The 56,210-nt window shown below is 71.8% G+C and carries 55 protein-coding genes and 2 tRNA genes (2 of these 57 running past the window's edge); 41 read left to right on the top strand and 16 right to left on the bottom strand.

The window, feature by feature from the left end; translation table 11 throughout:
* Positions 1–281, top strand: the 3' end of a protein-coding gene (locus ACN269_RS13545) for a cobyrinate a,c-diamide synthase (RefSeq protein ID WP_421472784.1). The gene continues 1,117 nt to the left of window position 1, outside the view; only the last 281 of its 1,398 coding nucleotides appear in the window; its start codon lies off the left edge, out of view; its stop codon occupies positions 279–281.
* Complete coding sequence (locus ACN269_RS13540) at positions 278–847, top strand: GNAT family N-acetyltransferase (RefSeq protein WP_421472783.1); 570 nt, start codon at positions 278–280, stop codon at positions 845–847. Before ACN269_RS13545 ends, ACN269_RS13540 begins: the two co-directional genes overlap by 4 nt.
* Before the next feature lie 28 nt (positions 848–875).
* Here ACN269_RS13540 and ACN269_RS13535 read toward each other — a convergent pair whose 3' ends face one another.
* A complete protein-coding gene (locus ACN269_RS13535; RefSeq protein WP_421472782.1) occupies positions 876–3,008 on the bottom strand; it encodes a transglycosylase domain-containing protein in 2,133 nt (710 codons plus the stop codon).
* Between the two features lie 122 nt (positions 3,009–3,130).
* Between ACN269_RS13535 and cobC the strand changes: the two genes are divergently transcribed.
* From cobC to cobA, 3 genes are read left to right on the top strand one after another with little or no spacing between them, the layout of a single operon-like run.
* The gene (cobC, locus tag ACN269_RS13530) at positions 3,131–4,213 is read left to right on the top strand and encodes an Rv2231c family pyridoxal phosphate-dependent protein CobC (protein WP_421472781.1); all 1,083 of its coding nucleotides are present in this window, start codon (positions 3,131–3,133) and stop codon (positions 4,211–4,213) included.
* Positions 4,213–5,286, top strand: a complete 1,074-nt coding sequence (cobT, locus tag ACN269_RS13525; RefSeq protein ID WP_421472780.1) for a nicotinate-nucleotide--dimethylbenzimidazole phosphoribosyltransferase — start codon at positions 4,213–4,215, stop codon at positions 5,284–5,286. Before cobC ends, cobT begins: the two co-directional genes overlap by 1 nt.
* Before the next feature lie 31 nt (positions 5,287–5,317).
* Positions 5,318–6,574: a uroporphyrinogen-III C-methyltransferase gene (gene cobA / locus ACN269_RS13520; RefSeq protein WP_421472779.1), complete on the top strand. Its 1,257-nt coding sequence runs from the start codon at positions 5,318–5,320 to the stop codon at positions 6,572–6,574.
* A gap of 269 nt (positions 6,575–6,843) precedes the next feature.
* On the opposite strand, the gene otsB is transcribed toward cobA, so the two are convergent.
* Both otsB and ACN269_RS13510 read right to left on the bottom strand, forming a co-directional pair.
* A complete protein-coding gene (gene otsB, locus ACN269_RS13515; RefSeq protein ID WP_421476319.1) occupies positions 6,844–9,405 on the bottom strand; it encodes a trehalose-phosphatase in 2,562 nt (853 codons plus the stop codon).
* 41 nt (positions 9,406–9,446) lie between these two features.
* Positions 9,447–10,847, bottom strand: a complete 1,401-nt coding sequence (locus ACN269_RS13510) for an alpha,alpha-trehalose-phosphate synthase (UDP-forming) (protein ID WP_421472778.1) — start codon at positions 10,845–10,847, stop codon at positions 9,447–9,449.
* Positions 10,848–11,176: 329 nt separating this feature from the next.
* On the opposite strand from ACN269_RS13510, the gene ettA reads away from it, so the two are divergent.
* The 4 genes from ettA (at position 11,177) to ACN269_RS13490 (ending at position 14,728) form a co-directional block, all read left to right on the top strand.
* Positions 11,177–12,853 (top strand): energy-dependent translational throttle protein EttA, encoded by a 1,677-nt coding sequence (gene ettA, locus ACN269_RS13505; protein WP_421472777.1) that lies wholly within the window; start codon positions 11,177–11,179, stop codon positions 12,851–12,853.
* Positions 12,846–13,292, top strand: coding sequence for an acyl-CoA thioesterase (locus ACN269_RS13500; protein WP_421472776.1), 447 nt, complete (start codon positions 12,846–12,848; stop codon positions 13,290–13,292). The genes ettA and ACN269_RS13500 overlap by 8 nt, the downstream gene beginning before the upstream one ends.
* Positions 13,289–14,011, top strand: coding sequence for a hypothetical protein (locus tag ACN269_RS13495; RefSeq protein WP_421472775.1), 723 nt, complete (start codon positions 13,289–13,291; stop codon positions 14,009–14,011). The genes ACN269_RS13500 and ACN269_RS13495 overlap by 4 nt, the downstream gene beginning before the upstream one ends.
* A 132-nt stretch (positions 14,012–14,143) precedes the next feature.
* A complete protein-coding gene (locus tag ACN269_RS13490) occupies positions 14,144–14,728 on the top strand; it encodes a YbjN domain-containing protein (RefSeq protein ID WP_355052276.1) in 585 nt (194 codons plus the stop codon).
* A 36-nt stretch (positions 14,729–14,764) separates the two neighbouring features.
* On the opposite strand, the gene ACN269_RS13485 is transcribed toward ACN269_RS13490, so the two are convergent.
* The 3 genes from ACN269_RS13485 to ACN269_RS13475 form a co-directional block, all read right to left on the bottom strand.
* Positions 14,765–15,196, bottom strand: a complete 432-nt coding sequence (locus tag ACN269_RS13485) for a globin (RefSeq protein WP_421472774.1) — start codon at positions 15,194–15,196, stop codon at positions 14,765–14,767.
* A gap of 66 nt (positions 15,197–15,262) precedes the next feature.
* Entirely contained in the window at positions 15,263–16,642 is a 1,380-nt protein-coding gene (locus ACN269_RS13480; protein WP_421472773.1) for an MFS transporter, read from the bottom strand.
* A 236-nt stretch (positions 16,643–16,878) separates the two neighbouring features.
* Positions 16,879–17,937 (bottom strand): mechanosensitive ion channel family protein, encoded by a 1,059-nt coding sequence (locus ACN269_RS13475; RefSeq protein ID WP_421476317.1) that lies wholly within the window; start codon positions 17,935–17,937, stop codon positions 16,879–16,881.
* A gap of 267 nt (positions 17,938–18,204) precedes the next feature.
* On the opposite strand from ACN269_RS13475, the gene ACN269_RS13470 reads away from it, so the two are divergent.
* Positions 18,205–18,741, top strand: coding sequence for an HNH endonuclease (locus tag ACN269_RS13470; RefSeq protein WP_074313833.1), 537 nt, complete (start codon positions 18,205–18,207; stop codon positions 18,739–18,741).
* A 9-nt stretch (positions 18,742–18,750) separates the two neighbouring features.
* Here ACN269_RS13470 and ACN269_RS13465 read toward each other — a convergent pair whose 3' ends face one another.
* The gene (locus tag ACN269_RS13465; RefSeq protein ID WP_421472772.1) at positions 18,751–20,337 is read right to left on the bottom strand and encodes a DUF6194 family protein; all 1,587 of its coding nucleotides are present in this window, start codon (positions 20,335–20,337) and stop codon (positions 18,751–18,753) included.
* Positions 20,338–20,391: 54 nt separating this feature from the next.
* Between ACN269_RS13465 and ACN269_RS13460 the strand changes: the two genes are divergently transcribed.
* The gene (locus ACN269_RS13460; protein WP_421472771.1) at positions 20,392–21,171 is read left to right on the top strand and encodes a TioE family transcriptional regulator; all 780 of its coding nucleotides are present in this window, start codon (positions 20,392–20,394) and stop codon (positions 21,169–21,171) included.
* On the opposite strand, the gene ACN269_RS13455 is transcribed toward ACN269_RS13460, so the two are convergent.
* Positions 21,117–21,983 carry a class F sortase gene (locus ACN269_RS13455; protein WP_421472770.1) on the bottom strand — a complete coding sequence of 289 codons (867 nt, stop codon included), beginning with the start codon at positions 21,981–21,983 and terminating at the stop codon, positions 21,117–21,119. The two genes, ACN269_RS13460 and ACN269_RS13455, sit on opposite strands and share 55 nt — an antisense overlap.
* Before the next feature lie 12 nt (positions 21,984–21,995).
* Complete coding sequence (locus ACN269_RS13450; protein WP_421472769.1) at positions 21,996–22,517, bottom strand: hypothetical protein; 522 nt, start codon at positions 22,515–22,517, stop codon at positions 21,996–21,998.
* 574 nt (positions 22,518–23,091) lie between these two features.
* On the opposite strand from ACN269_RS13450, the gene ACN269_RS13445 reads away from it, so the two are divergent.
* Both ACN269_RS13445 and ACN269_RS13440 read left to right on the top strand, forming a co-directional pair.
* A complete protein-coding gene (locus ACN269_RS13445) occupies positions 23,092–24,066 on the top strand; it encodes an IS110 family transposase (RefSeq protein WP_421472077.1) in 975 nt (324 codons plus the stop codon).
* A gap of 71 nt (positions 24,067–24,137) precedes the next feature.
* A complete protein-coding gene (locus tag ACN269_RS13440) occupies positions 24,138–25,424 on the top strand; it encodes an IS256 family transposase (protein ID WP_421470792.1) in 1,287 nt (428 codons plus the stop codon).
* A 176-nt stretch (positions 25,425–25,600) separates the two neighbouring features.
* Here ACN269_RS13440 and ACN269_RS13435 read toward each other — a convergent pair whose 3' ends face one another.
* Positions 25,601–26,038, bottom strand: coding sequence for an Lrp/AsnC family transcriptional regulator (locus tag ACN269_RS13435; RefSeq protein WP_421472768.1), 438 nt, complete (start codon positions 26,036–26,038; stop codon positions 25,601–25,603).
* Between the two features lie 146 nt (positions 26,039–26,184).
* Between ACN269_RS13435 and ACN269_RS13430 the strand changes: the two genes are divergently transcribed.
* From ACN269_RS13430 to ACN269_RS13365, 14 genes are all read left to right on the top strand, one after another.
* The gene (locus ACN269_RS13430) at positions 26,185–27,087 is read left to right on the top strand and encodes a tryptophan 2,3-dioxygenase (RefSeq protein WP_421472767.1); all 903 of its coding nucleotides are present in this window, start codon (positions 26,185–26,187) and stop codon (positions 27,085–27,087) included.
* Between the two features lie 14 nt (positions 27,088–27,101).
* Positions 27,102–28,382, top strand: a complete 1,281-nt coding sequence (kynU, locus tag ACN269_RS13425; RefSeq protein WP_421472766.1) for a kynureninase — start codon at positions 27,102–27,104, stop codon at positions 28,380–28,382.
* Positions 28,379–29,716 carry an FAD-dependent oxidoreductase gene (locus ACN269_RS13420; protein ID WP_421472765.1) on the top strand — a complete coding sequence of 446 codons (1,338 nt, stop codon included), beginning with the start codon at positions 28,379–28,381 and terminating at the stop codon, positions 29,714–29,716. Before kynU ends, ACN269_RS13420 begins: the two co-directional genes overlap by 4 nt.
* Before the next feature lie 23 nt (positions 29,717–29,739).
* Positions 29,740–31,221, top strand: a complete 1,482-nt coding sequence (locus ACN269_RS13415; RefSeq protein ID WP_421476315.1) for a 2-hydroxymuconic semialdehyde dehydrogenase — start codon at positions 29,740–29,742, stop codon at positions 31,219–31,221.
* Between the two features lie 14 nt (positions 31,222–31,235).
* A complete protein-coding gene (locus tag ACN269_RS13410) occupies positions 31,236–32,033 on the top strand; it encodes a 2-keto-4-pentenoate hydratase (RefSeq protein WP_421472764.1) in 798 nt (265 codons plus the stop codon).
* Positions 32,030–32,962, top strand: coding sequence for an acetaldehyde dehydrogenase (acetylating) (locus ACN269_RS13405; RefSeq protein WP_421472763.1), 933 nt, complete (start codon positions 32,030–32,032; stop codon positions 32,960–32,962). Before ACN269_RS13410 ends, ACN269_RS13405 begins: the two co-directional genes overlap by 4 nt.
* Positions 32,959–34,041, top strand: a complete 1,083-nt coding sequence (gene dmpG, locus ACN269_RS13400) for a 4-hydroxy-2-oxovalerate aldolase (protein WP_421472762.1) — start codon at positions 32,959–32,961, stop codon at positions 34,039–34,041. The genes ACN269_RS13405 and dmpG overlap by 4 nt, the downstream gene beginning before the upstream one ends.
* Positions 34,038–34,811, top strand: coding sequence for a 2-keto-4-pentenoate hydratase (locus ACN269_RS13395; protein ID WP_421472761.1), 774 nt, complete (start codon positions 34,038–34,040; stop codon positions 34,809–34,811). Before dmpG ends, ACN269_RS13395 begins: the two co-directional genes overlap by 4 nt.
* Positions 34,808–35,230, top strand: coding sequence for a RidA family protein (locus ACN269_RS13390; RefSeq protein WP_421472760.1), 423 nt, complete (start codon positions 34,808–34,810; stop codon positions 35,228–35,230). The genes ACN269_RS13395 and ACN269_RS13390 overlap by 4 nt, the downstream gene beginning before the upstream one ends.
* The gene (locus ACN269_RS13385) at positions 35,227–35,751 is read left to right on the top strand and encodes a 3-hydroxyanthranilate 3,4-dioxygenase (protein WP_421472759.1); all 525 of its coding nucleotides are present in this window, start codon (positions 35,227–35,229) and stop codon (positions 35,749–35,751) included. Before ACN269_RS13390 ends, ACN269_RS13385 begins: the two co-directional genes overlap by 4 nt.
* Positions 35,751–36,758 (top strand): amidohydrolase family protein, encoded by a 1,008-nt coding sequence (locus ACN269_RS13380; RefSeq protein WP_421472758.1) that lies wholly within the window; start codon positions 35,751–35,753, stop codon positions 36,756–36,758. Before ACN269_RS13385 ends, ACN269_RS13380 begins: the two co-directional genes overlap by 1 nt.
* A gap of 94 nt (positions 36,759–36,852) precedes the next feature.
* A complete protein-coding gene (locus ACN269_RS13375; RefSeq protein ID WP_421472757.1) occupies positions 36,853–38,319 on the top strand; it encodes an amidase in 1,467 nt (488 codons plus the stop codon).
* A gap of 72 nt (positions 38,320–38,391) precedes the next feature.
* Entirely contained in the window at positions 38,392–38,688 is a 297-nt protein-coding gene (locus tag ACN269_RS13370) for a hypothetical protein (protein ID WP_112584149.1), read from the top strand.
* Entirely contained in the window at positions 38,675–39,082 is a 408-nt protein-coding gene (locus ACN269_RS13365) for a DUF5130 family protein (RefSeq protein WP_421472756.1), read from the top strand. The genes ACN269_RS13370 and ACN269_RS13365 overlap by 14 nt, the downstream gene beginning before the upstream one ends.
* 69 nt (positions 39,083–39,151) lie before the next feature.
* On the opposite strand, the gene ACN269_RS13360 is transcribed toward ACN269_RS13365, so the two are convergent.
* Positions 39,152–39,715: a Uma2 family endonuclease gene (locus tag ACN269_RS13360; RefSeq protein WP_421472755.1), complete on the bottom strand. Its 564-nt coding sequence runs from the start codon at positions 39,713–39,715 to the stop codon at positions 39,152–39,154.
* An 83-nt stretch (positions 39,716–39,798) separates the two neighbouring features.
* Positions 39,799–42,348: an aminopeptidase N gene (pepN, locus tag ACN269_RS13355; protein ID WP_421472754.1), complete on the bottom strand. Its 2,550-nt coding sequence runs from the start codon at positions 42,346–42,348 to the stop codon at positions 39,799–39,801.
* A gap of 221 nt (positions 42,349–42,569) precedes the next feature.
* On the opposite strand from pepN, the gene ACN269_RS13350 reads away from it, so the two are divergent.
* From ACN269_RS13350 to ACN269_RS13335, 4 genes are all read left to right on the top strand, one after another.
* Entirely contained in the window at positions 42,570–43,193 is a 624-nt protein-coding gene (locus ACN269_RS13350; protein WP_421472753.1) for a disulfide bond formation protein DsbA, read from the top strand.
* Positions 43,194–43,384: 191 nt separating this feature from the next.
* A complete protein-coding gene (locus ACN269_RS13345; RefSeq protein WP_421472752.1) occupies positions 43,385–43,915 on the top strand; it encodes a hypothetical protein in 531 nt (176 codons plus the stop codon).
* Positions 43,916–44,004: 89 nt separating this feature from the next.
* Complete coding sequence (locus ACN269_RS13340) at positions 44,005–45,204, top strand: DUF1015 family protein (RefSeq protein WP_421472751.1); 1,200 nt, start codon at positions 44,005–44,007, stop codon at positions 45,202–45,204.
* An 87-nt stretch (positions 45,205–45,291) separates the two neighbouring features.
* Positions 45,292–45,759 (top strand): ribose-5-phosphate isomerase, encoded by a 468-nt coding sequence (locus ACN269_RS13335; RefSeq protein WP_421472750.1) that lies wholly within the window; start codon positions 45,292–45,294, stop codon positions 45,757–45,759.
* A 25-nt stretch (positions 45,760–45,784) separates the two neighbouring features.
* Here the strand turns inward: ACN269_RS13335 and ACN269_RS13330 are convergent, their stop codons facing one another.
* Positions 45,785–46,126 (bottom strand): hypothetical protein, encoded by a 342-nt coding sequence (locus tag ACN269_RS13330; protein WP_421472749.1) that lies wholly within the window; start codon positions 46,124–46,126, stop codon positions 45,785–45,787.
* A 196-nt stretch (positions 46,127–46,322) separates the two neighbouring features.
* Here ACN269_RS13330 and ACN269_RS13325 point away from each other — a divergent pair, with 196 nt between their 5' ends.
* Both ACN269_RS13325 and ACN269_RS13320 read left to right on the top strand, forming a co-directional pair.
* Positions 46,323–46,871, top strand: a complete 549-nt coding sequence (locus ACN269_RS13325; protein WP_421472748.1) for a hypothetical protein — start codon at positions 46,323–46,325, stop codon at positions 46,869–46,871.
* A gap of 279 nt (positions 46,872–47,150) precedes the next feature.
* Complete coding sequence (locus ACN269_RS13320; RefSeq protein ID WP_421472747.1) at positions 47,151–48,272, top strand: hypothetical protein; 1,122 nt, start codon at positions 47,151–47,153, stop codon at positions 48,270–48,272.
* Positions 48,273–48,323: 51 nt separating this feature from the next.
* Here ACN269_RS13320 and ACN269_RS13315 read toward each other — a convergent pair whose 3' ends face one another.
* Positions 48,324–48,701 (bottom strand): winged helix-turn-helix transcriptional regulator, encoded by a 378-nt coding sequence (locus ACN269_RS13315; protein WP_421472746.1) that lies wholly within the window; start codon positions 48,699–48,701, stop codon positions 48,324–48,326.
* A gap of 101 nt (positions 48,702–48,802) precedes the next feature.
* On the opposite strand from ACN269_RS13315, the gene ACN269_RS13310 reads away from it, so the two are divergent.
* On the top strand, positions 48,803–49,426 hold the full coding sequence (locus tag ACN269_RS13310) for an NAD(P)-dependent oxidoreductase (protein WP_421472745.1): 624 nt from the start codon (positions 48,803–48,805) through the stop codon (positions 49,424–49,426).
* A 44-nt stretch (positions 49,427–49,470) separates the two neighbouring features.
* On the opposite strand, the gene ACN269_RS13305 is transcribed toward ACN269_RS13310, so the two are convergent.
* Positions 49,471–49,544, bottom strand: a tRNA-Gly gene (locus ACN269_RS13305).
* Between the two features lie 346 nt (positions 49,545–49,890).
* Here ACN269_RS13305 and ACN269_RS13300 point away from each other — a divergent pair.
* From ACN269_RS13300 to clpX, 5 genes are all read left to right on the top strand, one after another.
* A tRNA-Pro gene (locus ACN269_RS13300) sits at positions 49,891–49,964 on the top strand.
* Between the two features lie 117 nt (positions 49,965–50,081).
* On the top strand, positions 50,082–51,428 hold the full coding sequence (tig, locus tag ACN269_RS13295) for a trigger factor (protein ID WP_421472744.1): 1,347 nt from the start codon (positions 50,082–50,084) through the stop codon (positions 51,426–51,428).
* Positions 51,429–51,598: 170 nt separating this feature from the next.
* On the top strand, positions 51,599–52,240 hold the full coding sequence (locus ACN269_RS13290; RefSeq protein ID WP_088988027.1) for an ATP-dependent Clp protease proteolytic subunit: 642 nt from the start codon (positions 51,599–51,601) through the stop codon (positions 52,238–52,240).
* A 10-nt stretch (positions 52,241–52,250) separates the two neighbouring features.
* Positions 52,251–52,913, top strand: coding sequence for an ATP-dependent Clp protease proteolytic subunit (locus ACN269_RS13285; protein ID WP_421472743.1), 663 nt, complete (start codon positions 52,251–52,253; stop codon positions 52,911–52,913).
* A 211-nt stretch (positions 52,914–53,124) separates the two neighbouring features.
* Entirely contained in the window at positions 53,125–54,420 is a 1,296-nt protein-coding gene (gene clpX / locus ACN269_RS13280) for an ATP-dependent Clp protease ATP-binding subunit ClpX (protein ID WP_421472742.1), read from the top strand.
* 27 nt (positions 54,421–54,447) lie between these two features.
* Here the strand turns inward: clpX and ACN269_RS13275 are convergent, their stop codons facing one another.
* A complete protein-coding gene (locus ACN269_RS13275; protein WP_421472741.1) occupies positions 54,448–55,068 on the bottom strand; it encodes a helix-turn-helix domain-containing protein in 621 nt (206 codons plus the stop codon).
* A gap of 41 nt (positions 55,069–55,109) precedes the next feature.
* Here ACN269_RS13275 and ACN269_RS13270 point away from each other — a divergent pair, with 41 nt between their 5' ends.
* Both ACN269_RS13270 and ACN269_RS13265 read left to right on the top strand, forming a co-directional pair.
* On the top strand, positions 55,110–55,943 hold the full coding sequence (locus tag ACN269_RS13270; RefSeq protein WP_421472740.1) for an EamA family transporter: 834 nt from the start codon (positions 55,110–55,112) through the stop codon (positions 55,941–55,943).
* Positions 55,944–55,982: 39 nt separating this feature from the next.
* A protein-coding gene (locus ACN269_RS13265) for a carbon-nitrogen hydrolase family protein (protein WP_421472739.1) crosses the window boundary here: on the top strand, positions 55,983–56,210 show its 5' portion. The gene runs 570 nt beyond the window's last position; 228 of the gene's 798 nt are visible here — the first part of the coding sequence; it begins with the start codon at positions 55,983–55,985; its stop codon lies off the right edge, out of view.

Raw genomic sequence — 56,210 nt, 5'->3', positions numbered from 1 at the left:
ACCGGGAGGCGACCGCCGGGACCGACAGCGTGGTCGCCGCGAGTGGCACGAAGGTCGTCGGGCACAAGGAGCACCGGGCGGTGCTCACCCCGCGCGCCGGTCAGCGGCCGGCGTGGAGCTGGGACGGCGGCACGCCGGAGGGCTTCGTCTGGCGCAACGTGCACGCCTCGCAGCTCACCCTGCACTGGGCCGGTCATCCGGCGACCGCCGCGCGGGTGGTGGCCGCGGCGGTGGGCGAGCCAGCAGCCGAGGCGGTGTCACCGCCGGTGGTGCCGGCGTGATCGGTCAGGTGGCGGTCCGCCGGTTTCCGGCGTTGACCGTCTCCACCCCGCGTACGGAGGTGCGTCAACTCACCGCGGCCGACGCGGCGGCGGCCGGCGAGATCTTCGCCGACAAGCTGACCCGGCGTTGGCTGCCGCTGCCCGACGACTCCGGCCCGATCGACGGGCACGCCTGGTGCACCGACCTGGCCCGGCAGCGACGCGACAGCGGCGAGGGCGACCACTACGCGGTGATCCGCCGGGAGGACGACCAGGTGGTCGGTTCCCTCTGGACCCGGCGTACCGACTGGGGCGCCCGCCTCACCGAGGTCTCCTACGCGATGGCCCCCCACGCCCGGGGCTTCGGTTTGGCCGCCGAGGCGGTGGACGCGGTGGCCATCGCGCTGATCCTGGAGCACGGTTTCCAGCGGGTGGAGCTGCGGGTCGCGCCCGGCAACCTGGCGTCCCGCCGGGTCGCCGAGAAGGCCGGCTTCACCTACGAGGGCCTGTTGCGCAACGCCGGCTTCGTCGGCGGTGGCCGGGTCGACCTCGAACTCTGGTCGTTCGTGGCGGCGGACCTGCGCTGACCCGCCGCCACCAGGCGAAGCTGCGCGGTCACCCCACGATGGCGTCCGAGGGTGGCGTGAACTGGCGGGTCGGTGTGCCCTTGAGGCCGTCCCGCAGGGTCTGTGCCACCGCCGCGATCGGGATCTGGGACTGCCCGTCGCCGACCGCGTTGAACGGGTTGTCCGGGTCGGAGATGAAGCTCGCCGCAGCCAGTTCCGGTGTGTACCCGACGAACCAGGCGGACCGGGTGCTGTCGGTGGTACCCGTCTTGCCGGCGACCGGGCGGCCGACCGTACCCCGGACGCTGTCGGCCGTCGACCAGCCGCCGCAGCCTCCGCGCGCCGGGGTGTCCCCGGTCGGGCAGCGGGCGGCGTCGGTGGCCGCGCGGGCGGCGTCGGCGCTGACCACCTGGCGGCAGCGGGGCTTGGCCACCTCGCGCTGGATGCCGCCCGGGGTGGCGTACGTGGCCGGTGTGCCGTCCCGGTTCATGATCGCCTGCACGGGTATCGCCTCGCAGTAGCGGCCGTCGGCCGCGATGGCCGCGTACGCGTTGGCCATCTCCAGTGGGGTGGCGTCGGAGACGCCCAGGGTGAACGCGCCCCACTTGTTGGCCTTGCCGGGTGACGCCTGCTCCCGGTCGACGTCGGTGCGCCAGCGCAGGCCGAGCTGTTCGGCGAGCCGGACCGCCTTCTCCGCGCCCACCTTCTCCTCCAGCCACACGAAGTACGTGTTGACGGACTTGCCGAAGCCGGACCACATGGTCTGCTGGCCGGTCATCGCGCCGCTGGCGTTCGACGGCGCCCAGCCGTCGTAGACGGACGACTTGTAGCGGTACGGGGCGTTGAACGAGGTGGAGAGCGTCATGCCGGAGTCCAGCGCGGCCAGCATCGGGAACATCTTGAACGTCGATCCGGCCTGGTAGCCGGGCAGGTCACCGCCGCCGAGCAGCGGCGCCACCGTGTTCGGGTAGTTGGCCTTCACCTTCGGCCCGGCCTCGGGATTGGAGCTGGGTGGATTGTCGGCCAGGTCCAGGGAGTAGTTCCGGTTCACCGCCATCGCCTTGACCCGTCCGGTGCCCGGCTCGGAGACCACGATGCCGTTGGCGAACGGGCTGCCGGTGCCCTCCTTCGCGCCGACGTTCTTCTCGGCCGCCTCCTGGACCTTGGGGTCGAGGCTGAGCACGATCCGGTAGCCGCCCCGGCGTAGCTTGTCCATCCGTTCGAGGCGGTTGCTGCCGAACGCGGGTTGGGCGCTCCACCAGTTCTTGACGTAGTCGCAGGCGAAGCCCCAGCTCTGGTACTTGTCGATGATCGAGGCGCAGTCGCTCGGTGGCGTGGTGAGCTTGAGCCGGATCGGCTCGGACTTCGCGGCGGCGGCCGAGTCGGGGGACATGTAGCCGAGTTGGCTCATCCGGTCCAGGACGTAGTTGCGCCGCCCGGTGGCCTCCTTCTGGTCGGAGTCGGCCGGGTCGTACTCGGAGGGGGACTTGACGAGCCCGGCGAGGGTGGCCGCCTCGACCGGGGTGAGGTCCTTCGGGGTCTTGGAGAAGAAGATCTCGCTGGCCGCGTAGATGCCGTACGCCCGGTGACCGAAGTACGCCGAGTTCAGGTAGCGCTCCATGATGTCTTCCTTGCTCAGCTCCTTCTCCAGGTCCAGCGCCATGCGCATCTCCTTGACCTTGCGCAGGCTGGTCTGCTGGGTGGCCTCCTGGACCTCCTTCGGGGTGGTGGCGCTGTCCCGCAGGGCCATCCGGACGTACTGCATGGTCAGCGTCGACGCGCCCTGGGACACCCCGCTGGAGTGGGCGTTGGCCACGAAGGCGCGGGCTACGCCCTTCGGGTCGACGCCGTGGTGCTGGTAGAAGCGGGAGTCCTCGGCGGCGACGATCGCCTGCTGGATGTTCGGCGACATGTCCGACAGCTTCGTGTACTGCCGGTACTCCTCGTAGAACATCGTCAGCACGGTCTTGCCGTCCGGGGCGTACAGGTAGGAGGTCTCGGCGGGCAGGGCTCTGGTCAGCAGCCGGGTCTTCTGCTCCGTGGCGTGGGCGGTGGCCTTCGCGCCGAGCCCGGTGAGGGCGACCAGCGGGTAGGCGGCGGCGGCGATCACGATGCCGGCGATGAGCCCGGCGCGCAGGAGAGGAACGAGACGACCAGCGGCAGCAAGGGGTCGGTTGCTCACGTGGCCAAGTTATGACATTTCCGATTCATACATGAGAAGAACTCATAAACCCGCGAGGTGGTGACATGGCTTACGTCGACATCGACTGTCCCGCCGGCCGCCTTCCCGGCAGGATCGCGGACATGCGTGATCAGCCGTGCGGGGTGTCGCCGTTCGTCGACGGCGAGCCCGACCTGGCGCACCACGGCGACGCCGAGGCCAGCGCCGGTTTGGTCGACCTCGCCGTCAACGTCCGCCGGGCGCCGCTGCCGGCCTGGTTGGCCGATCCGATCGCCGCCACCCTCACCGACCTGGCCCGCTACCCGGACCCGGCCCCGGCCCGGGCCGCCGTCGCCGCCCGGCACCGACGTCACCCGGACGAGGTACTGCTCACCGCCGGGGCCGCCGAGGGTTTCGTGCTCATTGCCCAGGCGCTGCGCGGGGTGCGCCGGCCCGTGGTGGTGCACCCGCAGTTCACCGAGCCGGAGGCGGCGCTGCGGGCCGCCGGGCACCCGGTCGAGCGGGTCCTGCTGGACCCGGCCGACGGCTTCCGCCTCGACGAGTCCGTGGTGCCCGCCGACGCGGACCTGGTCATGATCGGCAACCCGACGAACCCGACCTCGGTGTTGCACCCCGCGCGGACCATTGCCGCGCTCGCCCGTCCCGGCCGGGTGCTGGTCGTCGACGAGGCGTTCGCCGACACCACGGGCGGCGCGGACACCGGCGAACCGGAGTCGCTCGCCGAGCGGCGCGACCTGCCCGGGCTGCTCGTCCTGCGCAGCCTCACCAAGACCTGGGGTCTGGCCGGCCTGCGGATCGGCTACCTGCTCGGCGATCCGGCCCTGCTGTCCCGCCTGGCCGCCGTCCAGCCGCTCTGGGCCGTCTCCACGCCCGCGCTGGCCGCCGCCGAGGCCTGTGCCACGCCCGTCGCGGTCCAGGCCGAACGCGCGATCGCCGCCGAACTCGCCGCCGACCGCGACCACCTGGTCGCCCGCCTGTCCGACCTGCCCGGCGTACGCGTCGCCGGCCGTCCCGCCAGCGCGTTCGTCCTGCTGCGCCTGCCCGACGCGACCCGGGTACGAGCCGCCCTGCGCGAGCAGGGCTGGGCGGTCCGCCGCGGCGACACCTTCCCCGGGCTCGGCCCGGACTGGCTGCGGGTCGCGGTACGCGACCGAGACACCACCGACGCGTTCATCACGGTGCTGCGCGAGATCATGGAGGCATGATGTTGGAGACCACGACGTCGGCGATCCGGCCACCGGACGAGGCGGCGATGGCCGCCGCCCGTGAGCTGCACGGCCGGCTGACCAAGCCGGCGGGCTCGCTGGGCCTGCTGGAGGACCTGTCGGTACGCCTCGCCGGGCTGGCCGGGACCTGCCCGCCCCCGGTGCCCGAGCCCGCCGCTGTGGCGATCTTCGCGGGCGACCACGGGGTGCACGCCCAGGGTGTCACGCCCTGGCCGCAGGAGGTCACCGCGCAGATGATCGGCAACTTCCTGGCCGGTGGCGCCGTCGTCAACGCGTTCGCCCGGCAGGCCGGCGCGTCGGTCACCGTCGTCGACGTCGGGGTGGCCCACCCGCTGCCCGCGCCCACCGCACCGACCGACCCGGCCGCGCCCCGGCTGGTCTCCGCGTCCGTACGCCGGGGCACCCGGGACCTCGCGGTGACCGCCGCGCTCACCCGGGACGAGGCGCTCGCGGCGGTCGCGGCCGGCATCCGGGTCGCCGACGAGCTGATCGACGCCGGTGCCGGCATCCTGCTCACCGGGGACATGGGCATCGGCAACACCACCCCGGCCGCCGCGCTGATCGCCGCCTTCACCGGTGCCGACCCGCTCGACTCCACCGGTCGGGGCACCGGTGTGGACGATGCGACGTACGCCCACAAGGTGGCCGTGGTGCGGGCCGCGCTGGCCCGGCACACACCCGACCCGGCCGACCCGCTGGGTGTCCTCGCCGCCGTTGGCGGACTGGAGCACGCCGCCCTGGCCGGGCTGATCCTGGGCGCCGCCGCCCGTCGTACGCCGGTCCTGCTGGACGGGGTGATCGCGGTGTCCGCCGCGCTCGCCGCCGCCGCCTTCGCGCCGGACGCGGTCGCCGCCATGGTCGCCGGACACCGCTCGGCCGAACCCGGCGCGACGGTGGCGTTGCGACACCTCGGCCTCGACCCGCTCATCGACCTGGGGCTGCGCCTCGGCGAGGGCACCGGTGCACTGCTGGCGCTGCCGGTGGTCACCGGCGCGGTCCGCGTGCTGCACGAGGTGGCCACGTTCGACTCGGCCGGCGTGGCCGAGAAGTGACCGCGTCCAACGAGCGGTCGGGTGGTGCTCGATGAGCGCGAACCCGTACCCCCTTGGTCTGCGGCTCGACGGGCGGCGGGTGGTCGTGGTGGGTGGCGGCGCGGTCGCCACCCGGCGCGTGCCGGCGCTGCTGGACGCCGGCGCGGACGTGCTACTGGTGGCACCGGAGCTGACCCCGGCGTTGCAGGCCCGGGTCGACGCGGGTCGGCTGCGCTGGGCGCCGCGCCGCTTCGTGCCCGAGGACCTGGACGGGGCGTGGCTGGTCCAGGTGGCGATCGACGACCCGATCGCGGCGGCCGCGGTCAGCGCCGTCGCGGCCGAGCGGCGGATCTTCTGCGTACGCGCCGATGACCGGGCGGCCGCCACCGCCTGGACTCCGGCGGTGACCCGGCAGGGGCCGGTCACCGTGGCGGTGCTCGGCGGAGGTGACCCTCGGCGGGCGATGAGCGTCCGCGACGCCATCCGCGACCTGCTGGCCGTGCGCTCGGGGTTTGACGAGAGTGCCCCGCCGCAGAGCCCCGCCGACGCCGCAACCGGGACGACAGGTGCGGCAGGTGCGACCGGCGGACGGGTGGCTCTCGTCGGTTCCGGCCCGGGGGACCCGGAGCTGATCACCGTGAAGGGTTGGCGGCTGCTCACCGAGGCGGACGTGGTGGTCGCCGACCGGCTGGTGCCCGGCCTGCTCCTGGACGAGCTGCGCCCCGACGTCGAGCTGGTGGACGCCTCGAAGATCCCCTACGGCCCCTCGCGGGCGCAGGAGGAGATCAACCAGATCCTGGTCGACCGCGCGCTGGCCGGCGCGTTCGTGGTACGCCTCAAGGGCGGCGACCCGTACGTCTTCGGCCGGGGCGGCGAGGAGTTGCTGGCCTGCGCGGCGGCCGGCGTACCGGTGACCGTCGTACCCGGGGTGACCAGCTCGATCGCCGCACCCGCGGCGGCCGGCATACCGGTCACCCACCGCGGGGTGGCACACGAGTTCACCGTGGTCTCCGGGCACGTGGCGCCCGACTCACCGGCGTCGCTGGTGCGCTGGGACGCCCTGGCCGGCCTGCGCGGCACCCTGGTGATCCTGATGGGGCTGAAGAACCTCGCCGCCATCACGGCCACCCTGATCGCGCACGGTCGACCGCCGCAGACGCCGGCCGCCGTCGTCCAGGAGGGCACCACAGGCGCCCAACGGGTGCTGCGCTCCACGCTCGACGCGGTCGCCGCCGACGTGCACACGGCGGACGTCCGCCCACCCGCCGTCGTCGTGGTCGGCGACGTGGTGGGCGCGCTCGACGGCTGACCGGCTCGGCTCCGGCGGCTCCAGCGGCGGGGACCGGCTGGTTCCTGCGCGTCCTTTGCTCTGCTTCAACCCGCGCAACACCGAGCAGGTGTTTGTGTTGCGTGGAGTGAAGCAGAGCAAAGGACGCGCGGAGTGAAGCAGCGCGGAGTGAAGCAGCGCGGAGGGCGCGCGCGAGGGTGGTGACGGCGGCGCTCGGGTTACCGGCACCTGCCGTATCGACGACGGGCCGGAGCAGCGCTGCTCCGGCCCGTCGTCGAACTCACGATCGTTTACTGCTTGAGCATGTTGTCCAGCAGCAGGGCGCAGCGGATCAGCCCGAGGTGGCTGTACGCCTGCGGGTGGTTGCCCAGGCCGCGCTCGGCGAGCGGGTCGTACTGCTCGGGGAGCAGACCGGTCGGGCCGGCGGTCAGCACCATCTGCGCGAACAGCTCCTCCGCGTCGGTGCGGCGACCGGTGCGCAGGTACGCCTCGATCAGCCACGCCGTGCAGATGTGGAAGCCGCCCTCGCGGCCGGGCAGGCCGTCGTCCCAGTGGTACCGGTAGACGACCGGGCCGCTGCGCAGGTCGGCCTCGATCTTCAGAACGGTGGACAGGAAGCGCGGGTCGTCGCCCGGGAGCAGGCCGGAGAGGCCGATCCAGAGCGACGAGGCGTCCATGTCCTCGTCCCCGTAGGCGACGCTGTACGCCTCGACGTCACCGTGCCAGCCGTGCTCCAGCACGTTCGCGCCGATCCGGTCGCGCAGGTCCGTCCACTCGGGCCGGTCCTCGCCACCGTGCTGACGCATCACGTGCAGCGCCCGGTCGACGGTCATCCAGCACATCACCTTGGAGAAGACGTGGTGCCGGGGTGGCAGCCGCGCCTCCCAGATGCCGTGGTCGGGCTCGTGCCAGCGGCGGCGGACCGCCTCGACCATGTTCTCCAGGACCCGCCACTCGTCGTCGCGGACCGAGCCCCGGGCGTCGGCGACGGCCGCGATCAGGTCGGCGATCGGGCCGAACACGTCGAGCTGGAGCTGGTGGTTGGCGAGGTTGCCGACCCGGACCGGCCGGGAGCCGGCGTACCCGGGCAGCGTGTCGATGACCGCCTCGGCGCCCAGCTCGTACCCGTCGATGGTGTAGAGCGGGTGCAGCCGCTCCGGGTGACCGCCGGTGCGCTCGATGCAGCCGTCCACCCAGCGGAGGAACGCCTCGGCCTCCTCGACGGAGCCGAGGTCGACGAGCGCGCGGGCGGTCAGCGCGGCGTCGCGCAGCCAGCAGTAGCGGTAGTCCCAGTTGCGGACGCCGCCCAACTCCTCCGGCAGGGAGGTGGTGGCGGCGGCGAGGATCGAGCCGGTGGCCTCGTGGCAGAGCGCGCGCAGGGTGAGGGCGCTGCGCGCGACCAGGTCACGGGAGGTGGACGGCAGCCGCAGCGAGGCCACCCAGTCCTTCCACGGCTGCTCGGCAGCGGCCTGCCGCTCGTGGATCGGCACCCGGTGGTGCTCCAGGCTGTGCGTGCCGAAGCGCAGCTCCAGCACGACCTGCCCGCCCGCGGCGGAGAGGTCGACGACCGCCTTGGCGGTCTCGTACCCGCCGTCGTTGTTGACCTGCCACTCCACCCCGGGGGAGTAGAGGGCGACCGGTTCGTTCGAGCCGAGCACCAGCAGGCCGTCGCCGACGGGCTGCAACTGCACGGCGACCTGGCCGAATTCGGGGCGCGGTGCGAACTCCACCCGGACCCGGCCGTTGCCGCTGAGGACCCGGACCAGGGTCGAGTCGCCGGTGACCACGGCCGGGCCGTCCGGGGTGGTCTCGCGGGCCGGCTTGTCCAGCCAGTCGGTGACGGTCAGCCCGGACCACCGGGTCTCGACGGTCATCGTGCCGGAGCGGTAGCGCTGGCCCAGCGGGATGCCGCCCCGCTCCGGGGCGATGCTGAAGTGACCGGCCGGGCTGCCGCCGACCAGGTCGGCGAAGATCGCCGCCGAGTCCGGCTTGGGGTGGCAGAGCCAGCTCACCTTCGCCTCGGGGGTGAGCAGCGCGACGGTACGGCCGTTGGCCAGCATGGAGTGCCGCTCGATGGGCACCGCCCGCTCGCCGAACAGCCAGTGCCGGCGGGTCTCCAGCAGCAGCCCGAGCGCGCGGGCGGCCTCGATGGGTTCGGCCACCCGGAAGCCGGCCTTGGTCTCGCCCGGGCCGATCTTGATGCCGAGGTCCGGTCCGTGCAGGTTGCCGAAGGCGTTCTCGTCGGTGACGTCGTCGCCGATGAAGAGCACCGCGCTCGCCGAGAGCTGGGTCCGTAGCTGGTCGACGGCCGTGCCCTTGTGGGTGGCCACCACGGACAGCTCGATGACCTCCTTGCCCTGCGTCACGGTGACGCCGTCGAAGGCGGCCGGCCCGTTGCGGACGGCCTCGATGGCGGCGGCGGCGACCTGCGGGTCGACGCCCCGGGTGTGCACCGCGACGCTGGCCGGCTTGCGTTCCAGCCGGATACCCGGGTGTTCGGCGGCGATCTCGCGCAGCGCGTTGCGCACCTGGGTGCGGACCGCGACCAGCTCGGGGGAGAGGCGCTCGACGAAGCCGATGTCGAATTCGGAGCCGTGGCTGCCGACGAGGTGTACCTCGCTGGGCAGTCGGGAGAGCGCGGCCAGGTCGCGCAGCGCGCGGCCGGAGACCACGGCCACACTCGTCTGCGGCAGGGCGGCGAGCGCGCGGATCGCGGCCACCGACTCGGGCAGCGGTACGGCGGTGCTGGGATCCTCCACGATCGGCGCGAGTGTGCCGTCGTAGTCGCAGGCGATCAGGAGCTGCGGAACCCGGGCGATCCGGCCGATGGCGGCGCGCAGTTCGGGGTCCATCACCCCGGTTGCGACCGCCGTTCCGTCGTTGACGGCCGTGTTCACGCGGCCTCCGCCTCGGAAACTCCCAGTTCGGAGAGGAAAGACTTGGCCCAGTGCCCCACGTCGTGGGTACGCAGGTGACGTTGCATTGTCCGCATCCGGCGGCGTGCCTCGGTTTTCTCCACGTGCACGGCCCGGAGCAGGGCGTCCTTCACCGCGTCCGGGTCGTGCGGGTTACATAGGAATGCCTGGCGCAGCTCCGTTGCGGCGCCAGCGAACTCGCTGAGCACGAGCGCACCGCCCTGGTCGGCACGGGATGCGACGTACTCCTTGGCCACGAGGTTCATGCCGTCTCGCAGCGGGGTCACCATCATCACGTCCGCAGCAACGTACATCGCGGCCAGTTCACTGCGACTGTACGACTGATGGAGGTAATGCACGGCAGGCACGCCGACTCGGCCGAATTCGCCATTAATCCGACCAACCTCGCGCTCCACCTTGACCCGTAGTGCCTGGTAGTGCTCGACGCGCTCGCGGCTCGGTGTGGCCACCTGCACCATAACGGCGTCCGGAACTGTCAACTTTCCGTCAGCCAGCAACTCGCGGAACGCCTTGAGGCGCAACTCGATGCCCTTGGTGTAGTCGAGCCGGTCCACGCCGAGGATTATCGTCTTCGGGTCGCCCAGTTCGGCGCGGATCTGCTTCGCCCGCGCCTGGATCGCCGGGTCGGCCGCCATCCGCTCCATCTCCTGCGTGTCGATGGAGATGGGGAAGGCGCCCGCCTTCACCTGCCGACCGTCGACCTGGATCATCTGACCCTCGTAGCGGAGCCCGAGCAGGTGCCGGGCCAGCCGGACGAAGTTCTGCGCGGCCAGTCGCTGCTGGAAGCCCACCAGGTCCGCGCCGAGCAGCCCGCGCAGCAGCTCGGTACGGAACGGCATCTGCATGAACAGCTCGATCGGCGGGAACGGGATGTGCAGGAAGAAGCCGATCCGCAGGTCCGGGCGCAGCTCGCGGAGCATGGCCGGCACCAGTTGGAGCTGGTAGTCCTGCACCCAGACCGTCGCGCCCTCGGCCGCCACGTCGGCTGCGGCCTCCGCGAACCGGGCGTTGACCAGCCGGTACGCCTCGCGCCAGCGACGCTTGTACGCCGGTGTCTCGACCGCGTCGTGGTAGAGAGGCCAGATCGTCGCGTTGGACTGGCCCTCGTAGTAGCGCTCCAACTCCTCGGCGCTCAACGGGACCGGGTGCAGCCGGATGCCCTCCAGGTCGAACGGCTCGGGCGCGGGGCCGGTGCCGCCGGCCCAGCCGACCCAGGTGCCCTGGTGCTCGGCGAGTACGGGATGCAGCGCGGTGACGAGCCCGCCGGGGCTGCGTCGCCACTGCCGTCCCTCGGGTGTGCTCACCTCGTCGACCGGCAGACGGTTCGCCACTACGACAAAGGAGCTACGGACGGTCACGATCGGCCACCTCCGGGTACTGACGGGTCCACCGCGATGAGCGTACTGAGCGTAGCTGCGGTGTCTGGGCCCCCGTGCCGGAGTCTCCTACCCGCCTCGCGTGCGGTGAATCCTGAAGGTGATCTTGTCGACAGCCCGGCGGTCGGAGGCAACGCGGCTCGTCGGCGTACTCCTGCGGCGGGGTGATGTGGGCGAAGCGCGCCGTACCTGTCAGGATTGACGATGGCGTGCGCGCGGCCGGCTCCCGGCCGGCGGCGGCGGGCGGAGGTGCCAGCTCGCGCCGCGCCGCCCACTCAGGCGACAGTAAACCGACGGAGGTAGCCCGCACCGTGGCCCAGTTCATCTACGTCCTGGAAAAGGCGCGCAAGGCGCACGGCGACAAGGTCGTGCTGGACAACGTGACGCTGAACTTCCTGCCGGGCGCCAAGATCGGTGTGGTCGGCCCGAACGGCGCCGGTAAGTCCAGCCTCCTCAAGATCATGGCAGGCATGGACAAGCCGAGCAACGGCGAGGCCCGGCTCATGCCCGGCTACACCGTCGGCATGCTCGCGCAGGAGCCCCCGCTCAACGACGCCAAGACGGTGCTCGGCAACGTCGAGGAGGCGGTCGCCGAGACCAAGGCCAAGCTGGAGCGGTTCAACAAGATCGCCGAGCAGATGGCGACCGACTACTCCGACGAGCTGATGGAGGAGATGGGCCGGCTCCAGGAGGAGCTGGACCACCTCGACGCGTGGGACATCGACTCCAAGCTCGAACTGGCCATGGACGCCCTGCGCTGCCCGCCGCCGGACGCCGACGTGACCCAGCTCTCCGGTGGTGAGCGCCGCCGGGTCGCGCTCTGCAAGCTGCTGCTGGAGGCCCCCGACCTGCTGCTGCTCGACGAGCCCACCAACCACCTGGACGCGGAGAGCGTCTCCTGGCTGGAGCAGCACCTGGCCAAGTACGCCGGCACGGTCATGGCGATCACGCACGACCGGTACTTCCTCGACAACGTGGCCAACTGGATCCTGGAGCTGGACCGCGGCCGGACGTACCCGTACGAGGGCAACTACTCCACCTACCTGGAGAAGAAGGCCGCCCGGCTGGCCGTCGAGGGCCGCCGCGACGCCAAGATGAAGAAGCGCCTCACCGAGGAGTTGGAGTGGGTCCGCTCCAACGCCAAGGCCCGGCAGACCAAGTCCAAGGCCCGCCTCGATCGGTACGACGAGATGGCCGCCGAGGCGGAGAAGACCCGCAAGCTGGACTTCGAGGAGATCCAGATCCCGCCGGGCCCGCGCCTGGGCGGCACGGTCATCGAGGCGAACAACCTCAGCAAGGGCTTCGGCGACCGGCTGCTCATCGACAACCTGTCGTTCTCGCTGCCGCGCAACGGCATCGTCGGCATCATCGGCCCGAACGGCGTCGGCAAGACCACCCTGTTCAAGACCATCGTCGGGCTGGAGGAGCCGACCGGCGGCGAGGTGCGGGTCGGTCCGACCGTCTCGCTGTCGTACGTCGACCAGAACCGCGAGGGCCTCAACGGCGACAAGACCGTCTGGGAGGTCGTCTCGGACGGGCTGGACTACCTGATGGTGGGCAAGGTCGAGATGCCGTCGCGGGCGTACATCGCGGCCTTCGGCTTCAAGGGTCCGGACCAGCAGAAGCCGACGAAGGTGCTCTCCGGCGGTGAGCGCAACCGGCTCAACCTGGCGCTGACCCTGAAGATCGGCGGCAACGTCATCCTGCTCGACGAGCCGACGAACGACCTGGACGTGGAGACGCTCTCCAGCCTGGAGAACGCCCTGCTGGAGTTCCCCGGCTGCGCCGTGGTCATCTCCCACGACCGGATGTTCCTGGACCGGGTCGCCACGCACATCCTGGCCTGGGAGGGCGACGACCAGGACCCGGCCAAGTGGTTCTGGTTCGAGGGCAACTTCGAGGCGTACGAGAAGAACAAGATCGACCGCCTCGGCGCGGAGGCCGCCCGACCGCACCGGGTGACCTACCGCAAGCTGACCCGTGACTGACCGCTTCGTCTACCACTGCACGCTGCGCTGGTCCGACCTGGACGCGTACGGCCACGTCAACAACTCGCGCTTCCTCACCCTGTACGAGGAGGCGCGGGTGGCGTTGATGTTCGCCGGCGGCCGGGCCTGGGGAGTGGGCTCGTTCGCCGACGGGGTGGTGATCCGCCGGCACGAGGTCGACTACCTGCGCCCGGTCGACTACGCGCTGGGCCGGGCCACCGCGGAGGCCGCGCCCACGGTCCGCATCGAGCTGTGGGTGGAGGAGATCAAGGCGTCCCGGTTCACCGTCGCCTACGAGCTCTACGACGGTGACGTGCTGGCCAGCCGAGCCCGCTCGGTGCTGGTGCCGTTCGACCTGACCCGTCAGGTGCCCCGGCGGATCACCGTCGAGGAGCGGGACTTCCTGCTGACGTACGCCCCGCAGGGCGGTGGATCGTGACGCGGCCGGGAGCGGACCGGGTGGCGGTGTCGCCGCCCGGCCACGGCCTGGCCGGGGTGGCCGACGCGGGCGCCTTCCTGGCCCGGCTGGTCCGGCTGGACCCGGCGGCGCCGGTGCGGCTGCGTCCGGCCGGCGCTCCGGGCCGGGTCGTCCTGTGGGCGCGGTTGCCGTGGCAGGTGCTGGTCGCCTCCACGGTGGCCGGCGACGCCCCCGGGGACGTCACCGTAAGCGCGGCCGACCTGCTGGCCGAGCTGGGGCGCGGCGGTACGGCGTTGCCGGAGCGCCGGGACGCGCAGTGGCGCTGGCCCCTGCCGCCGTCGCGCAGCGAGCCGGTCGAGGTGCTGCCCGGCGTCGAGGTGCGCCGGATCGCGGCCGCGGCGGCGGGCACCCTGCGCACGGCGAGCCAGGAGGGGGTGGCGGGCCGCGCGGTGGGTCAGCGGGCCCTGCGCGACGCGTTGCTCGACCACGTGGCCGTGGTGGTCACCCCGGACGATCCGCCGGGTCCGCCGGTCGAGGTGCCGCAGCGGCTGGTGCAGGGGCTGGTCCGGATGGGCTTCCTGGGCGCGGTCGACGACCCGAGCGCCCCTCCGGCACGGGCCGGGGTGCGGGTACGGGTCGCCGGCCGCTGGGTGGGCCTGGTGGGACCGTACGGAGCGGCCTGGTTGCAGAAGGCCACCGATCTTGCCGTGACCCCCCTCACTTCTCGTCCGAACGGATGACCCCCATTCATTCTTCTGGGCCGGTGGGGTCGTTGGGGGGGTGCTTCAACCCGGCTGTCCGGGTACCGTCCATCCTCGGATCCAACGCACCGTAGGCGACTGGATCCGCTGGGGAGTGAGGTGCGACGAGCGATGCCGTGGTGGTCATGGCGCCCCGGTCCCGCCGACGGCGGTGATCCGGAAACCCGAAGCGGGATCACAGTGGAGAGCGCGGTCCGGGTCGGGCCGCCGAGTCCTCGCCAGCCGGGGGACGACTGCCCGGGCAGCGACCGACCGGTACTGGCCGAGATGGCGGCCACCATCGAGCCGGTGAGCCTGCGCCGGGTCTGTGACGCACTCGACCTGCTCGACGTGCGTTACCTGGCCGACGGTGACGGCAACCTGCTGGCCATGTGGGAGCGCCACGCCGTGCTGGTGACCCTCGAGGGTCCGGAGGACGAGATCCTGGTGATGCGGGCCCGTCCGCACGCCACGGTTCCGCCGGACTGGGCCGACCGGGCCTACCGGGTGGTCAACGAGTGGAACCACACCCGCCGCTTCTGCAAGGCGTACATCGGCGATCCGACCGAGCGCGGGCAGCTGCCGATCTACGCCGAGCTACAGGTGCCCCTCGGCGCCGGTACGCACGACGCGCTGCTGGTCGAGATGCTCGACTGCGGCGCGGCAGTGGCGACCAGCTTCGTGGACTGGCTGCACGACGAGGGCGCGCTGCTCTGAGACGGGCCGCGGCAGGCACACCCGGCACGCGCGCCGTCAGGCGCGCTCCGCCGGGTCCTCCATGACGTTGACCATGAAGTACGCGGCCCGCTCCAGGTAGTCCCAGAGGGCGACGGCGAGCTGCGGTTCCAGGTCGAGACGATCCACCGCCTGGCGCATGTGCCGCAGCCAGGCGTCCCGCTCGGCCGCGCCGATCCGGAACGGCGCGTGCCGCATCCGCAGCCGCGGGTGCCCACGCTGCGCCGAGTACGTGTTCGGCCCACCCCAGTACTGCATCAGGAACAGGGTCAGCCGGTCGGCCGCCGGACCCAGGTCCTCCTCCGGATACATGGGTCGCAGCAGCGGATCGCTGGCGACACCGACGTAGAACTCGTCCACCAGCCTGCGGAAGGTGGGTTCGCCGCCGACCGCTTCGAAGAGCGTCATCGACGCGTCGGGACGGTCGGATTCACCTGCGGGGTTCACCATTCCATCCTGCCAGGTGCGTCGGCCGTGGACCCGACCCGGAGACCGTGCGTCGGCTCACGCCGTGGATCACGTGACCGCGTGCCGGCGGTGGCCGCCGCCCGTACGGGGATCGGCGAGCGGCGTCGTCCCGTCGACGGCGACGTCGCCCGCCGCGCCGGCCTGCGCGACGTTGACGGCCGTGGCAGCCGCCACTGCCTCCTCGACCGTCCGCCGGTTCGGCCAGCGCAGAGCGGCGACAGTCATCAGCAGCACCCCGGCGGCGCTCCAGAGGCCGACCACCACCGGGATGGGGAACCGTTCGGCGAGCAACCCGGTGACCAGCACGGCGACGCCCTGGATGACCTGCACACCGGTGGCCATCACGCCGAACGCGCGAGCCCGGAACCCGTTCGGCAGGGCCCGGACGAACAGCCCGTTGGCCATCGGGATCATGCCGGCGACCGCGAAGCCGCTCAGGGCGGCCAGCAGCGCCACCACCAGCGGTGGCGGATCGAACAGGGCGGGCACCAGCGCCAGCGGGGCGAGCACCGCGAGCGGGCGCATCAGGACCAACCGGCGGGCCGGGCCGCACAACCGGCTCACCAGCAGTCCGCCGAGGATGAAGCCCACCGGACTGGCGACCATGATGACGGCCTGGGCGGTACCGGCGGCCATGCCGGTCCGGGCGTCCTCGTTGGCCCAGGCGGCGGCCAGCCCTTCAGGGACGATCGAGAAGAGCATCGCGCTGAACACCAGCACCGCGATGGCCCGCAACACCGGCGTACGGAAGACGATCCCGAAGCCCTCGGCGGTCTCGCGCAGCAGGTGGCTGCGGTGGGCGGTGGTCATCGCGGCGGCGTGGTCGCGGACGCCGACGCGCAGCAGCAGCGCCGACAAGCCGAAGGTCGCGGCGTTGAACAGCAGTGCGGCCGTCGGGTCGATCGAGGCGACGGCGGCGCCGAACAGGTAGCCGACGACCTGTGCGGCCTGCCCGACGCTGCCGTTCAACGACAGTCCGAGCACCAGCCGGTCACCGGTGAGGATCTGCGGCAGCAGCGCCGACTTCGCCGCCTGGCTGGGGGGGTTGGCCAGCGTGGTGGTGAAGAGGAGCACCAGCACCACCGGGACGGGCAGACCGGGGAGGGCGATGAGGACCATCAGCGCCATCCGGATGAGGTCACACGCCACCATCACCCGCCGGTACGGGTGCCGCTCGGCCAGCGCGGAGAGCAGCGGACCGCCGAGCAGCCACGGCAGGTAGCTCACCGCGAACGCGGCGGCGGAGAGCGCGACGGACCTGGTCTGCTGGTAGACGAGGAGGGTGACGGCGGCCCTGGCGACGTAGTCACCGATCCAGGACAGCGACCCCGCCAGGAAGACGGCCCGGTACTCACGTTGGGCGAACACTTCGCGAAAAGTGGCCGGACCTTCCGCGGAAGGTCTCTCGTCGGGCACCGTCGCCTCCATCGGCCCCCGGACACGGCTGCTTGTGGCCGCCGGGCCGGGAACACTCGTCAGATCTGTCGGATCAGCGAGGATGTGACCGCGCTCCAGCGGGAACGCGTGCTTCGGGATTCTGCCCGATCATCCGACAACTAGCTAGGGCGAACGGATCGTTCGTCGCATCCCCGACTGAACGAACGGACGATACTCCAGGGGCCGGGTGGACCGCGAGCCCTGGATTGCCGGCCAGTATCACCGGGTCAGGTGGCGCCGCCCTGGCCGGTCTCACCCTCCGACAGGGGCCGGCTCGGCACGCCGGGATAGATGCGGGCGGCGGCGATCTGCGCGGTGATACCCGAGTTCTCCAACGCCTCCGCCAACCTGCGCCGCAGCTCCCGTCCCACCGCGAACTGGCCGTCGGCAGTCGTCTTGACCACCGTACGGATCACGGCGCCGTCCACCGTCATCTGTTCGACGCCCAGCACCTCCGGCGCCTCGACGATCTCCGGCGACAGTTCCGGGTCCACCGCCACCGACGCGGCGGCCGTGCGCAGCACCGCGCTGGCCTCCTCCGTACCGCTGAAGCCGATCGGCAGGTCCACCACCACCAGCGCCCAGCCCTGGCTCTTGTTGCCCACCCGGATGATCTCGCCGTTGCGGATGTACCAGAGCACGCCGCGTCCGTCCCGGACGGTGGTGACGCGCAGCCCGACCGACTCCACGACGCCCGTCGCCTCGCCGAGGTCGACGTTGTCGCCCACGCCGTACTGGTCCTCGATGAGCATGAAGAGACCGGCGATCAGGTCCTTCACCAGGCTCTGCGCGCCGAAGCCCAGCGCCACGCCGGCGATGCCGGCGCTGGCCAGCAGCGGCGCCAGGTCGAAGCTGAACTCGCGCAGGATCATCAACAGCGCGATGCCGAAGACGAACGCCGTGGTCAGGCTGCGCAGCACCGAGCCGATCGCCTCGGCCCGCTGGCGCCGCCGTTCCGGCACGAACTCGGCCGGGTCGACCGCCGCCGTGGGCACCCGCTCGCGCAGCGGCCGCAGCATCGTCGGCACCGCGCCGTCGGTGGTCGTCCGGACCAGCCGGTTGATCGTCCGGTGCAGCGCCCAGCGGGCCACCATCGCCAGCGCCAGGATCAGCACGACCCGCAGTGGCTTGAGCAGGATCCAGTAGCTGCCCTCGGCGAACCACGCCGAGTGGGTGATCCCGTAGATCCACTCGCAGGAGGTGCTGCCCTGACAGTTCACCGATACGGCGTCGGGCAGGGCAAGGGGCGTCACGCTGGCGGCACTCACCCTGTCTTCGTACCGCAACACCTCGGGCCGGCCGTCGCCGACCCACCAGCCGGGTGAGATGCGCCGGAGCGCAGGGTCGGACCGGGGCGAACCGGCCATCGTGACAGGTGCGGAAAAGAGCTTCACATCCGACCCCGGATTAGTACGTGCAATCCGGGGTCCGATCAGGGACTATTGGCGCAACGGACGTCGGTGATCGAACGGGCGTCGACGGTGCGGGCCCTCGTGCCCAACTCCGGTCGGCGGCGGGTTCGCAGCAGCCGCTGAACCGGGAGGGTGAGCGCGATGCCTGACATACGACCCACGGTGGGCTCCGGCGCGCTGGTTCTCAACGCCACCTACGAGCCGCTGTGTGTCGTGTCGGTGCGTCGCGCCGCGATCCTCGTCCTCTCCGCCAAGGCCGTCTGCGTCGCCGACGGCGACGGCATCCTGCACAGCGCCCGGGACGCGCTGCCGGTGCCGTCGGTCGTGCGGCTGACCCGCTTCGTCCGGGTGCCCTACCGCACCCACGTCGGGCTGTCCCGTCGCGCGATCTTCGCCCGGGACGGATGGCGGTGCGCCTACTGCCGGGGCCCGGCGGAGACCATCGACCACGTCTTCCCGCGCAGCCGGGGCGGCCGGCACGCGTGGGAGAACGTGGTCGCCGCGTGCGCGCGGTGCAACCACACCAAGGGCGACAAGACCCCGGCCGAGCTGGGCTGGCGGCTGCACGCCCTGCCGGCCGCGCCGAAGGGCACCGCGTGGCGGGTGCTCGGGCACCGCGCCCCGGACCCGCGCTGGGCCGACTGGCTCGACCTGCGCGAGCCCGAAGCGGCGGCCTGACCGGGCCGATCAGGCCTGCGGGTCGGCGGCCCGACGCGTCGCGCGCTCGTGCCGGTCCACGGCCCGGCGGTGCGCGATCGCGAGGAGCCGGTCGACCTTGGGCAGCATCTGCGGACCTGGCATCACGATGCTGGCGAAGCCGTACAGCGCGTAGCCCGGGTGCGGCGTGAGCGTGTCCAGCCGGGCGTAGTCGAAGTCGTCCCGGTGCTCCTCGAAGGCCCCGGGCGCGAAGCCGAACGCCTTGGTGAACTCGGCCCGACCCAGGTCGAGGTTGAGGCGGAAGACGCCGGGACGGTCGAGTTGCCCGGCCTCGTCGAAGCCCGGCACGTCGTGCTCGACGATGGTGGCGAACGGTTGGCGGCGGTCCGGTCCGACGTGGAAGAAGCGATCGCCCCACGCGCCCTCCGGTGACCCGTTCTCCGCGCTCGCCACCACCTGCTCGACGCCGGGCAGTGCGGCGATGCGCTCGGCGAGCACGGCCGGGTCGACTCCGGTCGGGATGTGCAGTACCGCGTCGGCGTGATCGATGGCGGCCTGGTCCAGCGGGACGTAGCGGTAGTCGTGCATTCTGCGCTCGGCCGGCGCGATGTCGGCCGTCGGGACGTACCCGGGAAGGTCGCCCCGCTGCCGGAGCCGACCCTCGTAGCTCGACGCGGCGGGCGCGTCGATGCCGAGCGCGGGACTCGCGCCGAGGCTGCCGACGACCACCGCGTACCGCTCGCCGAGCAGCGCACCGACGATCGCGCCGGCACCGGCCCACGACACCGTCGCGCCACCGACCGTCATGGTGGTCGGATGGCGCTGGAGGTGCCCGTTGTGCGCGAAGACCAGCGTTGGTCCCCGGTCGGCCTCCACCGCCCGGATCGCGAGCAGGTTCTCGGCCATCAGCGCGTCCCGGACCCCGGCCAGGTGCGCGAACCGTTCCTCCTGCGCGAGGTCGACCGCCGCGGCGGCGTGGTACCGCAGCAACGCGACCGCGGACGTGGCGTGCACGTGCGCCTCGTGCCAGCCCGCGGACCGGCGGTGCGCCTGGCGGTACAGCTCGGTCAGCAGGTCGTCGGCGAGGACCCGCAGCCGCTGCGCCTCCGGCGAACGTCCGACCGACCGGCCCGGCTCCCAGACGGCGGCGGTGTCGCTCCACCGGGCCTCGTCCCCGACCAGGTCGTCGATCTCCGCCGACCGGTCGAGTTCGAGGAATTCGCACACGAGCGTCAGGTGCCGGCGCGGGCTCGGGGCGCCCTCCATCTCCAGCGGCGCGTCGAAACCGTGGAACCGCAGGCGCTGCCCGACGGGCCGTCCGGCGTTCCACTCCCGCATGCGCAGCAGCAGGTCACGGTTGGCCGGGGCGACGCCGAAGCCGTGGCTGAACCCCTCGGCGAGCGCGCGGTCGAGCGGCACGGGGCCGCCGCCCACGAAATCGTCGACGAGCAGCCCGGCGGCCCGGTCGCTCTCCAGGGCGATGGAGCGGTAACCGTGCTCGGCCAGCGTCAGGAAGGTGTCGTTGCGGATCTGGAGGAACGCCGACTCACCATGCGTGGGCTCGCCGAGCGCGAGCAGGGTCGGTGAAGCGGTGAGCAGGTCGAGAAGAGTGGTCATTGCATCGACCGTATCGTTGAACCAGCGGTTGAGACTTCAGAGCCAGGGAGCACGGTGGTCACCCTAAAACCCTCAAACCCGGGGGTACGCCGACCGATCGACCTCGCGCGGCGGCACGGACTGTCGGCGCAGGCCGTGCGCAACTACGAACGTGACGGTGTGCTGCCGCCGGCCGAGCGCACCGTCAGCGGGTACCGCCGGTTCACCGAGACACACGCCCGGGCACTGGCCGCCTACCTCGCCCTCGTCGCGGGCCACGGTCACGCGGCCGGCGGCGACATCATGCGCGCCGTCAACCGGGGCGAGATCGACGCGGCGTTGCGGGCGATCGACCACAGCCACGACCAGCTACGACGCGACCGGGAGACGCTGGACGCGGTCGAGGCGGCGGTCAGTACGCTCACCGCCGGCACGCCCGCACCGCTGACCCGGCGGGCCGTACCGATCAGCGTGCTCGCGCACCGGCTCGGCGTACGACCGGCGACGCTGCGCAAGTGGGAGTCGGCCGGAATCCTGCGACCGGAGCGCGACCGGGTCACCCGCCACCGCGTCTACTCGCCCGACGACGTCCGGGACGCCGAACTCGCCCACCTGCTGCGCCGGGGCGGCTACCGGCTGAGTCACATCGCCGAGGTGCTGCACCGGGTACGGGACGCCGGGGGCGCCGAACCACTGGCCGCGTCGCTGGCCCAGTGGCGCGGACGGCTCACCCAGCGCGGCCGGGCCATGCTCACCGGTGCCGCCCGGCTCGCCGCGTACCTGGACGGCGGCGCGGGAGGTCACCCGTCACGGGCCTCGACCAGCGAGGCGAAGACCACCAGGTTGTCCGAGTAGCCGGTCTCACCACCCACCCACCGTCCGCCACAGGTGATCAGCCGCAGGCTGGGACGGCTGAAGTCGCCGTACACCTCTTCCACCGGTAGCCGTTCCTTGTCGAACCGCTCCACCGAGTCCACCTCGAAGACCGCCACCCGACCGTCGGCGCGGGTGATGTCGACCTGGTCGCCGGAGCGCAGCTCCCGTAGCCGGTGGAAGACGGCCGGTCCGGTGGTGGTGTCCACGTGCCCGACGATCACCGCCGGGCCGTACTGCCCCGGGGTGGGGCCCTGGTCGTACCAGCCGGCCTCCTGGGCGCGGGCCACGTCGGGCACGGCGATGGTGCCGTCCGGGGCGATGCCCACGTCGTGCAGCGGTGCCCGCAGGTCGATCGTGTCGATGGCGAGGTCGGTCGGGCGACTGGCCGGCAGTACCGGGAACTTCTTCGGCGGCGGACGCAGGCCCGCACTGATCCGGTCCGGCAGCAGACTCACCCCGGTCACCCGTTCGACGCCGAGCATCGCCACGATCAGCACCATCAGCGACGCGATGACCAGGACCGGCACCCCCGGCCCGTCGCCGCCCAGCCGACGCCGGCCCAGCGCCGGCCCGCCGGGACGCCGTGGCGGCAGCGGTCGCGCGTCCGGGTCGATGGTGGCGACGCTGGCGGAGAACGCCTGTCCGGCGACCCGCCGCAGTCGGCCCGAGGCCCGAACCACCAGCCGGCCGGTGGCGCGCAGCGTCTTCGCGGCCCGGACGCGAGCCGCACCGTCCGGTCGAGTGGAGCGGGCTGAGCCGTCCCGCCGCGTACGCGCGGATCTGCGGGTCATGGCAGCTCCGGGTCAGGAGCCGGCTCCGGGCCGACGCCGGTTACCCACCATGCCGAGCGCGACCGCGGCGGCCACCAGCGCCACCCCGCCGATGACCAGGACCGAGCCGGTGCCCCGGCCGCCGGCGGTGCCGCCGCCCCCGGTCGCCGGCCCCTTGCTGGGTGAGGCCATGTTGAGCACGGTCAGCATCGTCTCGGCGGTCTGGTTGTTCTGGCAGCGCAGGTCGACCTGGTAGTCACCGGGCTCCTTGTTGCCCGGAACGGTGACCTCCCCCTTGAGGAAGCCGTTGTCCGGCCTGAGCATGACGTGCCCGAACGCGTCGGAGCGCACATTCGCCTGCCGGTCGTTGTTGTTGTCGCAGCTCGCGCGGATCGTGACCCGACTGCCCGCCGGGACGCTGTTCGGCGTCACCTCGACGAAGGTGTTCTCGCCCGCGTGGGCCGGCGTGACCGACAGCAGGACGAACGCCCCGATCAGTCCGACAAGTGTCAGAGCGGACGAGAGCGCGCGGTTGATCGTGCGAAGACCCTGCATGATTTCCCCCCAACCGGCGACGACCGCCGGAACCCTCCCCTGGGTACGCGGCTGCTTTCCCCCCACCCCCCCAACAAACCCACCCCCGCCCGCCCTCCGCCCCCGCCCCGTCGATCATGGAGTTGTGGTGCCCCGCGAAAGGCGCATACCAGCGCCATCTACCCACCACGACCCCATGATCGACGTCGAGCTACGCCTTCAGTCCCGCGACGCTTCTATAGGTGGGCCGGTTCCGGGAGGCTGGCATCGGTAGGGTTCGACGTCGGTGATCGACGAGTGACTCATGCAAGATCTGGCCGCCGTCAGAGGGTGTGCCGTGGAGTGCGACTTGTCCTCGTGGGTTACCGGCGTCGGCCCGGCCCACCTTGCTGGCCTGATCAGAAGCCTGTCCGCGACTGGTATCGCGTGACTCATCACAGATATGCCGCCGGGTGATCGTCTCCCGGGCCGACGCCGTCCGAACGTCGTCCCGTGCAAGGGAGAAGCGTCCGTGTCTTGCATCCTGACAGATCGCCTGGCCGACCGTGTCGACGCGGTTATCGGTGTGGATACCCATACCGATACGCACACCGCTGTGGTCAGCACCCCGGTCGGGACCGTGTTGGCCGAGATCACCGTGCCGGCCACCGCCGACGGTGCCGCTGTTCTGCTGGCCTGGGCCCGGCAGCAGACGAGCGTGCTGGGAACGGGCCGGCGGGCCTGGGCCCTGGACGGTGCCCGCTGTCACGGTGTCGGCCTGCTACGGGTCCTGCGTGCCGCGGGTGAAGATGTCCTGGAAGCACCCAAACCCGCGACCGGCCGCCGCCGGCGAGGCGGCAAGTCCGACGCGCTGGACGCCGTGCACGCCGCTCGTGCCGTGCTGGCCGCCGATCACGTCGCCGTGCCCCGCATCGACGGCGACCGGGAATCCCTGCGCCTGCTGCACGTCTGCCGCCGCCACTACAGCGACACCCGTACCGCCACCATCAACCTGTTCAAATCGGTGATCCTCACCGCCGACGACGACCTACGCACCCAACTACGTGGCCTGAGCACCCTGCGGCAGGTCCAGCACGCCACCACCCTCACCAACGACAACAGCGGCGACCACCTACGCCGCAGTCAACTAGCAGCCCTCGCCGAGCAGATCCTGACCCTCGACCGGCTCCTGAAAGCCAACCTCACCGAGATCCGCACCCTGGTCGACAAACTCTGCCCGACCCTGCTCGACCAACCCGGCATCGGCCCCGTCACCGCCGCGATCACCCTGACCGCCTGGTCACACCCCGGCCGGTTCCGCAGCGAAGCCGCATTCGCCTCACTCGCCGGCGTCAGCCCCGTCCCCGCCAGCTCCGGCCGCACCGTCCGCCACCGCCTCAACCGAGGCGGCGACCGCACCCTCAACGCCGCCCTGCACACCATCGCCAAAGCCCGACAACGCTGCCACCAACCCACCAAGGACTACGTCAACCGCCGCACCACCCAAGGCCACACCCCAGCCGAGATCACCCGCAGCCTCAAACGCTACATAGCCCGCCAAATCTGGCGCATCCTCGAAGCCACCGCTTGACGGGTCTGTGGATCTAACGGTGTTTCCGGCCTGACCTGCCGGGCGTTGTGCCTGGTGAGGAGGGTGCCGTGATGACCGCGACACTGAACGACCAGACCGGACGTAGGAAGCGGCCCGAGCCGTCGGCGGAGGCGAAGGCGGCCGCTGAGCTGGTTCGGGCCGCGAAGGAACAGGGGCTGTCGTTGACCGGCCCGGACGGGCTGCTCAAGCAGTTGACCAAGACGGTCCTGGAGACCGCGTTGAACGAGGAGATGACCGAGCACCTCGGCTATGAGAAACACGATCAGGTCGGTGCCGGGTCGGGCAACGTCCGTAACGGCACCAGGGCGAAGACGGTGCTGACCGACAGCACCGGTCCGGTGCAGATCGACGTGCCCCGGGACCGGGCCGGCACGTTCGAGCCGCAGATCGTCCGCAAGCGGCAGCGCCGGCTCTCCGGAGTCGACGAGGTCGTGTTGTCGTTGTATGCCAAAGGGCTCACGACTGGGGAGATCTCGGCGCATTTCGCGGAGATCTATGGCGCCTCGGTGTCCAAGGAGACGATCTCGCGGATCACCGACAAGGTGATCGAGGAGATGACCGACTGGTCGCACCGCCCGTTGGATGAGATTTACGCGGCGGTGTTCATCGACGCGATCGTGGTCAAGGTCCGCGATGGGCAGGTCGCGAACCGGCCGTTCTATGCCGCGATCGGCGTCACGCTCGACGGTGAGAAGGACATCCTCGGGTTGTGGGCCGGCACCGGTGGTGAGGGCGCGAAGTTCTGGATGAGCGTGCTGACCGACCTGCGCAACCGCGGTGTGAAGGACGTGTTCTTCCTCGTCTGCGACGGCCTCAAAGGGCTGCCTGAGGTGGTGACGAACGTGTGGCCCCGCACGATCGTGCAGACGTGCATCATCCATCTGATCCGCAACACGTTCCGGCTCACCTCCCGCAAGTACTGGGACGCGCTCAAGCACGACATCAAGCCGATCTACACCGCCGTGAACGCCCAGGCGGCCCGGGCGGCGTTCGATGACTTGGCCGAGAAGTGGGGCAGCCGGTATCCGGCGGTGATCCGGTTGTGGGACAACGCCTGGGCAGAGTTCATCCCGTTCCTCGACTACGACGTCGAAATCCGGCGGGTGATCTGCTCGACCAACGCGATCGAGTCGCTCAACGCCCGCTACCGGCGGGCCGTCAAAGCCCGCGGCCACTTCCCCAACGAGCAGGCCGCGTTGAAGTGTCTGTACCTGGTAACCCGATCCCTGGACCCCACCGGGGCAGGCCGAACCCGATGGACGATGCGCTGGAAACCCGCCCTGAACGCCTTTGCCATCACCTTCAGCGACCGCTTCCCAGCCGCTGAAACTTACTAACCAAGATCGCCGGAAACACCTTTAGCGAGACAGGCCCCGCTTGACAGCAACCCTCACAGATCTTGCACTTGCTGTGGTGACGAAACAGGACACTAGGGGCTTTTGGGCAACAGCAAGTGCAAGATCGGCGCGGGGAAGGGGCGGGGAGGGGCGCGGGGAGGGGCGCGGGGAGGGTGTTAGGGGTGGGGGGTTATGGGGTGCCAGGGGAGGGGGGTGGAGAGGACCATGGTGCTCGAGGGTTGGCCGTAGGGGGCCAGGCGGTCGATGACCGCCTCGAAGTCTCCGATCGAACCGGCGGCCACCTTGAGCATGCTGCACGCGTCACCGGTGATCCGGTGGATCTCCAGGATCTCCGGCCAGTCGGACACCTCCGGGTCGTGCAGGATGCAGCGGGACCCGTAACAGGACATCCGGATCAGGGCGACCACCGTCCGGCCGGCCCGGGTGAGGTCGACGTGGGCGTGGTAGCCGGTGATCACTCCGGTCTCCTCGAGCCGGCGGACCCGCTCGGCGACCGCCGGTGGGGACAGGTGCACCCGGCGGGACAGTTCGCTGAAGGAGAGCCGGGCGTCGGCCTGCAACTCGCGCAGCAGCGCCCAGTCCATGTCGTCCACGCTGGCACCTTACTTTCGTGAACCGGATTCGCCTAGCTGCCTTGCGTTCGCCAGGTCAGGACGGCAAGTCCCGTTGATCCGGCATTCCGTACGCCGATCCCACCGCGAGATCATGACGTCGGCAGTTCAGGGAAGGGAGACGACTGGTGGAATCGACGGAGCGGCGGGCCTCGAACCGCGTCGCCACGGTGCGACCGGTGACCCCGCGACAACGGGCGGCCCGCGCCGCACGCAATGGCGGTGAACCGACTCTCGAGTTCGCCGACCTGGTGCCGTACGACGCGTACGTGCGGGCGAGCGCGCTGCACCAGTTGCAGCAACCCCTGAGCGACGATCCCGGCGAGATGTCGTTCCTCATGGTCAGTCAGATCATGGAGTTGTACTTCGGGCTGACCTGTCACGAACTGCGCGAGACCCAGCGTCTGCTGCGCGCCGACCGGATCTGGGACGCGCTGGCTCCGCTGCGCCGCGCCACCCTGCACCTGGAGGGGCTGAACGCCGCCTGGCAGGGCCTGCGGTGGATGTCCCCGGCCGACTTCAACCGGTTCCGCAACCTGCTGGGCGAGGGCAGCGGCTTCCAGTCCGCCATGTACCGGCACCTCGAGTTCCTGCTCGGGCTGCGCGACCCGGCGCTGATCCGCCCGTTCCGCCGGCAGACCGAGGTGCACGCCGCGCTCACGGCCGCGCTGGCCGCCCCGAGTCTCTGGGACGACGTCGTCGCGCTGTTGGCCCGGCGCGGCTTCGACATCCCCGCCGATCTGCTTGGCCGGGACGTCGCGGTCGAGCACGACCCGCAACCGGCTGTCGAGGCCGCCTGGGTGCGGATCTACGCCGACAACAGCCCCGACAACCAGCTGCGGCTGCTCGGCGAGGCCCTCAGCGATGTCGCCGAGGAGTTCGGCGACTGGCGCTGGAACCACGTCAAGGCGGTGCAGCGGACGATGGGCGCCAAGGTCGGCAGCGGCGGTTCCGCCGGCCTGGCGTGGCTGCAACGGAGCATGGCCCGGGTGGTCTTCCCGGAGCTGTGGTCGGCCCGTACCGCGATGTGACCGGAGAACCAGACATGCACACCCCACAACACGAGGCGCACCGCCTCGACGAGGCCGACCCCGGTCACCGGCATCTCTTCCACGTGCCACCCGCCGACGGCGGCGACCACCCCGAGTCGGCGTACCTGGCGGGCAATTCGCTCGGTCTGCAACCCCGGGCCACCCGCGACGAACTCCTCGCCGACCTGGACGCCTGGGGACGGCTCGGCGTGGAGGGGCATCTGGAGGCCGAGCGCGCCTGGTTGCCGTACCACGAGCTGTTGACCGGCCCGGCCGCCCGACTGGTCGGCGCCCGGCCCGCGGAGGCCGTGGTGATGAACTCGCTCACCGTCAACCTGCACCTGCTGATGGTCAGCTTCTACCGCCCGGCCGGCGCGCGCACCCGCATCGTCATCGAGGACTCCGCCTTCCCCTCGGACAGTTACGCGGTGCGCAGCCAGGCGAGGTTCCACGGCCTGGACCCGGACGAGACCGTGGTCCGGCTGCGCCCCCGCCCCGGCGAGGACGCGCTGCGTACCGAGGACGTCACCGACTACCTGGCCGCCGAGGGCGACCGGGTGGCGCTGGTGCTCCTCGGCGGGGTCAACTACCTCACCGGTGAGTTGCTGGACATTCCGGCGATCACGGCCGCCGGCCGGGCGGCCGGCGCGGTGGTCGGCTGGGATCTCGCCCACGCGGTCGGCAACGTGCCCCTCGAGTTGCACGACTGGGACGTCGACTTCGCGGCCTGGTGCTCCTACAAGTACCTGAACGCCGGTCCCGGCGCCCTGGCCGGCGTCTTCGTGCACGAGCGCCACCTCGGCGACCCGAACCTGCCCCGCTTCGAGGGCTGGTGGAGCACTGCGGCGGCCACCCGGTTCGAGATGACGCCGGTGTCCCGCCCACCGTCCACGGTGGAGGCGTGGCAGATCTCCAACCCGCCGATCTTCGCCATGGGCCCGGTGCGTACCTCGCTGGAGCTGTTCGACGCGGTCGGCATGCCGGCGCTGCGCGCCCGCAGCCTGCGCCTCACCGGCTGGCTGGAGTCGCTGCTCGACGAAGTCACCGCCGACCGGCCGCTGCGGGTGGTCACCCCGCGCGACCCGGCCCGGCGGGGCTGCCAACTCTCGGTCCGCGTCGGCGCCGGCAACGCCGCCGAGCTGACCAAGCGCCTACGGTACGAACACGGCGTCATCGCCGACGCCCGGGAGCCGGACGTGGTCCGGTTTGCCCCGGTGTCGCTCTACTCGACGTACCTCGACTGTTGGCGGGCCGCCGCCGCACTGGCGGCCACGGTGGGGCAGGTGAACCCGTGACGGCCCGGCGCGACGAGGTCGCGATCATCGGCGCCGGCATGGCCGGGTGCCTGGCCGCCTGTTTCCTGGCCCGGCGGGGCTACCCGGTGGCGCTGTACGAGCGTCGGCCGGACCCGCGCACCGGAACGGCCGAGCGGGGGCGTTCGATCAACCTGGCGCTCTCCGAGCGCGGGCTGGACGCGCTGCGCCGGATCGGCCTGGCCGACCAGGTGATGGCCGACGCGCTGCCGATGCGCGGCCGGATGATCCACCCGGTCGAGGGGGAGCCGCAGTTCCAGTCGTACAGCGCGGCCGGCGACCGGGCGATCAACTCGATCAGCCGGGGCGCGTTGAACAACGCCCTGTTGGACGCCGCGGCCGCACTGCCCGGGGTACGGGTCGTCTTCGACCACCGTCTCGTCGGGCTCGACCCGGCCGACGGCTCGATGAGCTTCGACACCCCGCAGGGGCCGGTCGCCGCCAAGGCGTCCGTGGTGCTGGGCGCGGACGGCGCGGGCTCCGCCGTACGCGGGCAGCTCCTGGCGCACGGACTGCTGCGCGAGAGCGTGGACTTCCTCGACTACGGCTACAAGGAGCTGACGATCCCGCCGCTGGGCGGGGACTTCGCCCTCGACGAGGACGCCCTGCACATCTGGCCGCGCGGCACGTCGATGATGATCGCGCTGCCGAACCCGGACCGCTCCTTCACCTGCACGCTGTTCTGGCCGAACGAGGGCGCCGGCAGCTTCGCCGCCCTGGACGATCCGGCGGCGATCCGGGCGCACTTCGCCGAGCAGTACCCGGACCTGGTCCCGCTGGCTCCGACCCTCGTCGACGACTACCAGCACAACCCGGTGGGTGTGCTCGGCACGGTCCGCAGCACGCCCTGGCAGGTCAACGGCACGGTCGGCCTGATCGGCGACGCGGCGCACGCCATCGTGCCGTTCTACGGTCAGGGCGCGAACTGTGCCTTCGAGGACGTCGTCGAGCTGGACCGCTGCCTCGACGAGTGCGCCGACGAGTGGACGGCGGCGCTGCCGCTGTTCCAGCGCCGCCGCCAGGAGAACGCCGAGGCCATCGCGCAGATGGCGCTGACCAACTTCGTGGAGATGCGCGACAAGGTCGCCTCGCCGGTCTTCCAGGCCCGGCGGCGGGTGGAGCACGCGCTGGAACGGGCCCTGCCCGGCCGGTACGTTTCGCAGTACGAGCTGGTGTCCTTCTCCACCACCCCGTACGCCGAGGTGCGCCGCCGGGTGCGCCGGCAGCACCGGGTGCTCGGCGCGGTCGCCGCTGGGGCGGCGCTGCTGCTGGCCGGCGCGGTCACGGCGGTGCTCAACCGAGGGAGGCGCGCGTGACGAACCTCTGGGACCCGTCGTTGATGACCGGCCGCGCGCCGGCCGGGCCGCCGCGGCTGCGCAACTTCGTGGGCGGCGAGTTCGTCGACGGAGGATCGACGTTCACCAAGGTCAGCCCGGTGACCGGCGAGCCGGTCTTCGAGGTGGCCGAGGCGTCCCGGTCCACGGTGGACGACGCGGTGGCCGCCGCCCGCGCGGCCCTGCGCGGGCCGTGGGGCCGGATGGGCGAACGCGAGCGCGCCGAGGTGCTGCGGCGCGTCGCCGACGAGCTGGAACGCCGCTTCGACGACCTGGTCACGGCCGAGGTCGCCGACACCGGCAAGTCCATCGCCCAGGCCCGTACGCTGGACATTCCGCGTGGCGCGGCGAACTTCCGGGCGTTCGCGGAGATCGTGGCGACCGCGCCCACCGAGTCGTTCACCACGGTCACCCCGACCGGCGGCCGCGCCCTGAACTACGCGGTCCGCAAGCCGGTCGGCGTGGTCGCGGTGATCGTGCCGTGGAACCTGCCGCTGCTGCTGCTCACCTGGAAGGTCGCCCCGGCACTGGCCTGCGGCAACGCCGTGGTGGTCAAGCCCAGCGAGGAGACGCCCGCCTCGGCGACGGTGCTGGCCGAGGTGATGGCCGCCGCTGGCGTACCCGAGGGTGTGTTCAACCTCGTGCACGGCTTCGGCCCGGACTCGGCGGGGGAGTTCCTGATCCGCCACCCGGGCGTGGACGCGATCACCTTCACGGGCGAGTCGGCCACCGGCGGCGCGATCATGCGGGCCGCCGCCGACGGGGTGAAGGCGGTCAGCTTCGAGTTGGGCGGCAAGAACGCCGGCCTGGTCTTCGCCGACGCCGACCTGGACGCGGCGGTCGCCGGCTCGGTGCGGTCCAGCTTCACCAACGGCGGCCAGGTGTGCCTCTGCACCGAGCGCATCTACGTGCAGCGGCCGGTCTTCGAGGAGTTCACCGCCCGGCTGGCGAAGCGGGCCGGCGAGCTGGCGTACGGCTGGCCGACCGACGAGGCCACGGCCACCATGCCGCTCATCTCCCCGCAGCACCGGGCCAAGGTGCTCGGGGCGTACGACCTGGCCCGGTCCGAGGGCGCCGAGGTGCTGACCGGCGGCGGTACGCCCACCTTCGGCGACGCCCGGGACGGCGGCTCGTACGTGCAGCCAACGGTGCTCGCCGGCCTGGGCGCGGACGCCCGCACCAACCGGGAGGAGATCTTCGGCCCGGTCGTGCACGTCGCGCCGTTCGACACCGAGGACGAGGCGTACGCGCTGGCCAACGGCACCGACTACGGCCTGGCGGCGACGGTGTGGACCCGGGACGTCGGGGTGGCGCACCGGGCCGGGGCGCGGCTGGACGCGGGCATCGTCTGGGTCAACACCTGGTTCCTGCGGGACCTGCGCACCCCGTTCGGCGGGGTGAAGGCGTCCGGCATCGGTCGGGAGGGCGGCGTGCACTCGCTGGACTTCTACTCCGAACTCACAAACGTCTGCGTGGACCTGTCGTGACCGGAGGAGTGAACGTGGAAGCCGACATCGAGGCCGCCAACCGGGAGTTGGCCGAGGCGCGCAGCAGCGGCACGCCGTGCCCGCCGCTGCGCGGCCGGTTGCTGCCGGAGGGGGACGTCGAGTCCGCGTACCGTGTGCAGCAGTTGCAGACGCGGGCCTGGCAGGGCCGGGGCGAGCGCCGCGTCGGCGCGAAGATCGGGCTGACGTCCCGGGCGGTGCAGGAGACCTTCGGGGTGTTCCAGCCGGACTTCGGGGTGCTGACCGACGAGATGGCCGTCGGCGACGGGGTCGAGGTGCCGATCGAGCGGCTGCTCCAGCCGCGGGTCGAGGCGGAGATCGCGTTCGTGCTCGGCGGTGACCTCGCCGAGGAGCGAATCACCACGGTCGACCTGATCCGCGCGGTCGACCACGTGCTGCCGGCCATCGAGATCGTCGACTCACGGGTCGCCGGCTGGGACATCTCCATCGTGGACACGATCGCCGACAACGCCTCCAGCGGGCTGTTCGTGCTGGGCACCACGCCCCGCCGGCTCGCCGACGTCGACCTACGACTGTGCGGGATGGTGCTGGAGCACGCCGGTGAGCCGGTCTCGGTGGGCGCGGGCGCGGCCTGTTTGGGCAACCCGCTGCACGCCCTGCACTGGCTGGCCGCCACCCTCGCCCGGGCCGGTGACCCGCTGCGCGCCGGGGACGTGGTGCTCTCCGGGGCGCTCGGCCCGATGGTCCCGGTCACCCCGGGGGCCGCGTACGAGGCCCGGATCTCCGGGCTCGGCTCGGTCCGTACCTGCTTCAGCGAGGAGGTTTCCGCGTGACCACCGGAGTGGCGGTGCTCGGTTCCGGAAACATCGGCACCGACCTGATGATCAAGGTGTTGCGGCTCAGTAGCGAGCTGCGGATGGTGGCGATGGCCGGCATCGACCCGGCCTCCGACGGCCTGGCCCGGGCCCGCCGCCTCGGCGTCACCACCACCGCCGACGGCGTGGACGGCCTCGTCGCGCTGCCCGAGTTCGCCGACGTCCAACTGGTCTTCGACGCCACCTCGGCCGGCGCGCACCGCCGCCACGACGAGGTGCTGCGGGCGCACGGTCGTACGGTGGTCGACCTGACCCCGGCCGCGATCGGCCCGTACGTGGTGCCGCCGGTCAACCTCGACGAGCACCTGCACGAGCCGAACGTGAACATGGTGACCTGCGGCGGGCAGGCGACCGTGCCGATCGTCGCCGCCGTCGGTCGGGTCACCCCGGTGGCGTACGGCGAGATCGTCGCGTCGATCGCCTCGAAGTCGGCGGGGCCGGGCACCCGGGCCAACATCGACGAGTTCACCGAGACCACGGCACGCGCCATCGAGGTGGTCGGCGGCGCTGAACGGGGCAAGGCCATCATCGTGCTGAACCCGGCGGACCCGCCGCTGCTCATGCGGGACACCGTCTACTGCCTCTGCCCGGACGCCGACGCCGACCGCGCCGCCATCGCCGCCTCGATCAGCGACATGGTGGCGAGGGTGCAGGAGTACGTCCCCGGCTACCGGCTCAAGCAGGACGTGCAGTTCGACCGGGTGCAGGCGTACCTGCCGTCGTTCGGGCGGCAGCTCACCGCCCTTCAGGTGTCGGTGTTCCTGGAGGTCTCCGGCGCCGGCCACTACCTGCCCGCGTACGCCGGGAACCTGGACATCATGACGTCGGCCGCGTTGCGGACCGCCGAGCGGCTGGTGGCCCTGCGGACGACGGGAGCGGTGGCATGACCGACCTGTACATCCAGGACGTGACCCTGCGCGACGGCATGCACGCCATCGCCCACCGCTACACCGTCGACCAGGTGCGCGCGATCGCCGCCGCGCTGGACGCCGCCGGGGTGGCCGCCATCGAGGTCGCGCACGGCGACGGGCTCGCCGGGTCCAGCGTCAACTACGGCCACGGCGCGGCCAGCGACGCCGAGTGGATCTCCGCGGCCGCCGAGGTGCTGACCACGGCCAAGCTGACCACCCTGCTGCTGCCCGGCATCGGCACCATCGCCGACCTGAAGGCCGCCAAGGCGCTCGGGGTGACCAGCGTCCGGATCGCCACGCACTGCACGGAGGCGGACATCTCCGCCCAGCACATCTCCTGGGCCCGGGAGAACGGCATGGACGTGGCCGGGTTCCTGATGATGTCGCACATGAACGACCCGGCCGGGTTGGCCGGGCAGGCCAAGCTCATGGAGTCGTACGGGGCGCACTGCGTCTACGTCACCGACTCCGGCGGACGGCTGCTGATGTCCGACGTGGCGCAGCGGGTCGACGCGTACCGGCAGGTCCTGGAACCGGAGACGCAGATCGGCATCCACGCGCACCACAACCTGTCCCTCGGGGTGGCCAACAGCGTGCTCGCCGTCGAGCACGGCCGGGTCCTCGGGTCCGCGCCGGCCGGCCCCGACGCGCCGCACGGCCGGACCGTCCGCGTCGACGCGTCCCTCGCCGGGATGGGCGCGGGCGCCGGAAACGCGCCGTTGGAGGTCTTCGTGGCGGTCGCCGAACTGCACGGCTGGAAGCACGGCTGCGACGTGTTCGCGCTGATGGACGCCGCCGACGACCTCGTCCGCCCGTTGCAGGACCGGCCGGTCCAGGTGGACCGGGAGACGCTCTCCCTGGGGTACGCCGGGGTCTACTCCAGCTTCCTGCGGCACGCCGAGCGGGCCTCGGCGAAGTACGGCGTGGACGTGCGCTCGATCCTGGTCGAGCTGGGTCGGCGTCGGATGGTCGGCGGCCAGGAGGACATGATCGTCGACGTGGCACTCGACCTGGCCGGCACGACGCGGTCGCGGACGGAGGATGAGGCAGCATGATCGGACCGGACATCGCGGGAATCGCCGAGAAGTTGGGCGCGGCCGCCGCCACGGCCACGGCCATTCCGCAGCTCGCCGCCGAGACCGGCCTCGACGTGGACGCCGCGTACGCCGTGCAGGCCGCGCTGGCGCAGCGCCGGATCGACGCCGGTGAGCGGCTGGTCGGGCTGAAGATGGGGCTCACCAGCAAGGCGAAGATGGCCCAGGTCGGCGTGGACGAGGTGATCTGGGGACGGCTCACCGACACGATGCGGGTGCCCGACGGCGGCGTGGTCGACCCGGCCGCGTACATCCATCCCCGGGTCGAGCCGGAGGTCGCGTTCCTGCTGGACCGGCTCCCCGAGCCGGGCGAGCCGGTCGGCGACTTCGCCACGGCGGTCCGCGCGGTCGCCCCGGCCATCGAGCTGATCGACTCCCGGTACGCGGACTTCCGCTTCTCGTTGCCGGACGTCATCGCCGACAACACCTCGGCCGCCGCGTTCGTGATCGGCCCGTGGTCCCCGGTGCCGGCGGGCCTGGACAACCTGGGCGTCCTGCTGGAGGTCGACGGCCGGGTGGCCCAGGTCGGCTCGACCGCGGCGATCCTCGGCGATCCGCGCCGCGCGCTGGACGAGGGCATCCGACTGGCGGGCCGGCACGGGGTACGACTGGAGTCGGGCTGGGTCTTCCTGGCCGGCGCGGCCACCGCCGCCGTGCCGCTGCGTCCCGGCGCGCACGTCCGTGCGGTCGTCGAGAAGCTCGGCACGGCCTCGCTGCGGGCATCGTCGTGAGCGGGGTCGTCGTCGCCGGCAAGGCCGTCCCGCGAGGGGCCTTTCCGCACGTCAAGGTGGCGGGTGGGTTCGTCTTCGTCTCCGGTACGTCGTCCCGCCGAGCGGACAACAGCTTCGCCGGTGTCGAGGTGGACGAGTTCGGCACCACCAACCTCGACATCCGGGCACAGACCCGGGCCGTCATCGAGAACGTCGGTGACCTGCTGCGGTCGGTCGGCGCGGACCTCACCGACCTCGTCCAGGTGACGTCGTACCTGGTCAACATGAATGACTTCGGTGGCTACAACGAGGTCTGGGCGGAGTTCTTCGACGCGTCCGGGCCGACCCGCACCACGGTGGCGGTACACCAGTTGCCGCACCCGCACCTGCTCATCGAGATCCAGGCCGTGGCCCTTCTTCCCTCGGGAGGTCAGTCGTGAGTGAGATCGCCGAGCCGTTCAGCTTTCCGGGCTGGATCGCGGAGAACCAGCACCTGCTGAAGCCCCCGGTGGGCAACAAGGAGATGTTCCCCGGCGGGGACGACTTCATCGTGATGGTGGTGGGCGGGCCCAACCAGCGCACCGACTTCCACGTGGACCCGTACGAGGAGTTCTTCTACCAGGTCAAGGGCAACATGCACATCAACCTGATGACCCCGCAGGGGCCGCGTACGGTGCACGTGCGCGAGGGTCAGATGTGGATGCTGCCGCGCAACACCCCGCACTCGCCGCAGCGGCCGGAGGCCGGCTCGATCGGTGTGGTGGTGGAGCGGGTCCGCGAGGAGGGCACGCTGGAGACGTTCCAGTGGTACTGCCCGGAGTGCGGGCACAAGGTGCACGAGGTGGAGTTGCAGGTCCGTGACATCGCGGCCGACCTGCCGCCGGTGTTCCAGGCGTTCTACGGGGACGAGTCGGCGCGTACCTGCGCGAACTGCGGCACCCTGCACCCGGGCAAGGGCTGATGCCCACTGGTGTGGTCGACGTGCACACGCACGTCGTACCGAAGGGGTGGCCGGACCTCGGCGCGACGTGCGGCGGCTCCGGCTGGCCGTGGTTGCGGGTGGACTCCGAACGTGCCGCCATGATCATGGTGGGGGAGACGGAGTTCCGCCCGATCGGCGCGGAGTGCTGGGACGCGTCGCGCCGACTCGCCGACATGGACGCCGACGGTGTCGCCGTGCAGGTGGTGTCGCCGACGCCCGTCTTCTTCAGCTACGACCGCCCGGCCGACCAGGCCGTGAAGGTCGCCCGGATCTTCAACGACCTGACCCTGGAGGTCACCGCGGCCGGTGGCGACCGGCTGGTGCCGTTCTGCCAGGTGCCCCTCCAGGACCCGGACGCCGCCTGCGCCGAGCTGGATCGCAGCCTGGCCGCCGGCCACGTGGGCGTGGAGATCGGCAACCACGTCGGCGACCGGGACCTGGACGACGCGGGCGTGGTCACCTTCCTCCAGCACTGTGCCGAGGTGGGTGCCCCGGTCTTCGTCCACCCCTGGGACATGCCGGGCAGCCCTCGACTGGACCGCTGGATGGCCCGCTGGCTCACCGGCATGCCCGCCGAGACGCACCTGTCGGTGCTGGCGATGATCCTGGGCGGCGTGTTCGACCGGGTACCGGAGACGCTGCGGATCTGCTTCGCACACGGCGGCGGCAGCTTCCCGTTCTGGCTCGGCCGCGCCGACAACGCCTGGCACCGCCGGGGCGACCTGGTCCGGGGCGCGTCCGCCGCCCCGCCGAGCAGCTACGTCGACCGGTTCAGCGTCGACTCGGTGGTCTTCGCGCCGCCGGCCCTGCGGCTGCTGGTCGACACGCTGGGGGAGGACCGGGTGCTGGTCGGCAGCGACTACCCGTACCCGCTGGGGGAGCGGCCCGTCGGCGCGGTGGTCGACGCCGCCGACTTCCTCTCCGACGCTCAGCGCGAGAAACTCCGATCCACAAACGCCCTGCGCTTCCTGCACGGGCGGCGCTGACGGCGTACCCCCGGTAGCGCCCCCGGACGACGGACGGCGACACCGACATCGTGTCGGTCCGGTGACAGCCGCTCCCAGCGGGCAGGATGAGGGCATGGCCGAGCCGCACGACCTGACGGCGCTGGAGCAGGCCGCTGCCATCGGCCGCGGCGAGCTGTCCAGCGTCGAGTTGGTCGAGCACTCCCTGAGCCGGGTGGCGGCGCTCGGCGACACCGTGGGCGCGTTCGTCACCGTCACGCCGGACCTCGCCCGGCAGGCCGCGCGGGCCGCCGACGCGGTGCCCGCCGAGGCGCGCGGCCCGCTGCACGGCGTACCGACCGCCATCAAGGACCTCACCCTCACCGCCGGGGTACGCACCACCTTCGGGTCGGCCGCCTTCGCCGACTTCGTCCCGCCGGTCGACGCCGACGTGGTCCGGTTCATCAAGGCCGCCGGCCTCGTCAGCCTCGGCAAGACGACCACCTCCGAGCTGGGCTGCTCGCTCTACTCGGAGGGCCGCGTCGCGCCACCGGCCCGCAATCCGTGGCAGTTGGCGTACACCGCCGGTGGTTCCAGTGGCGGCGCGGCGGCGGCGGTCGCGGCCGGCCTGGTGCCGGTCGCTCAGGGGTCCGACGGCGGCGGGTCGCTGCGCATCCCGGCGTCGCTCTGCGGCCTGGTCGGCTACAAACCCAGCCGTGGCCTGGTCTCCGGCGGGCCGCTCGGCTCCGGTGCGTTCGGTCTGCCCACCAGCGGGCCGATCGGACGGACGGTTGCCGACGTCGCCGCGCTGCTCGACGTCATGGCCGTCCCGGTGCCCGGCGAGCCGTACCTGTCGCCGCCCGCGCCGCCCGGCGGATACCTGGCCGCCGCCCGCCGGGCCGAGCCCGGCCGGCTACGGATCGGCCGGTTCACCACGCCGATGCTCGCCGACGAGCCGGTGCACCCCGACTGCGTCGCGGCCGTCGACTCCGCCGCCGCGCTGCTCACCGCCGCCGGCCACGAGGTGGTCGAGGTGCCGCCGCCGCTCACGCCGACGGTGTGGCCGCTGTTCGAGATCATCTGGTACGTCCTGGCGCTCGCCCCCGTCCCGGCGCACCGCGAGCCGGAGCTGCTGCCGCTGACCCGGCTGCTCCGCGCCCGGGGCGCCGAGGTGTCCGCGGGGACGCTGTCCGCGACCCTCGGCGAACTACAGGCGCAGGTACGCCTCGGCGCGGCCCGCACCGCCGGCTGCGACCTCCTGCTCTGCCCCACCCTGGCCACCCCACAGGCGCCCGTCGGCTGGTTCACCGCCGACGGCGACCCGGCGGCCGATTTCGACCGGCAGCGCCGCTTCTCGCCCTACTGCGCCATCTTCAACGTCACCGGCGACCCCTCGGTCTCCCTGCCCCTGGCCACCACGACCACCGACGGCCTGCCCGTCGGGGTGCTGCTCACCGGCCGGTACGGCGACGATGCGCGGCTCATCGCTACCGCTGCGCAACTGGAGCACGCCAGTGACGGATGGGATCGGCACCCCGCAATCTGGCGGGCCGTCGACTCCGCTAACGTGAATGGCGACGGAGTTGGCCGGTCGCCATCATGATCGTCCATCCGACCCGCTTGTCCGAGGTCCTTCTTCCGCCTGGGGGCGTTGGGATTGTCTGTTACCGAGACGGTGCTGGTCTTCGTCGGCATCCCGTTGGCGGCAGTGCTGGTGATCGCCGGCCTGTCGTACGCCGGTAGCCGTGGGGGTGCCACCGGCGGTGGTGGTGGCGCCAAGCGCTACCGGCCGGGCCGGCCCTTCGACTTCACTCCGGTCTGGTTCCTGGGCCGCCCGGAGCAGCTGGCCGACTCGGCCGGCACCGCGCTGACGGCGGGCGCGCAGGCGCCCGCGCTGACCAGCCACAAGCTAGAGCAGGCCAGCGTCGAGGCGCCGGCCGGTGGAACCGGAGGCGCAAGTGACCGTTGGTGAGAAGCAGACCGGGACGGAGAATCCGCCCGAGGTGCTCGACGGGCCCTTCTCGACCCGTCAGCTGCTGCGCATCGACGAGGCCCTGCGCCTGGCCGACCAGGGCACCGGCCTGGTCTTCTCGGTGTTCGTCGGCGGCCTCGACGAGCCGATCCGCGAGCACGCCCAGCGGCTGCACCGCCAGCTCGCCGACCCGGACAAGTCGGTGCTGATCGCCGTATCGCCCAACCAGCGGCAGTTGGAGATCGTCACCGGGCGGCACGCCCGCAAGCGCATCCCCGACACGTACGCCAAGCTGGCCGCGCTCTCGATGGCCGGCGCGTTCAGCGGCGGCGACCTGGCCGGCGGCATCATCAACGGGCTCGACCAGCTCGCCAGCCACGCCGGTAAGGGCTGATCCCTTACTCGTACGACGAAGCCCGACCCGCCGCACGGCGGGTCGGGCTTCAACGTGTCGGGGGTTGTCTCAGCGCGGCCAGGAGGACGGGTCCAACCTCATCTGCCACGGCTCGTCCACGGTCACCGCGTCGTCCGGTCCGATGGTGCCCACCAGGTCGTAGTGCACGGCCTTGACGAGGCGGTAACGGTAGACGACCGGGCCGAAGTCGCCACGCTCCACCCGCCAGTAGTGCGCGATACCAGCCTCGGCGTAGAGGGCCGGCTTGGTGAAGCGATCGTGACGGCGACTTCCTGTCGACTCGACTTCCAGGGCGAGCGCGATGTCCACCGGCTCGGCCCACATCCGCTCGCGCGGTGCGCCCGGCCGCAACACCGTCAGATCGGGGATGAGGTTGCCGCCAGGAACCCGCACCCGGATCTCCCGAATCACCCGCCAACCCGTGGGCGCCGTCTGGCGGATCGCCATCCGGATGTCGTCCGCGAGTTCGTGGTGCTCGGGACCGGCTGGAGGGGTCACGTGCAGGCTCCCGTCGATGATCTCGTAGCGGTTCCCGTCCTCAGGCAGGTCGAACAGGTCCTGCTCGCGCCAGCCCCGCTCCGGGGGTCGCCACTCGTAGGTCGGCTGTGCCATCGCGTCCACCTCCTCTCGTCACCATAATGGCCCGGGCCGGCGTGGGTTCGTACCCACGCCGGCCCGGGCCGCGTACTCCCTGCTCAGCTCTGCTCGGTGTCCTTCGCGCGGGCCTTGAGCGCCCGCAGCACGCCGTCCCGTCCCTCGGCGACCAGGCGACGCAGCGGCGCCGGGTTGCCGTCCCCGGCCAGCCACGCGTCGGTGGCCGCGACCGTCTCGTCGTCCACCAGGTACGTCGGGTACGCGAGCTGGGCGAACTCCTGCGCCGGCTCGCTGTCCCGGCTGGCCCACACCTGCCCGACCGTCGCGAAGTACTTCTCCCGGTACGGGGTGACCAGCTCCACCTGCGCCGGGTGGGCCAGGCCCTGCAACAGCGCCCGGTTCCGCCAGTTCGGCAGCGACTCCGGGCCGGTCAGCAGCGCCCACACGGCCGCCTTGTTCTCCGCCGTCGGCACCAACGCGTGCGCGTACGCGGCCTCCCGCTCGCCGCTGGCCGTACGGTCGCCGGCCAGCTCCGCCTCGACCTCGGCCGCGCCGGCCGCGCCGTTGGCCACCAGCGCGCCGAGCACCGTCCAGCGCAGCTCGGTGTCCACGGTCAGACCCTCCGGCGTGCCGGAGCCGTCCAGCCAGCCGCGCAGCGTGGCCAGGTCCTCGTCCGAGCGGGCCGCCGAGGTGAACGCCCGGGCCCAGGCGAGCTGGAAGCCGCTGCCCGGCTCGGCGGCGGCGAGCGCGTCCTTCGCCGTGCGGGCCAGCCCCGCCCAGCCGGTGGGTGCCCACGCCGGGTCGGCGTAGAGGGTCAGCGCGGTGGTGGCCTGGCGCAGGGTGGCGGTGACCAGGTTGATGTCGGTCTCGGCGGGCAGCCCGGCCAGCACCAGCGCCACGTAGTCACGGGTCGCCAGCTCGGCGTCGCGGGTCATGTCCCACGCGGCCGTCCAGCACAGCGCGCGGGCCAGCGACGAGTCGAAGCCGCCGATGTGCTGCACCACCGTCGCCATCGACCGGTCGTCCAGACGCAGCTTGGTGTAGCTCAGGTCGTCGTCGTTGAGCAGCAGCACGTCGGCGGCCCGGACGCCACGCAGCTCGGCGAGGTCGGTCCGCTCACCGGTCACGTCCACCTCGTACCGTTCGCGGCGGACCAGCCGACCGTCGGCCAGGTCGTACAGGCCCACGCCGATCCGGTGGGTACGCAGCGTCGGGTACGCCGTCGGCGCCTCCTGCCGGACGACCACCTGCTCGTACGTGCCGTCGGCGCCGATGGTCACCTCGGGGCGCAGCGTGTTCACCTGCGCGGTCTCCAGCCACTGCGCCGCGAACTTGCGCAGCTCCCGGCCCGAGGCGGCCTCCAGCTCGGTGAGCAGGTCGTCGAAGGTGGCGTTGCCCCACGCGTGCTTGCCGAAGTACGCCCGCAGCCCGGCCACGAACGGTTCCTCGCCCACGTACGCGACGAGCTGCTTGAGCACGCTCGCGCCCTTGGCGTAGGTGATGCCGTCGAAGTTGACCTCGACGGCCTCCATGTCCGGCATCTCGGTGTAGACCGGGTGGGTGGAGGAGAGCTGGTCCTGTCGGTAACCCCAGTTCTTGCGGATCGACAGGAACGTCGTCCACGCCTCGGTGAACCGGGTGGCGTTGGTGTTGCACCAGTGGCTGGCCCACTCGGCGAACGACTCGTTCAGCCACAGGTCGTTCCACCAGCGCATGGTGACCAGGTCACCGAACCACATGTGCGCCAGCTCGTGCAGGATCGTGTTGGCCCGCTGCTCGTACTCGAAGTCGGTGACCTGCGAGCGGTACAGGTAGTGCGACTCGGCGTGCGTGACGCAGCCGAAGTTCTCCATCGCGCCGGCGTTGAAGTCGGGCACCCACAGCTGGTCGTACTTCGGCAGCGGGTAGCGCACGCCGAACTTCTCGTGGAAGAAGTCGAAGCCCTGCTTGGTGATGAGGAACAGGTCGTCGGAGTCCAGGTAGCGCGACATGGACGCCCGGCAGAACACCCCCAGGTCGATGCCGTCGTGGCTGTCGCGCACCTCGTGGTACGGGCCGGCGCACAGCGCGGTGATGTACGTGCTCATCCGGGCCGACTCGGTGAAGTGGACGGTCTTCAGGTCCTCGCCGGCCGGCTCCTCGCTCTGCACGGGCATGTTGGACACGACCCGCCAGTGCGCCGGAACGGTCGCGTGCCAGGTGTAGACGCTCTTGAGGTCGGGCTGGTCGAAGCAGGCGAACACCCGCTGCGCGTCGGCCGTCTCGAACTGGCTGTAGAGGTACGTCTCGCCGTCGACCGGGTCGACCGTGCGGTGCAACCCCTGCCCGCTGTTGGAGTAGGCGAAGTCGGCGTCGACGACCAGGGTGTTGTCGCCGGCCAGCCCGGACAGGGTCAGGCCCTTCTCGGCCGACCAGTCGGACAGGTCCACGGGGGTGCCGTTCAGCGTGGCGGACCGCACCGACTCGGCGGCCACCTCGATGAACGTGCTCGCCCCCGGCTCGGCGCAGCGGAACCTGACCTCGGTCGTCGACCGGAAGGTGCGGCCGTCAGCGGCCAGCACGGCGGTCGCCAGGTCCAGCCTGATGTCGTACCCGGTCACCTCGAGCAGGCGGGCCCGCTCGGTCGCCTCGACCTGCGTCAGGTTACGCACTCCCGGCACTGTTGTCTCCATCCCACGTCTCGCCGTACGCCCGGCGGCGCCCGTCTGCCGACCGCTCGTGACGTCCGGCCCGGTTCGAGTCTTCCACGTACGGACGGCCATCGGTGGTCGAGGTCACGCTCTCATTCGGGTGCCGGCCGGTGGGCCGTGGGGTGAGTATTCGAGGTGAGACGCCGGACTGCCGGCGCCACCCGTCGCGAAGGGACCTCACCGTGACCGACCGTGTCACCGCCGACATGTGGTTCGACCCAATCTGTCCGTGGGCGTGGATCACCTCCCGCTGGCTGCTGGAGGTCGAGCAGGTCCGCGAAGTGGACATCCGCTACCACGTGATGAGCCTTTCGGTGCTCAACGAGGGCCGGGACCTGCCGGAGCAGTACCGGGAACTGATGGACAACGGGTGGGGCCCGGTGCGGGTGTGCATCGCCGCCGAGCAGCGCTACGGCTCGGACGTGCTCCGCAAGCTCTACACCGCGCTCGGCACCCGCATCCATCTCGGCAAGGAGCAGCTCGGGCCGGAGTTGTACGTGGCCGCGCTGACCGAGGCGGGCCTGGACCCGGCGCTGGCCGCCGCCGCCGACAGCACCGAGTACGACGAGGCGCTGCGCGCCAGCCACGAGGCCGGCATGCGCCCCGTCGGGCAGGACGTCGGAACGCCGGTCGTCCACGCGCCCGGCCCGGACGGCAACCCGGTCGCGTTCTTCGGCCCGGTGATCACGCCGCGCCCGAAGGGCGAGGCCGCCGGACGGCTCTGGGACGGCGTCCTCCTGGTCGCCGGCACCCCGGGCTTCTACGAGCTCAAGCGCACCCGCGAGCAGTCCCCGATCTTCGACTGACCACGACCGCTACCCGCCCCGGCCGGACTCCGTCGGTTGTCCGGGCGGGGGCGGGTAGCGCCGGGACGCCCGATGCGCCCGCGGCGGCGAAACGGTCACAGCGTCACCGCTGGGCGGGCGGCGTCGTTTCCCTCGGTGTCCGCGCAGTGGCCCCGCAGGGCCGCACACCGCAGCTCGTGGAGGCAGTCCCGATGGCCAAGCACCGTGCGTCCGGTGACGATCAGTCGACCCGGCAGGGGGTGAACGAGGCTCCCGGCGCGGCGTACTGGTCGGTCGACGGTTCCCGCTGGCCGACGGTCCGCCCCGACCTCCCCGCCGACGTGGCGGACCTGCTCGCGCCGCCCATCGTGGTCGGCGTGGCCCGGGTGCCGGTCACGTCGCGCCTGACACCCGCGCGGGCCACGCCGGTAGCGCCCGCACCCCCGCTGGTGACGTCCGCACCGGTCGTGGCGGCTCCGGAGCTGGTCGTGGTGGCGGCCGCGCCGGCCGAGCCGGCTCCGCCCCCGCCGGCGCCCACCGGGCCGCGTCCCGTGCCCACCCCGCCGCTGAACCCGCGGCCCGTTCCGGCGCCCCCGCCCGAGCGTCCCGTGCCGGGGCCGCCCGCCGCGCCGCGCCGCAACGCGGTCACCGGTCCCATCGGGGGTGGCCGGCGCGGCAACGCCGGACCGGTCGTCGCGGGGCGGCACCGCCGGCACAACGGCGCTTCCGGCCGCGCCGGCTGACCGTCCGTCGTCGTGCGGCCGCTTTCATCTGGTGGACGCCGCGCGGGTCCCCGTCGTCCGGTCCGTCGACGCCGGTAGCGTCAGTGGGCATGACGGTCGTGCATCCGATCGCCCGGGCCTGGATCACCACTGGCGGCACCGGCGCGCAGAACTACGACGAGTTCGCCGACGACGCGGAGATCACCGCGATCATCGAGGCGAACCCGCACAGTGCCCTCGGCATCGAGATGCCGCACCGTGCTCCGGACAGCCTGGGGATGTCGTTCCTCGACGCGCTGCCGGCCGCGGTGGCCCGGCTCGCCGAGGCCAAGGCCGACGGCAGCTACACACCCGCCGAGCAGGTGATCGTGCTGTACCGGATCAGCGCCCCGGCCGAGGAGCCGGCGTACGGGATGTTCGCGATGGTGGACACCGACCAGATCTCCACCAGCGCCGACGAGCCGGGCCTGGTCATCCGCAACGAGGACGTGTTCATCGCCAAGGTGCGCGAGCGCGTCGCGCTGGCCGAGGCGCTGGGCCACCTGCTCTCACCCGTACTCCTGCTGCAGACCGGAAGTGGCGACGAGCTGCACGCCGCGCTCGCGGCGGTGACCGACGCGGCCGGTGCGCCGGCCGCTACCGACACCGACCAGGCGGGCCGCACCCACGCCATCTGGCTGCTCGGCCCGGGCGCCGAGCAGGACTCGCTGACCGCCCTGGCGGGCGGCGGCGAGCTGGTCGTCGCCGACGGCAACCACCGCAGCCTGGCCGCCCAGACCGGCGGGTTGTCGCGCTTCCTGGCCGTGGTGACCACCCCGGCCTCGGTGGCGATCCAGCCGTACAACCGGCTGGTCAGCGAGCTGACCACCACGCCGGCCGAGCTGCTCGACCGGTTGCGCGCCGCGGGCGCCGAGGTCGCGCCGATCGACGGCCCGGTCGAGGTCCCGGCGGCCGGCGGCACCGTCCACCTCCGGCTGGCCGACCAGGGGTACGCGGTACGCCTGCCCGCCACCGCCGACGCCCGCCTGGAGAACCTGGACCACGCCCTGGTCGAGCGGTTGCTGCTGCGTGACGCCCTGGGGTTGGATCCGGGCGACAAGCGGATCACCTACGTGGGCGGGGACTACCCGGCGAGCTGGCTCACCGGGGAGGTCGACGCCGGCCGCGCCGAGTTGGCCATCCTCATCGCGCCGGTGACCGTGGCGGACTTCGTCGCGGTGAACCTGGCCCGGGAGAAGATGCCCCGCAAGAGCACCTGGTTCACCCCGAAGGCGCGCGGTGGCCTGGTGGTCGCCGAGCTGCCGCGCTGACCGTGCAGCGCCCGACCGTGTGACGTACCCGCCTCCGAAGCGCCGCCCCTGCGGCGCTTCGGAGCGCGGCCTGACAGACTGCCCGGTATGCGCGTCTACCTGGGATCCGACCACGCCGGTTTCGAGTTGAAGGTGCACCTGGCCAACCACCTGGCCAAGCAGGGGTACGACGTGGTCGACGTCGGCCCGCACAGCTACGACCCGGACGACGACTACCCGACGTTCTGCCTGCACACCGGTGACCGGGTGGTCGCCGACGAGACCTCCCTGGGGGTCGTCATCGGCGGGTCCGGCAACGGCGAGCAGATCGCCGCGAACAAGGTTGCCGGGGTTCGTGCCGCCCTGGCCTGGAGTGTCGAGACGGCTCAACTCGCCCGGCAGCACAACGACGCGAACGTCGTCGCGGTGGGCGCCCGCCAGCACACGCTGGACGAGGCGACGGGCATCGTCGAGGCGTTCCTGAACACGCCGTTCTCCGGTAACGAGCGGCACGCCCGCCGGATCACCCAGGTCGCCGAGTACGAGCAGACCCGCAAGCTGCCCGACCTGCCCTGACCCTGCTGACCCGCGTCGCCCGTCGTCAGCGCGGCGGGCGGGGCAGGTCCTCGCGGGGCACCCAGTTGCGGCGTACGACCACCACCCGGGCCTCCGCGTCGGCGAGGTCGTCGTCGCTCGGCCGGGCGGCGTCGCGGGCCCGCAGCGCCGCGCTCAGCCCCACCTGGGACGAGCCGGAGCCGACCAGCCCGCGTAGCCCCCGCTCGCCGTCGCGGTCGTCGCCGCCGGCCCCTCGACGTCGCGGTGGCGGATCTCCGCCGTCGTGGACGCCGGCCGTGCTGGCTGTCGAGCCGTCGGCGCTGCGCGCGGCCGGGTCGGAGTCGGAGTGGTGGCGCAGCCGTCGCCGGCGTCGGTCCGGGTCACCCATCGTCCGACCGTACCTCGCGCACGCCATCAAGATCCGCACAACATCAGGGATGTTGCTGCTTCCCGAGCCTCGGAGGCAGCAACATCTGAGTAGTTGTGCGGATCTTGACCCTTGGACGGCGGTCTGCGACCGATTTGCCGGCTGGCTACCCTCGGATCAGGGCGGTGCTGACGCCGCCCGTCAGGGGGAGGACGAGATGGCAGACCAGACGCAGCCGTGGGCGGAGCGCACCGTGGAGGTCCCACCGCAGGCAGGCGTCGATGTGCCGGCGCAGCGGGACGGCTTCCGCCGCGGTGTGGCGTCGGTGGGTCAACCGCGTACCCCGCGGACCGAACCGTTTCCGGTGGTCGAGCAGGAGCCGACCGGTACGGGTTGGCCGGGCGAGCCCGCGCCGCGCCGACCGCTGAGCTGGCGTCTGGCGCAGTTGCGCCGCGGCGGCGAGTGGAGCACGGCGGGTGGCCTGTTCGCCTTCGTGTGCTGGGGCATCTGGGCGCTCTCCGGCGGTGGCAACCTGTCCGGCCCGCTGCTGGTGCTCGTGCTGAGCCTGCTGGTGGCGGTCGGCCTGTTCGCGCTGGCCCGGGCGGTCGGCCGCCTGGTGCTGGAGCGGCAACTCGGGCGGGTCCGGCGCGGCGCGCGGGGCGCGCACCTGGCCACCGCCGTCTTCCTCGTCGGTCTCGGCGTCGCCTGGCTCCAGCAGACCGAATGGGTCGTCTCGGCCTGGAACTGGATCACCTCGAACGTGTGACGAGGCGTGCACGGGCGGGTCGGCCCGACGCCGCCCGCCCGTGCACCCGGTCGTTTCCCCACCAGGCAGTGTCGCTGCTTACCCGGCCGGCCACGGTTCATCCGTAGTCGGCCGGTGCGTCCGTCGTTCGGGTCTGCCGGTCACGGTCCCGGTGGCGGCCAGCATCGGTGCGTCGATCGACGCGGGTCGACGGAACTGATCGGTAAGGACGGCGTAAGGTCGTCCGGCCACGTCGACCGACATCATTCCCCCCATACGTAGCCAACGAGGGGACCGTCGATGAGTCGACTACGGAGAAGTCTGGCCTTCCTGATCGTGCTGACCACCGGTCTGACGACCGCACCGGGCGTCGCGTCGGCCGCCACGGCGCTGCCCACGTACACCTTCGTGGACCTGGGAACGCTCGGTGTACCGAGTACGGGGGAGCCGCCCACCAGTGACGGCCACGCCCTCAACAACGCCCGTACCGTGGTGGGCGTCTCCACGATCGACGGTGTCTACAACTTCCACGCGTTCGCCTCGGCGGGCGGGGTGATGAGCGACCTGGGCGTCCTGTACGCCGGTCCGTACGGCGCGAGTTCCGCGACGGGCATCAACGAGCGGGGCGTCGTCGTCGGGGCCACCCACGTCAACGGGACGGAGCCCCCGCACGCCTTCCGGTACGCCGACGGGATCATGACCGACCTCGGCACCGGCTACGGCGCGGGCAGCGGCAGCGCGGCGAACGACGTCAACGACGACGGCGTCGTGGTCGGCACCCGGTTCGAGACGCAGGGGGCACCGACCCGGGCGGTCGTCTGGCGCAACGGCAAGGTCATCGACCTGGGCACGCTCGGCGGCCAGGCGGGTCCCTGGGGCACCGACAGCATCGCGTACGGCGTGAACTCCGCCGGGCACGTCGTGGGCGGCGCCGCCGTGCCCGGCGGCGGCCTGCACGCCTTCCTCTACCGGGGCGGGGCGCTCACGGATCTCGGCACCCTGGGCGGCGTCACCGGGTCCACCTACGCCCGGGACATCAACGACCGGGGTCACGTCGTCGGTGTCTCGCAGAACACCGCCGGCCAGCTGCGCGCGACCCTCTGGCGCAACGGCACCATCCGCGACCTCGGCTCCCTCGGCGGCAACTACTCCGAGGCGCGGGCCGTGAACGAGACCGGCCAGGTGGTGGGTATCGCCCGGACCAGCAGCCCCGACTCCTACAACGAGCGGGCGTTCCTCTGGCAGGGCGGCCGGATGGTCGACCTGAACACCCGCGTTGCGAACCTCCCTGCGACGGTGACGCTCCGCTCCGCCGAGGACGTCAACGACGACGGCGTCATCGTGGGCCTCGCCTGCCCGACCGCCTGTGCCGAGGGCGGCGATCGCGCGCGCCGCGCCTACCTCCTGGTGCCGACCAGCTGACCCGCGACCGGGCGACCGGCGCCTGCCCTGCCCGCGTGGGACGGGCGTCGGTCAGCGCGGTGCTGTCCCCTTGTCGTACGACTCGCGGGCGTCGAGCAACTCGTCCCAGTGCTGCGCCACCCAGGCGCAGGCGACCGCGATCGGTTCGAGCATGCTGCGACCCACCGGCGTCAGCTCGTACTCGACGTGTGCGGCCGCTCCGGCGTGGACGGTGCGGGTGATCAGCCCGTCCCGTTCGAGGGAGCGCAGCGACTGGGTGAGGACCTTCGGGGTGACGCGGCGCAGCGGCACGCGTAGCTCGGAGAACCGGCGGGGCCCGTGTTCCAGGCAGCGGATGACGAGCGCAGCCCACTTGTCACCGAACCGGATCGGATTGAGCGCGGAGGGGCACAGCTCGTCGAACATGTCGGCGGGCAGGGGTTGCCTCATGGCCTGACGATAGCTGGTATCCCGGCGGTAACCAGGCCCGGAGATAGCGTCGGCGGACCGGCCGGGCGTACGGGCTCCGGCCCTGGTGAGAGGCGTTCGCCATGAACATCGTGATCTTCGGCGCGGGTGGACGGGCCGGACGGCAGGCCGCCGCCGAGGCGCGTCGACGCGGCCACCGGGTCACCGCTGTGGTGCGCGACCCGGCGGCACACGGCGACCTGGGCGACGGGCACGTGGTGGCCGGCGACGTCACCGACGCCGCGAGTGTCGCGCATGCCGCCGCCGGCCAGGACGCCGCGATCAGTGCCGCCGTGGACCTGTCCCAGCCGCCGCGCGACTTCTTCACGACGTCGTCCCGCGCCCTGGCCGCCGGCCTCGCCGAGGCGGGCGTACGCCGCCTGGTGGTGGTGGGCCTCGCCGCGATCATGCCGGGGGCGTCCGGCGTCGCCCTCATGGAGGAGCCCGGCTACCCCGACGAGTACCGCTCCTTCTACCTGGGCCACGCGGCGGGCCTCGACGAACTCCGGACCTGCGACCTCGACTGGGCGTACGTGGCTCCGGCCGGCGACTTCGACCACGCGGGCGGCCGTACCGGCCGCTACCGGGTCGCCGAGCACGGTGACCCGGCCAGCCGGATCAGCTACCCGGACTTCGCGGTCGCGCTGCTCGACGAGGTCGAGACGCCCCGCCACCACCGCGCCGCCGCGAGTGTCCGCGAGGCGTGACGCGGGACGTCCAGGACAGCTCGGACGTCGGGCCGTGAGGTTGCTGGAGCGGGCGACGGGAATCGAACCCGCACCGTCAGTTTGGAAGACTGAAGCTCTGCCATTGAGCTACGCCCGCGCTCGGCCCCGCCGGAACGGGGCGCGCCGACAGCGTACCCAATGCCGGTCGTGCGCGCGCGACCGCGCCACCGCCCCCGCGGCGTCGTGTCGTCGCGACGCCGCGCGGCCCCCCTCAAGATCCGCACAACAACACCGAAGTTGTGGCATCCCCGCGCCGGGAAGCCGCAGTTTCCCCGAAGTTGCGCGGATCTTGCGGCGGGCGGCCGGCGGCGGGCGGCGGGCGGCGGGGGCGCGCGCCGCGCGGGTCTCGAGGGGCGAAAGGGGGCCAGATGGGAGATCTGTCCGGGTGGCGGACGCCCCGGCACTGCCGGAGGCGCGGCGACGGCATAGACTGCACGTCGCCACGGGGTGTGGCGCAGCTTGGTAGCGCACTCGCTTTGGGAGCGAGGGGCCGTGGGTTCAAATCCCGCCACCCCGACTGTCGTCCGCGTCCGGGTCTCCCCGGGCGCTGCGAGCCGGCCCCGCCGGCTCGCCTACACTCGATGGGCCAATCGAAGGCCCAGAATCAAACCCAGATCCGTCAAGGAGTACGCCTGTGAAGAGCACCGTCGAGACTCTGAGCCCGACGCGCGTGCGGCTCGCCATCGAGGTGCCGTTCGTCGAGCTCGAGCCGAGCCTCAAGAAGGCGTACCGGGAGATCGGTTCGCAGGTCCAGGTCCCGGGCTTCCGCCGGGGCAAGGTGCCGACCGCGGTGATCGACCAGCGGGTGGGCCGGGGCACCGTCCTCAACGAGGCGGTCCAGGAGGCCATCCCGGAGAACATCATGGCCGCGGTGCGTGAGCACGACCTGAAGACGCTGGGGCGTCCCGAGGTCGAGATCACCGAGTTCAACGACGGTGACTCGCTCAACTTCACCGCCGAGGTCGACGTCCGTCCGGAGATCACCATCCCGGACGCGTCCACCATCGAGGTCACCGTCGACGAGCTGCAGATCGACGACAGCGAGATCGACGAGCAGGTCAAGAACCTGCGGGAGCGGTTCGCCACCCTCAAGACGGTCGAGCGGGCCGCCGCCGAGGGCGACTACGTGCAGATCGACCTGAACGCGACCGTCGACGGCGAGGACGTGCCGGGCGGTCAGGCCAGCAACATCTCCCACGAGGTGGGCAGCAAGCAGCTCCTGCCGGGCTTGGACGAGGCCGTGGTCGGCCTCGCCGCCGGCGACAGCACCACCTTCACCACCCAGCTCGTGGGCGGCGACTTCGCCGGCCGCGACGCCGAGGTGGCGGTGACCGTGCGCACGGTCAAGGAGAAGGAGCTGCCGGAGCTGAACGACGAGTTCGCGCAGATGGCCAGCGAGTTCGACACGATCGAGGAGCTGCGCGGCGACCTGCGGTCCCGGGTCACCCAGGGCAAGCAGGTCGAGCAGATCTACGCGGCCCGCGACAAGGCGCTGGCGCAGCTGGTCGAGACCGCCGAGGTGCCGGCGCCGGAGGGTGTCGTGCGCGAGGAGGTCGCCAGCCGCAAGCAGGCGATGGTCGACCAGCTCGAGCGGATCGGCGCCTCGATGGAGGAGTACCTCGCGGCCGAGGAGAAGACCGAGGAGCAGATCGACGCCGAGCTGACCGAGGCGGCCACCGAGGGCGTCAAGGTGCAGCTCCTGCTCGACACGCTGGCCGACGCGGAGGACGTGCAGGTCTCCGACGACGAGTTCGGGCACGAGATCGTGCACCGGGCGCAGCGCGCCGGGATGGCCCCGCAGCAGTACTACGACCAGCTGGTGCGCTCCGGCGCCGCCGCCGCGGTCTTCGGTGACGTGCGGCGGGGCAAGGCGCTCGCGGCCGTCATGGAGCGCATCACGATCAAGGACTCGGCCGGCAACCCGGTCACCCTGGACGCGCTGCGCGCCGCCAACGAGGCCGAGCACAACCACGAGCACTGATCGTCGGGTGCGGCCGCCGTCCGCCGCTGCGCGGTGCACGGCGGCCAAACCCTTTTCCGGGTACGCCCCGACGCGACTGCGCTGAGAGCGAACAGTGCCCCGACCGGGACTCTGCCGCCCCACACAGCGGTTAGTGTCGGGAAAGACGGTACGGAGAGCGAAGGGCTGCCATGACCGACATGCACATCCCCAAGAAGTCGCTCCGGGCGATTGACGCGCGCGGTGGCGACTCCATTGGCAACCTCGACGACTCGGTCTACAACCGGTTGCTCAAGGAGCGCATCATCTTCCTGGGCAGTGAGGTGACCGACCAGGTCGCCAACCGCATCTGCGCGCAGCTGCTGCTGCTCGCCGCGGAGGACCCGGACCGCGACATCAACCTATGGATCAACTCGCCGGGTGGCTCGGTCTACTCGGGCATGGCGATCTACGACACCATGCAGTTCATCGACAACGACGTGTCGACCGTGGCGATGGGCATGGCGGCCTCGATGGGTCAGCTGCTGCTCTGCGCGGGCACCAAGGGCAAGCGTTACGCCCTGCCGCACGCCCGGATCATGATGCACCAGCCGTCCGGTGGCCTGGGCGGCACGGCGTCCGACATCGCCATCCAGGCGGAGCAGATGCTCTACACGAAGCGGATGTTCCAGGAGCGGGTCGCGCACCACACCGGCCAAGACCAGTCGCAGATCGAGGCGGACTCGGACCGGGACCGTTGGTTCACCGCCCAGGAGGCCATGGACTACGGCTTCATCGACAAGGTGATCATCGGGGCCGCTCAGGTTCCGGATGGCGCCGGGACCCTGAGCTGAGGAGCTGACGATGACCGACCTGAGCCTGCCGCCCCAGTTCGCGGCCGTGCACAACCGTTACGTGCTGCCGTCGTTCGTCGAGCGCACGTCGTACGGGGTCAAGGAGTCCAACCCGTACAACAAGCTCTTCGAGGACCGGATCATCTTCCTCGGCGTCCAGGTGGACGACGCGTCGGCCAACGACGTGATGGCCCAGCTGCTCACGCTGGAGGGCACCGACCCGGACCGCGACATCATCATGTACATCAACTCGCCGGGTGGCTCCTTCACCGCGATGACGGCGATCTACGACACCATGCAGTACGTCCGCCCCGACATCCAGACGGTCTGCCTCGGGCAGGCCGCCAGCGCCGCGGCCGTGCTGCTGTCGGCGGGCACCCCGGGCAAGCGGATGGCGCTTCCGAACTCGCGGATCATCATCCACCAGCCGGCCACCGAGGGCGGCTACGGGCAGGGCTCGGACATCGAGATCCAGGCCCGGGAGATCCTGCGGATGCGGACGCAGCTGGAGGACATGTTGTCCCGCCACTGCAACCGCCCGATCGAGCAGGTTCGCAAGGACATCGACCGTGACAAGATTATGACGGCCGAGGAGTCCAAGGAGTACGGGCTGGTGGACACGATCCTGACCAGCCGTAAGAAGGGTCTGCTGGCGACCCACTCCGCCGGCTGAGCTGTACCGGGTCAGAGGTTGGCCGGGGCGTCGAGTTCCCGGCCGGCCTCTGACACACCCGTTTTGGGGGTCGGAGAATGCCCCGCCAGCGGGTAACGTCGGGTCCGTACCGCTTCGCCGGTCGGGCCAGCGAAGCGAACCAAGCCGGGCGGCGCGCAGCGTCCGCAGGTCAGGGCCGGGTCTCCGGCCGACGAGTGCAGGGAGAACGTAGGTGGCACGGATCGGTGACGGCGGCGACCTACTGAAATGCTCCTTCTGCGGTAAGTCGCAGAAGCAGGTCAAGAAGCTCATCGCGGGCCCAGGGGTCTACATCTGCGACGAGTGCATCGATCTCTGTAACGAGATCATCGAAGAGGAGTTGGCCGAGTCCGGCGAGGTGAAGTGGGAAGAGCTTCCAAAGCCGATGGAGATCTGCCAGTTCCTCGACAACTACGTCGTGGGGCAGGACCAGGCCAAGAAGGCGCTCGCCGTCGCGGTCTACAACCACTACAAGCGCATCCAGGCCGAGGCGGCCGGCGCGCCCGGCTCCGGCAGTGACGCCGTCGAGCTGGCGAAGTCCAACATCCTGCTGCTCGGCCCGACGGGATGCGGCAAGACCCACCTGGCGCAGACCCTCGCCCGGATGCTGAACGTCCCGTTCGCCATCGCGGACGCCACGGCGTTGACCGAGGCGGGCTACGTGGGCGAGGACGTGGAGAACATCCTCCTCAAGCTGATCCAGGCCGCCGACTACGACATCAAGCGCGCCGAGACCGGCATCATCTACATCGACGAGGTCGACAAGATCGCCCGTAAGTCGGAGAATCCGTCGATCACTCGCGACGTCTCCGGCGAGGGTGTGCAGCAGGCCCTGCTCAAGATGCTCGAGGGCACGGTCGCCAACGTTCCGCCGCAGGGCGGTCGCAAGCACCCCCACCAGGAGTTCATCCAGATCGACACCACAAACGTGCTGTTCATCTGCGGTGGCGCGTTCGCCGGCCTCGACCAGATCATCGAGTCCCGCACCGGGCAGGGTGGCACCGGCTTCGGCGCCCGGCTGCGGTCGGTGTCCGAGCGGTCGACCGACGACATCTTCAGCCAGGTCATGCCGGAGGACATGCTCAAGTTCGGGCTCATCCCCGAGTTCGTCGGCCGGCTCCCCGTGATCACCAACGTGCGCAGCCTGGACCGCAGCGCCCTGGTACGCATCCTCACCGAGCCGCGCAACGCCCTGGTCCGGCAGTACCAGCGCCTGTTCGAGCTGGACGGCGTCGAGCTGGAGTTCGACGAGGCGGCGTTGGAGGCCATCGCCGACCAGGCCATGCTGCGGGGCACCGGCGCCCGTGGCCTGCGGGCCATCATCGAGGAGGTCCTACTCTCCGCGATGTACGAGGTGCCGAGCAATCCCGACGCCGCCCGGGTGCTGATCACCCGCGAGGTCGTTCTGGAGAACGTCAACCCGACGATCGTTCCGCGCGAGTTCACCGGGCGTCGGGCCCGGCGGGACCGCGAGGAGAAGTCGGCCTGATCCTCCCCGCGTCACGCCGGCCGTCCGTCACTGACGCGGCCGGCGTGACCGTGTCCGGCGGTCCCACTCGCCCGACGGGGTGACCGTCACCATCATCAGCCGAGCTGGTTCGTCGGCGTCGTTGCGGTAGCCGTGCTCCCGGTCGGCGTGGAACTCGATCGTCTCCCCGGCCCGTACGGCGTGATCCTGCCCGTCCACGCGGACGACCACCGCACCGGTGAGGACGTGCAGGACCTCCCGGGTACCCCGGGGATGGTCGGCGGAGCGGTGCCGCTCTCCGGGTTCCAGCCGCCAGTCCCACAGCTCGACGAGGTCGGGTTCGCCGAGCCCGCTGAGCAGGTGGGCGGTGCCGCCGTGCTCGCCTTGCCAGAGCACGGGGGCCTCGGCCGTGGAGCTGATCCGCACGGTCTGCTCCTCGTCGGGCTCGAGCAGCCGGGCGATGTTGACGCCGAACGCGTCGGCGACCCGGCACAGCGTGCCGACGCTGGGGTTGGTGCGTGCGCTCTCGATCTGCACGAGCATCGCCTTGCTCACGCCGGATCGGCCGGCCAACTCCTCGAAGGACCAGCCCCGGGCGGCGCGTAGTTCCCGTACCTGCCGGGCCACCGCAGCCGTCACGGCACTGACCCGGCCACCTGCGTCGGTCATCAAACTATCCTTCACGGTCATTATTGTGGTACGACAGTGGCATGTTCCCCATTCTCCTGGCAGCGGTGTCCGCAGTCGCGTTCGGCACCGCCGACTTCTCCGGCGGCAAGGCGTCCCGCCGCGCCGACCCGATCGCGGTGACCGTGGTCTCCCAGCTGCTGAGCGTCCCGCTCCTGGTCGCGCTGGTGCTCCTGGTGCCGGGCTCGCCGAGGGTCGCCGACATCGCCTGGGGGCTGCTCGCGGGGACGGCGGGTGCGGGCGGCATCGTCCTGCTCTACCGGGCGCTCTCCGGCGGGATGATGGCCGTGGTGGCACCGGTCACCGCGATCACCGCGGCGGTGGTGCCGATCGTCGCCGGCCTCTTCACCGCCACGTTCCCCGGCGCACCGGCCCTCACCGGCGCCGGCCTCGCGGTGGTGGCGATCGCCCTGGTCAGCCTCGGCGAAGGCGGTGGCCGACCGACGGTCCCGGCCCGACTGGTGGGGCTCGCCCTCGCGTCCGGCGCGCTCTTCGGCGTCTTCTTCACCCTGCTCGGTCAGGCCGACGAGAGCGCGGGCATGTGGCCGGTGGCAGCGGTACGGACCAGTTCGATCGCGTTCGGCCTGCTCCTCGCGGCTGGCACCGGTGTGCGACTGCGGCTCGAACGGCGGGTGCTCGGTTGGGCGGCCGCCGCCGGTCTGCTGGACAGCGCCGCGAACGCGCTCTTCCTGGCCGCTGCCGCCCGGGGGCACCTCAGCATCGTGGCGGCCATAGCCGCGCTCTACCCCGCCAGCACGGTACTGCTCGCGCTCGCCGTCGACCGCGAACGGCTGCGGCCGGTCCAGGTCGCCGGTCTCGGCTTCGCGGCGGGTGCTCTCGTGCTGGCCAGCATCTGAGGCTGTCCACACCGGCCGGTCCGGTCGTACTCTTGCCTCATGCGCGTCGCCGTCTGCCAGCTCAACGCCCGGGACGACCGAAAGGCCAACCTGGCCGCCGCGGAGCTGCTGCTGGAACGCGCCGCCGACGGCGGCGCGGACCTGGCCATCCTTCCCGAGTACGTCGACTATCTCGGCCCCGAGGCCGGTCTGCCGGAGCCGGAGCCGGTCGACGGCGAGGTGGGCAGCTTCTTCGCCGGGGTCGCACGGCGGCTGGGCATGTGGGTG

The organism is Micromonospora sp. WMMD736 (assembly GCF_049179015.1).
In the GTDB taxonomy this organism is placed as follows: domain Bacteria; phylum Actinomycetota; class Actinomycetes; order Mycobacteriales; family Micromonosporaceae; genus Micromonospora.
The sequence above is the reverse complement of the archived record's forward strand: the minus strand, read 5'-3'. Positions and strand labels throughout refer to the sequence as shown.

What these genes read in the sequence shown, in the direction of transcription:
- cobC (WP_421472781.1), top strand. Translation starts at nt 3,131, where the DNA reads ATGCGTGATCAGCCGTGCGGGGTGTCGCCGTTCGTCGACGGCGAGCCC.
- cobT (WP_421472780.1), top strand. Translation starts at nt 4,213, where the DNA reads ATGTTGGAGACCACGACGTCGGCGATCCGGCCACCGGACGAGGCGGCG.
- cobA (WP_421472779.1), top strand. Translation starts at nt 5,318, where the DNA reads ATGAGCGCGAACCCGTACCCCCTTGGTCTGCGGCTCGACGGGCGGCGG.
- otsB (WP_421476319.1), bottom strand. Translation starts at nt 9,405, where the DNA reads ATGGACCCCGAACTGCGCGCCGCCATCGGCCGGATCGCCCGGGTTCCG.
- ACN269_RS13490 (WP_355052276.1), top strand. Translation starts at nt 14,144, where the DNA reads ATGCCGTGGTGGTCATGGCGCCCCGGTCCCGCCGACGGCGGTGATCCG.
- ACN269_RS13485 (WP_421472774.1), bottom strand. Translation starts at nt 15,196, where the DNA reads ATGGTGAACCCCGCAGGTGAATCCGACCGTCCCGACGCGTCGATGACG.
- ACN269_RS13480 (WP_421472773.1), bottom strand. Translation starts at nt 16,642, where the DNA reads ATGGAGGCGACGGTGCCCGACGAGAGACCTTCCGCGGAAGGTCCGGCC.
- ACN269_RS13470 (WP_074313833.1), top strand. Translation starts at nt 18,205, where the DNA reads ATGCCTGACATACGACCCACGGTGGGCTCCGGCGCGCTGGTTCTCAAC.
- ACN269_RS13465 (WP_421472772.1), bottom strand. Translation starts at nt 20,337, where the DNA reads ATGACCACTCTTCTCGACCTGCTCACCGCTTCACCGACCCTGCTCGCG.
- ACN269_RS13455 (WP_421472770.1), bottom strand. Translation starts at nt 21,983, where the DNA reads ATGACCCGCAGATCCGCGCGTACGCGGCGGGACGGCTCAGCCCGCTCC.
- ACN269_RS13450 (WP_421472769.1), bottom strand. Translation starts at nt 22,517, where the DNA reads ATGCAGGGTCTTCGCACGATCAACCGCGCGCTCTCGTCCGCTCTGACA.
- ACN269_RS13440 (WP_421470792.1), top strand. Translation starts at nt 24,138, where the DNA reads ATGACCGCGACACTGAACGACCAGACCGGACGTAGGAAGCGGCCCGAG.
- kynU (WP_421472766.1), top strand. Translation starts at nt 27,102, where the DNA reads ATGCACACCCCACAACACGAGGCGCACCGCCTCGACGAGGCCGACCCC.
- ACN269_RS13415 (WP_421476315.1), top strand. Translation starts at nt 29,740, where the DNA reads ATGACCGGCCGCGCGCCGGCCGGGCCGCCGCGGCTGCGCAACTTCGTG.
- dmpG (WP_421472762.1), top strand. Translation starts at nt 32,959, where the DNA reads ATGACCGACCTGTACATCCAGGACGTGACCCTGCGCGACGGCATGCAC.
- ACN269_RS13395 (WP_421472761.1), top strand. Translation starts at nt 34,038, where the DNA reads ATGATCGGACCGGACATCGCGGGAATCGCCGAGAAGTTGGGCGCGGCC.
- ACN269_RS13380 (WP_421472758.1), top strand. Translation starts at nt 35,751, where the DNA reads ATGCCCACTGGTGTGGTCGACGTGCACACGCACGTCGTACCGAAGGGG.
- ACN269_RS13375 (WP_421472757.1), top strand. Translation starts at nt 36,853, where the DNA reads ATGGCCGAGCCGCACGACCTGACGGCGCTGGAGCAGGCCGCTGCCATC.
- ACN269_RS13360 (WP_421472755.1), bottom strand. Translation starts at nt 39,715, where the DNA reads ATGGCACAGCCGACCTACGAGTGGCGACCCCCGGAGCGGGGCTGGCGC.
- ACN269_RS13345 (WP_421472752.1), top strand. Translation starts at nt 43,385, where the DNA reads ATGGCCAAGCACCGTGCGTCCGGTGACGATCAGTCGACCCGGCAGGGG.
- ACN269_RS13340 (WP_421472751.1), top strand. Translation starts at nt 44,005, where the DNA reads ATGACGGTCGTGCATCCGATCGCCCGGGCCTGGATCACCACTGGCGGC.
- ACN269_RS13335 (WP_421472750.1), top strand. Translation starts at nt 45,292, where the DNA reads ATGCGCGTCTACCTGGGATCCGACCACGCCGGTTTCGAGTTGAAGGTG.
- ACN269_RS13330 (WP_421472749.1), bottom strand. Translation starts at nt 46,126, where the DNA reads ATGGGTGACCCGGACCGACGCCGGCGACGGCTGCGCCACCACTCCGAC.
- ACN269_RS13325 (WP_421472748.1), top strand. Translation starts at nt 46,323, where the DNA reads ATGGCAGACCAGACGCAGCCGTGGGCGGAGCGCACCGTGGAGGTCCCA.
- ACN269_RS13320 (WP_421472747.1), top strand. Translation starts at nt 47,151, where the DNA reads ATGAGTCGACTACGGAGAAGTCTGGCCTTCCTGATCGTGCTGACCACC.
- ACN269_RS13315 (WP_421472746.1), bottom strand. Translation starts at nt 48,701, where the DNA reads ATGAGGCAACCCCTGCCCGCCGACATGTTCGACGAGCTGTGCCCCTCC.
- ACN269_RS13310 (WP_421472745.1), top strand. Translation starts at nt 48,803, where the DNA reads ATGAACATCGTGATCTTCGGCGCGGGTGGACGGGCCGGACGGCAGGCC.
- ACN269_RS13290 (WP_088988027.1), top strand. Translation starts at nt 51,599, where the DNA reads ATGACCGACATGCACATCCCCAAGAAGTCGCTCCGGGCGATTGACGCG.
- ACN269_RS13285 (WP_421472743.1), top strand. Translation starts at nt 52,251, where the DNA reads ATGACCGACCTGAGCCTGCCGCCCCAGTTCGCGGCCGTGCACAACCGT.
- ACN269_RS13275 (WP_421472741.1), bottom strand. Translation starts at nt 55,068, where the DNA reads ATGACCGACGCAGGTGGCCGGGTCAGTGCCGTGACGGCTGCGGTGGCC.
- ACN269_RS13270 (WP_421472740.1), top strand. Translation starts at nt 55,110, where the DNA reads ATGTTCCCCATTCTCCTGGCAGCGGTGTCCGCAGTCGCGTTCGGCACC.